The organism is Pseudomonas sp. BF-RE-22, from assembly GCF_019956155.1.
GTDB classification, from domain to species: Bacteria; Pseudomonadota; Gammaproteobacteria; order Pseudomonadales; family Pseudomonadaceae; genus Aquipseudomonas; species Aquipseudomonas migulae.
In genome coordinates, this window is record NZ_JAHBDD010000015.1 from 1 (window position 1) to 57,671 (window position 57,671).

At 60.5% G+C, this 57,671-nt stretch carries 46 protein-coding genes (1 of these 46 running past the window's edge); 23 read left to right on the forward strand and 23 right to left on the reverse strand.

Annotation, left to right across the window (positions count from 1 at the left end; genetic code table 11):
* Positions 1–45: 45 nt before the first annotated feature.
* The 3 genes from KGA82_RS10220 to KGA82_RS10230 are packed head-to-tail and all read right to left on the reverse strand — an operon-like array spanning position 46 to position 2,858.
* Positions 46–795 carry an enoyl-CoA hydratase-related protein gene (locus KGA82_RS10220; RefSeq protein WP_223450271.1) on the reverse strand — a complete coding sequence of 250 codons (750 nt, stop codon included), beginning with the start codon at positions 793–795 and terminating at the stop codon, positions 46–48.
* 28 nt (positions 796–823) lie between these two features.
* Complete coding sequence (locus KGA82_RS10225) at positions 824–1,759, reverse strand: iron-sulfur-binding ferredoxin reductase (RefSeq protein WP_223450272.1); 936 nt, start codon at positions 1,757–1,759, stop codon at positions 824–826.
* Positions 1,752–2,858, reverse strand: a complete 1,107-nt coding sequence (locus KGA82_RS10230) for a GGDEF domain-containing protein (protein ID WP_223450273.1) — start codon at positions 2,856–2,858, stop codon at positions 1,752–1,754. The genes KGA82_RS10225 and KGA82_RS10230 overlap by 8 nt, the downstream gene beginning before the upstream one ends.
* Before the next feature lie 467 nt (positions 2,859–3,325).
* Between KGA82_RS10230 and KGA82_RS10235 the strand changes: the two genes are divergently transcribed.
* From KGA82_RS10235 to KGA82_RS10265, 7 genes are all read left to right on the forward strand, one after another.
* The gene (locus tag KGA82_RS10235) at positions 3,326–4,849 is read left to right on the forward strand and encodes a fumarate hydratase (RefSeq protein WP_150633235.1); all 1,524 of its coding nucleotides are present in this window, start codon (positions 3,326–3,328) and stop codon (positions 4,847–4,849) included.
* A gap of 185 nt (positions 4,850–5,034) precedes the next feature.
* Complete coding sequence (locus KGA82_RS10240; protein ID WP_223450274.1) at positions 5,035–9,678, forward strand: SpvB/TcaC N-terminal domain-containing protein; 4,644 nt, start codon at positions 5,035–5,037, stop codon at positions 9,676–9,678.
* Between the two features lie 293 nt (positions 9,679–9,971).
* Entirely contained in the window at positions 9,972–12,410 is a 2,439-nt protein-coding gene (locus KGA82_RS10245; RefSeq protein WP_223450275.1) for an RHS repeat domain-containing protein, read from the forward strand.
* Between the two features lie 94 nt (positions 12,411–12,504).
* A complete protein-coding gene (locus tag KGA82_RS10250; protein ID WP_223450276.1) occupies positions 12,505–14,271 on the forward strand; it encodes an ATP-binding protein in 1,767 nt (588 codons plus the stop codon).
* Entirely contained in the window at positions 14,265–15,590 is a 1,326-nt protein-coding gene (locus KGA82_RS10255) for a sigma-54-dependent transcriptional regulator (RefSeq protein WP_223450277.1), read from the forward strand. Before KGA82_RS10250 ends, KGA82_RS10255 begins: the two co-directional genes overlap by 7 nt.
* A 287-nt stretch (positions 15,591–15,877) precedes the next feature.
* Positions 15,878–17,200 (forward strand): MFS transporter, encoded by a 1,323-nt coding sequence (locus KGA82_RS10260; RefSeq protein ID WP_008041981.1) that lies wholly within the window; start codon positions 15,878–15,880, stop codon positions 17,198–17,200.
* 239 nt (positions 17,201–17,439) lie between these two features.
* Positions 17,440–18,069 (forward strand): flavin reductase family protein, encoded by a 630-nt coding sequence (locus tag KGA82_RS10265; RefSeq protein WP_008041982.1) that lies wholly within the window; start codon positions 17,440–17,442, stop codon positions 18,067–18,069.
* Here KGA82_RS10265 and KGA82_RS10270 read toward each other — a convergent pair whose 3' ends face one another.
* Together KGA82_RS10270 and KGA82_RS10275 are read right to left on the reverse strand one after the other, a co-directional pair.
* Positions 18,070–18,300 carry a hypothetical protein gene (locus tag KGA82_RS10270; RefSeq protein WP_008034307.1) on the reverse strand — a complete coding sequence of 77 codons (231 nt, stop codon included), beginning with the start codon at positions 18,298–18,300 and terminating at the stop codon, positions 18,070–18,072.
* 41 nt (positions 18,301–18,341) lie between these two features.
* Positions 18,342–18,695 (reverse strand): putative quinol monooxygenase, encoded by a 354-nt coding sequence (locus tag KGA82_RS10275; protein WP_008034309.1) that lies wholly within the window; start codon positions 18,693–18,695, stop codon positions 18,342–18,344.
* A 334-nt stretch (positions 18,696–19,029) separates the two neighbouring features.
* Here KGA82_RS10275 and KGA82_RS10280 point away from each other — a divergent pair, with 334 nt between their 5' ends.
* On the forward strand, positions 19,030–19,959 hold the full coding sequence (locus tag KGA82_RS10280) for an AraC family transcriptional regulator (RefSeq protein ID WP_008034311.1): 930 nt from the start codon (positions 19,030–19,032) through the stop codon (positions 19,957–19,959).
* A gap of 137 nt (positions 19,960–20,096) precedes the next feature.
* Here KGA82_RS10280 and KGA82_RS10285 read toward each other — a convergent pair whose 3' ends face one another.
* From KGA82_RS10285 to KGA82_RS10310, 6 genes are all read right to left on the reverse strand, one after another.
* Positions 20,097–21,152 (reverse strand): ABC transporter ATP-binding protein, encoded by a 1,056-nt coding sequence (locus tag KGA82_RS10285; protein WP_008034313.1) that lies wholly within the window; start codon positions 21,150–21,152, stop codon positions 20,097–20,099.
* Between the two features lie 17 nt (positions 21,153–21,169).
* Positions 21,170–22,018, reverse strand: coding sequence for an ABC transporter permease (locus KGA82_RS10290; protein WP_223415988.1), 849 nt, complete (start codon positions 22,016–22,018; stop codon positions 21,170–21,172).
* Positions 22,015–22,923 carry an ABC transporter permease gene (locus KGA82_RS10295; RefSeq protein ID WP_008034316.1) on the reverse strand — a complete coding sequence of 303 codons (909 nt, stop codon included), beginning with the start codon at positions 22,921–22,923 and terminating at the stop codon, positions 22,015–22,017. Before KGA82_RS10295 ends, KGA82_RS10290 begins: the two co-directional genes overlap by 4 nt.
* Positions 22,924–23,117: 194 nt before the next feature.
* The gene (locus tag KGA82_RS10300) at positions 23,118–24,221 is read right to left on the reverse strand and encodes an extracellular solute-binding protein (protein ID WP_008034320.1); all 1,104 of its coding nucleotides are present in this window, start codon (positions 24,219–24,221) and stop codon (positions 23,118–23,120) included.
* Positions 24,222–24,438: 217 nt separating this feature from the next.
* Complete coding sequence (locus KGA82_RS10305) at positions 24,439–25,887, reverse strand: aldehyde dehydrogenase family protein (protein ID WP_223450278.1); 1,449 nt, start codon at positions 25,885–25,887, stop codon at positions 24,439–24,441.
* The gene (locus tag KGA82_RS10310) at positions 25,884–27,521 is read right to left on the reverse strand and encodes a 5-guanidino-2-oxopentanoate decarboxylase (protein WP_008042005.1); all 1,638 of its coding nucleotides are present in this window, start codon (positions 27,519–27,521) and stop codon (positions 25,884–25,886) included. The genes KGA82_RS10305 and KGA82_RS10310 overlap by 4 nt, the downstream gene beginning before the upstream one ends.
* Before the next feature lie 160 nt (positions 27,522–27,681).
* On the opposite strand from KGA82_RS10310, the gene KGA82_RS10315 reads away from it, so the two are divergent.
* Positions 27,682–28,563: a LysR substrate-binding domain-containing protein gene (locus KGA82_RS10315; protein WP_008034326.1), complete on the forward strand. Its 882-nt coding sequence runs from the start codon at positions 27,682–27,684 to the stop codon at positions 28,561–28,563.
* An 88-nt stretch (positions 28,564–28,651) separates the two neighbouring features.
* On the opposite strand, the gene KGA82_RS10320 is transcribed toward KGA82_RS10315, so the two are convergent.
* Together KGA82_RS10320 and KGA82_RS10325 are read right to left on the reverse strand one after the other, a co-directional pair.
* Entirely contained in the window at positions 28,652–29,266 is a 615-nt protein-coding gene (locus KGA82_RS10320) for an NAD(P)-dependent oxidoreductase (RefSeq protein WP_223450279.1), read from the reverse strand.
* Between the two features lie 41 nt (positions 29,267–29,307).
* Positions 29,308–30,183: an MBL fold metallo-hydrolase gene (locus KGA82_RS10325; protein ID WP_008034330.1), complete on the reverse strand. Its 876-nt coding sequence runs from the start codon at positions 30,181–30,183 to the stop codon at positions 29,308–29,310.
* A gap of 211 nt (positions 30,184–30,394) precedes the next feature.
* Between KGA82_RS10325 and KGA82_RS10330 the strand changes: the two genes are divergently transcribed.
* Together KGA82_RS10330 and KGA82_RS10335 are read left to right on the forward strand one after the other, a co-directional pair.
* The gene (locus KGA82_RS10330) at positions 30,395–31,300 is read left to right on the forward strand and encodes a LysR family transcriptional regulator (RefSeq protein WP_202949197.1); all 906 of its coding nucleotides are present in this window, start codon (positions 30,395–30,397) and stop codon (positions 31,298–31,300) included.
* A 199-nt stretch (positions 31,301–31,499) separates the two neighbouring features.
* Positions 31,500–31,676 carry a hypothetical protein gene (locus KGA82_RS10335; RefSeq protein WP_008034333.1) on the forward strand — a complete coding sequence of 59 codons (177 nt, stop codon included), beginning with the start codon at positions 31,500–31,502 and terminating at the stop codon, positions 31,674–31,676.
* Positions 31,677–31,685: 9 nt separating this feature from the next.
* Here the strand turns inward: KGA82_RS10335 and KGA82_RS10340 are convergent, their stop codons facing one another.
* A complete protein-coding gene (locus tag KGA82_RS10340; protein ID WP_008042009.1) occupies positions 31,686–32,582 on the reverse strand; it encodes a helix-turn-helix domain-containing protein in 897 nt (298 codons plus the stop codon).
* A gap of 188 nt (positions 32,583–32,770) precedes the next feature.
* Here KGA82_RS10340 and pobA point away from each other — a divergent pair, with 188 nt between their 5' ends.
* Positions 32,771–33,955, forward strand: a complete 1,185-nt coding sequence (gene pobA / locus KGA82_RS10345) for a 4-hydroxybenzoate 3-monooxygenase (protein ID WP_223450301.1) — start codon at positions 32,771–32,773, stop codon at positions 33,953–33,955.
* Positions 33,956–34,034: 79 nt separating this feature from the next.
* Complete coding sequence (locus tag KGA82_RS10350; protein WP_008042013.1) at positions 34,035–35,552, forward strand: MDR family MFS transporter; 1,518 nt, start codon at positions 34,035–34,037, stop codon at positions 35,550–35,552.
* A gap of 107 nt (positions 35,553–35,659) precedes the next feature.
* Here KGA82_RS10350 and KGA82_RS10355 read toward each other — a convergent pair whose 3' ends face one another.
* The 4 genes from KGA82_RS10355 to KGA82_RS10370 all read right to left on the reverse strand — a co-directional run bounded on the left by KGA82_RS10355 (position 35,660) and on the right by KGA82_RS10370 (position 39,552).
* Positions 35,660–36,508 carry a cache domain-containing protein gene (locus tag KGA82_RS10355; RefSeq protein ID WP_008034341.1) on the reverse strand — a complete coding sequence of 283 codons (849 nt, stop codon included), beginning with the start codon at positions 36,506–36,508 and terminating at the stop codon, positions 35,660–35,662.
* A gap of 119 nt (positions 36,509–36,627) precedes the next feature.
* Positions 36,628–37,503 carry an ATPase gene (locus KGA82_RS10360; RefSeq protein ID WP_223450280.1) on the reverse strand — a complete coding sequence of 292 codons (876 nt, stop codon included), beginning with the start codon at positions 37,501–37,503 and terminating at the stop codon, positions 36,628–36,630.
* 108 nt (positions 37,504–37,611) lie between these two features.
* On the reverse strand, positions 37,612–38,604 hold the full coding sequence (locus tag KGA82_RS10365) for an NAD-dependent epimerase/dehydratase family protein (protein ID WP_223450281.1): 993 nt from the start codon (positions 38,602–38,604) through the stop codon (positions 37,612–37,614).
* Positions 38,605–38,658: 54 nt separating this feature from the next.
* On the reverse strand, positions 38,659–39,552 hold the full coding sequence (locus tag KGA82_RS10370; RefSeq protein ID WP_008034351.1) for a LysR family transcriptional regulator ArgP: 894 nt from the start codon (positions 39,550–39,552) through the stop codon (positions 38,659–38,661).
* Between the two features lie 96 nt (positions 39,553–39,648).
* Here KGA82_RS10370 and KGA82_RS10375 point away from each other — a divergent pair, with 96 nt between their 5' ends.
* From KGA82_RS10375 to KGA82_RS10420, 10 genes are all read left to right on the forward strand, one after another.
* Complete coding sequence (locus KGA82_RS10375) at positions 39,649–40,050, forward strand: ACT domain-containing protein (protein WP_192228598.1); 402 nt, start codon at positions 39,649–39,651, stop codon at positions 40,048–40,050.
* Positions 40,051–40,055: 5 nt separating this feature from the next.
* Positions 40,056–40,658, forward strand: a complete 603-nt coding sequence (locus KGA82_RS10380) for a LysE/ArgO family amino acid transporter (RefSeq protein WP_223450282.1) — start codon at positions 40,056–40,058, stop codon at positions 40,656–40,658.
* A 175-nt stretch (positions 40,659–40,833) separates the two neighbouring features.
* A complete protein-coding gene (locus KGA82_RS10385; protein WP_008034365.1) occupies positions 40,834–41,430 on the forward strand; it encodes a superoxide dismutase in 597 nt (198 codons plus the stop codon).
* A gap of 959 nt (positions 41,431–42,389) precedes the next feature.
* Positions 42,390–44,441, forward strand: coding sequence for a putative bifunctional diguanylate cyclase/phosphodiesterase (locus KGA82_RS10390; protein ID WP_223450283.1), 2,052 nt, complete (start codon positions 42,390–42,392; stop codon positions 44,439–44,441).
* Positions 44,442–44,684: 243 nt separating this feature from the next.
* Complete coding sequence (locus KGA82_RS10395) at positions 44,685–46,034, forward strand: imelysin family protein (RefSeq protein WP_008032101.1); 1,350 nt, start codon at positions 44,685–44,687, stop codon at positions 46,032–46,034.
* A 294-nt stretch (positions 46,035–46,328) separates the two neighbouring features.
* A complete protein-coding gene (locus KGA82_RS10400) occupies positions 46,329–47,756 on the forward strand; it encodes a di-heme oxidoredictase family protein (protein WP_223450284.1) in 1,428 nt (475 codons plus the stop codon).
* Positions 47,757–47,781: 25 nt separating this feature from the next.
* The gene (locus KGA82_RS10405) at positions 47,782–48,846 is read left to right on the forward strand and encodes an imelysin family protein (RefSeq protein WP_223450285.1); all 1,065 of its coding nucleotides are present in this window, start codon (positions 47,782–47,784) and stop codon (positions 48,844–48,846) included.
* A 14-nt stretch (positions 48,847–48,860) separates the two neighbouring features.
* Positions 48,861–49,958, forward strand: coding sequence for a DUF1513 domain-containing protein (locus KGA82_RS10410; RefSeq protein ID WP_008036485.1), 1,098 nt, complete (start codon positions 48,861–48,863; stop codon positions 49,956–49,958).
* Between the two features lie 204 nt (positions 49,959–50,162).
* Entirely contained in the window at positions 50,163–51,311 is a 1,149-nt protein-coding gene (locus KGA82_RS10415; protein WP_223437347.1) for an efflux RND transporter periplasmic adaptor subunit, read from the forward strand.
* Between the two features lie 14 nt (positions 51,312–51,325).
* The gene (locus KGA82_RS10420; RefSeq protein ID WP_223450286.1) at positions 51,326–54,361 is read left to right on the forward strand and encodes a multidrug efflux RND transporter permease subunit; all 3,036 of its coding nucleotides are present in this window, start codon (positions 51,326–51,328) and stop codon (positions 54,359–54,361) included.
* A gap of 161 nt (positions 54,362–54,522) precedes the next feature.
* Here KGA82_RS10420 and KGA82_RS10425 read toward each other — a convergent pair whose 3' ends face one another.
* The 5 genes from KGA82_RS10425 to colR all read right to left on the reverse strand — a co-directional run.
* Positions 54,523–54,750 carry a hypothetical protein gene (locus tag KGA82_RS10425; RefSeq protein WP_032828991.1) on the reverse strand — a complete coding sequence of 76 codons (228 nt, stop codon included), beginning with the start codon at positions 54,748–54,750 and terminating at the stop codon, positions 54,523–54,525.
* Positions 54,751–54,752: 2 nt separating this feature from the next.
* Entirely contained in the window at positions 54,753–55,466 is a 714-nt protein-coding gene (locus KGA82_RS10430) for a lipopolysaccharide kinase InaA family protein (RefSeq protein WP_223450287.1), read from the reverse strand.
* Positions 55,467–55,470: 4 nt separating this feature from the next.
* On the reverse strand, positions 55,471–56,139 hold the full coding sequence (locus tag KGA82_RS10435) for a class I SAM-dependent methyltransferase (RefSeq protein ID WP_223450288.1): 669 nt from the start codon (positions 56,137–56,139) through the stop codon (positions 55,471–55,473).
* Between the two features lie 152 nt (positions 56,140–56,291).
* On the reverse strand, positions 56,292–57,572 hold the full coding sequence (locus KGA82_RS10440) for a sensor histidine kinase (RefSeq protein WP_223450289.1): 1,281 nt from the start codon (positions 57,570–57,572) through the stop codon (positions 56,292–56,294).
* On the reverse strand, positions 57,562–57,671 hold the 3' portion of the coding sequence (colR, locus tag KGA82_RS10445) for a two-component system response regulator ColR (RefSeq protein ID WP_008032118.1). Its footprint extends 574 nt past the window's final position; the window shows 110 of its 684 coding nt (coding positions 575–684); its start codon lies off the right edge, out of view; its stop codon occupies positions 57,562–57,564. Before colR ends, KGA82_RS10440 begins: the two co-directional genes overlap by 11 nt.

Below are 57,671 nucleotides of genomic sequence, written 5' to 3' on the forward strand. Positions count from 1 at the left end.
GGCGATCCGACTTGCCCGCGAAAGGGCCGGCCCGGTCATCGCATATCAATGCCTGTTGATAAACCCCGACAACGCCGCTATCGCTTCCGGCGAGCGCAGCCGCTGAGTGAACAACGCCCCCTCCTCTTCTATCACTTTGCGCAGTTGCTCGCGGTCAGGTGCTTTCATCAACTGCTTGCTGATGCGCACCGCTTCCGGTGGCAGGGACTCAAACCGCAACGCCATCTCCCGCGCCTTGGCCAATGCCGCTTCGCCACTACCCAGCGCTTCGGTCGCAATGCCCCACTCGGCCGCTTGCTCACCGCTGAAACCTTCACCGAGCAACAACAATTGCGCCGCTTTGGCATGCCCGAGCAATCGAGGTAAAAGCAGGCTGGAACCAAACTCCGGGCAGAGTCCGAGGTTGACGAAGGGCATGCGCAATCGCGCATCGCGGGCGACATACACCAGATCGCAATGCAGCAGCAGTGTTGTGCCAATCCCTACCGCCGCACCAGCCACAGCGGCGATCACCGGTTTGCGGCATTCGAGCAGGTTGAGCATGAAGTGGAATACCGGGCTGTCGAGGTTGCTCGGCGGTTGTTGAATGAAGTCGGCGATGTCGTTGCCGGCGGTGAAGCACTCGGCGGAACCGGTGATCAGCACGGCGTTGATTTCGGGGTCGGTATCAGCCTGTTTCAACGCCTCGGCCAAGTGGCTGTACATCGCACGGGTCAGGGCGTTTTTCTTGTCGGGGCGGTTGAGGCGCAGGATCAGCAGGCCACGTTCGCGTTCAATCTGGATGGCATCGGTCATGGTCGGTCTCGCGTCTGGAAATCAGCGCTCAACCGCGAGGCAGGAAGACGTCGGCCAGCAGTTGATTGCGCGGCAGTCCCGCCAGGTACAGGCGCCGGGCGAAGGCGTCGACGCTGTCGGGGGCCCCGCAGAGTAAGGCCAGGGTTTGCCGGGAAACAAGCCGCAGTTGCGCCAAAGCCGCGGGCAACTCGGTCGGTGTCCACAGCTCGATGCTGAGGTTCGGGCGGCTGGCGGCCATGGCTTGCAGGGGTTTGGCCAGATAATGCTCATCGGCATCATGGGCCAGGTGAATGACGCGGATGGCGCCCTGGTGATCCTGGCGCAGGGCTTCGCGCAAAACGCCGAACAATGGGCCAAGACCGGTGCCGGCGGCCATCAGCCACAACGGTCGGGTGTGCCAGTCGGCGTCGTAATGCAGCGCGCCGCCACGCAGTTCGCCGAGACGCAGCGGGTCGCCGATCTGCAACTGACGCGCAGCATCACTGAATGCACCGGGCTGGCGACAATCAAGGTGAAACTCCAGAAAGCGGTCTTCTCCCGGCAGGCTGGCGAGGGAATATGGCCGCGCCACGTGACCGGCCCACAACACCAGATGCTGCCCGGCGCTGTAGCGCAACGGACGCTGAGGGGTCAGGCGCAAACGCAACACGCTGCTGCTCAACCAATCGACGGCGGCGACCTCGGCCGGGCTGCCGTCCTGTAGCGGATCGAAGGCATGCACCTGCAAATCCTCGACCACCTGACATTGGCACGCCAGGCGCCAGCCTTGCTGACGCTGCTCCGCGCTCAGGGCATCGGGGCGGCTATCGCTAGGCAATCCTTGCATGCATTGCACCAGGCACGCATGACAACTGCCGGCGCGGCAACTGTAGGGAACGGACACGCCGTTCTGATTCAACACGTCGAGCAGGTTGCTGCCCACTGCCACCGACCATTGGCGATCGCCGACCCGCAACTCAGGCATCGACGTTCTCCCACGCCGCCGCGCAACGATTGCGGCCGTCGCGTTTGGCGCGATAGAGCGCCTGATCGGCACGTTGCAAGGCATCGTCGAGATCGTCGCCCGGCTCCAGCAGCGTCATGCCCGCCGACAGGCTGAGATTGCCGACCTTCAGGCCGATCAACTCGACATCGGTGAAGGCAATGCGCAGTCGTTCGCAGCAGGAGGTCAGGCGTTCGCCGCTGCAATCGGGCAGCAACACCACGAACTCTTCGCCGCCATAACGGGCCAGTACATCGCCCTCGCGCAGGCAGGCGTTGGCCACACCGGCGAAGGCTTGCAGCACTTGATCGCCGGCGGCGTGGCCGTGCATGTCGTTGATACGTTTGAAGTGATCGAGGTCGATCAGTGCCAGGCCATGCAGCACGCCGGGTTCCATGGCGTTGAGCTCGCGGGAGGCCAGGCGCAGGAAATGCCGGCGATTGAACAGCCCGGTCAGTTCGTCGGTGGCCACCAGGTCTTCGAGCTGGCGCATCATTCCGCGCAGGGTGTCCTGATGCGCCTGCAAGGCAAAGCGGCGCTGCCGCATCCGCAGGCGTGAGGCCTGGACGTAACGGGCGTAAAGCTCCAGCCAGACCAGCACGATAAACAGCACGCACACCTGCAATGCCGCCAGCGCCGGATCGGCCAGCTGGAAGTGGTAACCCTCCCACAGCGTGATCGCACTGAAACTGAAAAACACCAGCAACGCGCACCGCAAAAAGGCCCGACGCGACAGGTGAAACAGCCCGAACAACAGAATCAGCACGTAGAACACCAGGAACGCGCCACGGGCCTCATCCAGGTTGGCGATCAGCCAGGTTTGCCAGCCCAGCCCCAGCAACACTTGAGCTTCGGTCAGGCTGGGGTCGGAAAAACGCAGGTTGCAACCGCTGTAAAACACCGCGAACAGTGCCGCCTGACTGATGACCACCAGGGCGCTGCCGACGGCGACATTCGCCAGGGGTTCATCGTAATGACCGGTGAAAAACGCCAGCCACAGCAGCAGTAGAGCCAGGGCGTAGGTGCCGGCTGCAAGGGCAAAACGTTTGAGCAAAAGGCGCTGGATAGCGTTATGGGTCAATCGTTGACTCACCGTGCGAAAGGAGGCTGACCGAGTGTCCTACTCTACAGACCGAATGCCACTTTAGTGGCGTGTCTGATAAATGACCATTCAATTTTCAGGCCGGAAAACCGGCGTCAAGGGCATGACTTTAGACCCGCCCTGAATTTGTGCACAAACATCACCAACCTGTAGGAGCCGGCTTGCTGGCGATGGCGGTGTAACAGTCGACGTTAATGTTGAATGTCAGACCGCCATCGCCAGCAAGCCGGCTCCTACAGGTGAGTGCGCGTTCGCAAGCTTGACCTGTATGACCAACGATTGACTGCCGGCGCGTGTGCCCGCCTGCGAGGCGCGTTATACTGCCGCGCCTTTTTAGCGTCGCGCCAGCATGCCCGGCGTGCCTTGAAAGGTGCTTGCAACCGACCGATGCACCCAAGCTGCAAGCACCTTATTGAATGTTCCCGTCTTTTAGAGGAGCGCGACTCATGACCGTGATCAAGCAAGACGACCTGATTCAGAGCGTTGCCGACGCCCTGCAATTCATTTCCTATTACCACCCCGTGGATTTCATCCAGGCGATGCACGAAGCCTACCTGCGCGAAGAATCGCCAGCGGCCCGTGACTCGATGGCGCAAATCCTGATCAACTCGCGCATGTGCGCCACCGGCCACCGCCCGATCTGCCAGGACACCGGCATCGTCACCGTGTTCGTTCGCGTGGGCATGGACGTACGTTGGGATGGCGCCACCATGGGCCTGGACGACATGATCAACGAAGGCGTGCGCCGGGCTTACAACCTGCCGGAAAACGTCCTGCGTGCCTCGATCCTCGCCGACCCGGCGGGCGCTCGTAAAAACACCAAGGACAACACCCCGGCCGTTATCCACTACTCCATCGTTCCGGGTAACACCGTGGAAGTGGACGTGGCGGCCAAGGGCGGCGGTTCCGAGAACAAGTCGAAAATGGCCATGCTCAACCCGTCCGACTCGATCGTCGACTGGGTGCTGAAGACCGTTCCGGAAATGGGCGCCGGCTGGTGCCCACCGGGCATGCTCGGCATCGGCATCGGCGGCACCGCCGAGAAAGCCGCCGTCATGGCCAAGGAAGTGTTGATGGAATCCATCGACATTCACGAGCTGAAGAAGCGCGGCCCGTCCAACCGTATCGAAGAGATGCGCCTGGAGCTGTTCGAGAAGGTCAACCAACTGGGCATCGGCGCCCAGGGCCTCGGTGGCCTGACCACCGTGCTCGACGTGAAGATCATGGACTACCCGACCCACGCCGCTTCGTTGCCGGTGTGCATGATCCCGAACTGCGCCGCCACCCGTCACGCGCACTTCGTGCTCGACGGTTCCGGCCCGGCCTCCCTGGAAGCGCCACCGCTGGATGCCTATCCGGAAATCGTCTGGGAAGCCGGCCCGTCGGCCCGTCGCGTCAACCTCGACACCCTGACCCCGGAAGACGTTCAGAGCTGGAAGCCGGGCGAAACCGTCCTGCTCAACGGCAAGATGCTCACCGGTCGCGACGCCGCGCACAAGCGCATGGTCGAGATGCTGAACAAGGGTGAAACCCTGCCGGTGGACCTCAAAGGTCGCTTCATCTACTACGTCGGCCCGGTTGATCCGGTGCGCGAAGAAGTGGTTGGCCCGGCTGGCCCGACCACCGCGACGCGGATGGACAAGTTCACCCGTCAGATCCTCGAGCAAACCGGCCTGTTGGGCATGATCGGCAAATCCGAACGCGGCCCGACCGCAATCGACGCGATCAAGGACCACAAGGCTGTTTACCTGATGGCAGTCGGCGGCGCGGCTTACCTGGTGGCACAAGCCATCAAGAAATCCCGCGTGGTGGCCTTCGCTGAACTGGGGATGGAAGCCATCTACGAGTTCGACGTGAAGGACATGCCGGTGACGGTTGCGGTGGACAGCAAAGGTGAATCGGTACACATCACCGGTCCTGCCATCTGGCAGAAAAAGATCAGTGAGAGTCTGGCGGTGGAAGTGCAGTAAGTTGCGCTGAAACGCCCCTGAAAAAACCGGCCTGTTGGTGACGACAGACCGGTTTTTTTTCGCCTGGAGTAATCCCGGAATTTCCCCGGCTAACAGGGCTGACCTGTCAGATATGACAGGTCACAGCCGCCGCTGCCCCTGATAAGTTGAATGCACTTGTGCGTCCTTGTCAGGTGGAAACGGAAATGGCCACGGAAGAACAAAAAGGCACTATCAATATTTCAGCCCCCGCCCAACCGAAAATCGGCGGCGCCATTGCCAGTTTTGGCGGCTGGGGAGCAGTGGGGACTACAGGTTCGGCCTCGTTGGCCATACCGGTGCCCATTTCCCAGGCTCCCAATCGGGAAATGGTGCCGGCTCTTTCGCTGAGCTACAGCAGCCACGTGGGCAACAGTATTTTCGGTATCGGCTGGCATTTGACCGTGAATGCGATAACGGTGCGCACGAGCAAGGGCGTTCCACTGTACGACAAGCGCAAGGATCTGATGGTCGGCGCCGATGGCGAAACCTGGATGCCGGAGCTGGATGCCCAGGGCGAGATCGTTGACAGACCCGTCACTCTCGGGACAACAAACTATCGAGCCATTCGCTATCAGCCACGCATCGAGGGCGGTTTTGCCAAAATCGAACGGCTGATCAGCGACGACGATGCGGCCGGTTTCTGGCTGATTCATAGCGCCGATGGCAATCGCCATGTCTATGGCAAGACGCTGGCCTCGCGCCGGGCGGAACCCAGGGACGAAAACAAACCCCTGGAGCCCGAACGCGTCGGGGTCTGGCTGCTGGATGAAACCGTCACGCCCCGGGGCGAGCACATCGTCTATGAATACAAGGCCGAAACGCAGAACCCGGTCGCGCCCGATTTTCGCGACTACCGTGCCCAGCGGTATTTGCAGCGAGTGCTGTACGGCAATGCGGTGGCGGAGTCAGAGCTGTATTCGTTGAAAGACGGTGGCTGGAAAGACGTCGACTTCCACTTTCATCTGCTGTTCGATTACGGCGAACGCAGCCACGACTTGATGCAAATACCGGTCTATGGCCCCGAGTACCTGCAGGGAGGCGATCAGCACGACAAATGGCTAGAACGCAGCGACCCGTTCTGGAATCACGATTACGGATTCGAACTGGGCACGCGGCGCCTCTGTCGGCAGGTGCTGATGTTTCACCATTTCCGCAACGAACTGGGTGACTCACCAAAGCTGGTTCAACGGCTTTTTTTGCAGCACCGCCAGGGTACGCTGGAATACAACCACCTGACTGCCGCTCATCTTCAGGCTTACGATCAACAAGGCAAAGTCGAGAGCCGGCCGCCGCTCGAATTCAGCTACGCGCCCTTCGATCTGAAAAAAGCCGGTCAACCCGGCTGGAAAGCGTTCCCGCAGATGCCAGGCCTCAATGACGGTCAGCGTTACCAATTGGTGGATTTATACGGCAAAGGCATGCCCGGCATTTTATGTCGCTACGACAAGGCCTGGTTCTACCGCGAACCGTTGCGCGATAACTACCCCAGCGATGACGTTCGCTATGGCGACTTGACTGAACTGCCGTACATTCCGCTGGCCGACAGCAGTAAACCGCTGCGTCAGACGCTCACCGACCTCAACGGTGACGGCAAGCTCGAATGGGGTGTGCACGCCCCGACCATGAATGGCTGCTTCACCATGAACCCTGACCGCCAGTGGTCAGGATTTGTCCCCTACAAAGCCTTCCCGCTGGAGTATTTCCATCCTCAGGCGCAGATGGCCGACCTGGTAGGCGACGGTCGCACTCACATGGCCCTGATCGGCAGCAACAGCGTGCGGTTGTACACCAATCTGGGCGATGACAAGGGGTTCAGCGCCGGCCGAAATGTAGAGCACGACAACGACGATGCCCTGCCACTGCCGAGCAACTCTGAAACCGAACTGGTGGGCTTCAGTGATGTACTGGGCAGCGGCAAACAACACCTGTTCCGCCTCCGTCACAACAGCCTGGAATGCTGGCCCAACCTCGGTCACGGGCGATTTGGTAAACGAATCGTACTCAGCGCCCCGACATTTCCTTACGAGTCATTCAACGCTTCGCAAGTCTTGCTGGCGGATCTGGATGGTTCGGGTGCAACTGACCTGATCTATCTGGAATCCGACCGGATGCGGGTGTTCATGAACCACTGCGGCAAAGGTTTCGCCACCGAGCCCGTTGTTCTGCCCTGGCCCGAAGGCGTGCGCTACGACCGGTTGTGCCAGGTCACTACTGCTGACCTGCTGGGGCTGGGTTGCACCAGCGTGATCCTGACCGTACCGCACATGTCGCCCCGGCACTGGCGCTACGACTTCGTCAAAGCCAAACCGTATCTGGTCAACCGCAGCAACAACAACATGGGCACGCTCAGCCACATCGACTATCGCAGTTCGGCACAGGAGTTCCTTGACGAGGAATACGAGCAGCATCAGATCGATAATGACAAAGTCGTCGAGTCCGGTGTGCCGTTCGCCATGCATCTGGTCAAGCGCCAGACCCAGGTCGATGAAATCACCGGCAATAAACTGACCCAGCTCATGCGTTACCGCCAGGGTTATTACGACCCCTTCGAACGGGAGTTCCGTGGTTTTGGTCTGTTATTACAGACCGATACCGAAGCCACCGAGACGGAACGCAAAAGCCAGGGCTTCACCGCGCCGATCCTGAGTAAAACCTGGTTTCACATCGGCAGGACCATTAACCAGTCAAGGAACGGTTATTACAACAACGATGGGGAGGCTGTCGCGCTGCAACCCACCCGACTGGAACGCTTTCACGTGCGCGACAAGGCCGGCGAACCGCTGGAGCCCGACGAAGAAACGGCCCGTCAGATCGCACGTGCGCTGAGTGGCTCGACACTGCGCTCTGAAGTATTCCCTCTGGATAATCCGGCGGTGCCGTATGCGGTGACGGAAGCTCGTTTTCAGGTACGCCTGCTGCGGGCAAAAAACGAGCATTACCCCTATGCCGTGCTGCAACCCATGGCGCTGGAATCGATCAGCTATCAGTACGAACCTGAACTGCCGGACGACCCGCGCTGCGAGCACAGCCTCAGCCTGAAATGGGACGAGTTCGGCAGTGTGCTCCACGCGATGACCGTCTACTACGCCCGGCGCAAAACCGACGAGTCGCCGCCCTTTGAGGACGAGCATAAAAAACGGTACTGGAAGGACGCCCACGATGAGGCGCAGCAGCGCTGGTATTTGACCGAGTCCAAGGCCGAATTCATTCACGTGGACCACGAAGCAACCTGGAAATCGGGAATGCCTTTTCGACTGGGGTTGCCGTATCGGGAGCGCGGTAATGCGCTGGTACTGGATAAGCCGCTGCTGAGCGCCAGGGAAATCTGCCACGAGAACTTTCTGGAGTGGAGCAAGGACGAGGGTGAATGGGCGAAACAATCAGTGCTCGCGGGCATGTCGATGCAGCTCTACACCGATCCTCTCAACGGTCAGACCCTGGAACAAGGCACGGCAACTGTCCATGCGCTGCCGGCCCATGTGGTGATTGCCGAACTGGATGCCACAGCCTTGAGCGCTTACGACAAGCTCATGGTCAACGGCCAAATGCCCTTCAACCTCAAGGAGAAGCTCGAATCACCCGAGGTGGGTTACCACATCATGGAGTGGTTCTTGCCTGAAGTTGAGCCGTCGGAACCCACCGACCCGACTGACGCGAAGGAATACCTGTGGTCGATTCACCGTGGGTTCCCCAGCTATCACGGGCCAGAAGGCTTTTACAACGTCCGGCACTTCCAGCAAACCCAAAGCCACGGCATCACCAAAGTCACCTACGACCCTTACTGGTGCCTGCACACGGCCATCGAACTGCCGGACGGTTGCATCACTCAGATCCTCGACACTGATTACTGCACGTTTCTGCCCGCAGCAATCAAAGACCCCAATCAAAACACTCAGGAAGCGCGCTACAACGCTTTTGGCGAAGTGCTGGTCACCAGTTTTTATGGCACCGAACTGGGTGAGGCAGTCGGCTTCGACCCGCTGAGCGACTACGTGCGCCCCGACGACCGCAGTCCGTCCCGTGCCATCGAATCGCCCCTTACCGCCATCGGCAATTACGCCATGGCCATGTTCAGCGATGCGTTCAGCTGGATGGGCCGTCTGCCGACAACCGAGCCGCCCGCTGAGGAATGGCTGACCTGGGCGCTGGCAGAAGGGTTTGTGCTACCCAGCGGCCACCTTTGTGATCGCGCTCGCGAGCATCTGCACGATCTCGAAGCCCCCACACCCTCCGAGCGACTTCTCCAACAATACGTCGATGCCGCCCATCGTGAGCCGGTGCACATCGCGATCCTGCAAGCAGACCGTTATCCCGGCGATCCGGAGTTACAGATTCGCATCGCCATCAGTCATCAGGACGGCTTCAGCCGGGTGCTGCAAACCAAGCAGGAGGTCGAACCGGGCAAGGCTTTAGTGGTGTTGGACGACGGCACCTTGAAACTCAAGGACGATGGCACCCCGGACGAAGCCGAAGCCGAACGACGCTGGCGGGTCAGCGAGCCGGTCGAGTACAACAACAAGGGTGAAAAAGTGCGGATCTACCGGCCGTACTTTGCGAATAGGTGGATGAACATCAAAGACCACTCAATGCGTGAACACGCCTACCACGACCAGCAGTTCTACGATGCCGCAGGGCGTCCGACCGAAACCGTACTGGCGAAAAAAATGCTGCAAGGTGACCCACCGGAGCTGAAACCGCTGCGCCGGGAGATGTGGTACTGGATCTGGTGCACCGTGGCGTTTGACGAGAATGACCTGTTTGAGCCGCCACCACCCGAAAAGCGCCGAACCAACAGAACGCTCCATTGAACATGAGCATCCATTCGCATACGCCACAACTGGCGGTCATCGACAACCGTGGCCTGCCAGTTCGTCAGGTCGCGTACTGGCGGCGAGACGCGGCTGAGCTCAGGCCCGAAGCGCTGGTGACGGCTCAGGAGCATGACGGCGCCGGTCGCCTGGTGGCGCAACGGGATCCGCGCTTCCTCGCGCCCGCGTCCCGCCCGAACATGGCCACGGTTTACAGCCTGTCTGGCGCGGCGTTGTGCACTGAAAGTCGCGACGCCGGATGGCGCCTGGGCTTACCGGACAGGACCGGGCACATGCGCGAGCATTGGGATGGTCGAGGCAGCCATTGGCAGAACGAGTACGACACACAGCGACGTCTGACGGCAGTCCTTGAACAAACCCGAGACTCGACCTCACGCACCGTTGAACGCCTGACCTACGCCGACAACACGGGTGAATTCGCCGAGCGCAATCAATGCGGACAACTGATCCGCCACGACGATCGGGCCGGTGTGGTCTGGCTCGACCAGCAAGCGCTCAACGGCGGCGTCATCCGCCAACGCCGACGGTTTCTGCCGGATCACTCTGAAGCCCATCCACACTGGCCCGTCGTCGAAGCGGAACGCGACGCCCTGCTGCAACCCGGCGCGGGGTACATCACCGCGAGCCGCAACGGGCCGTTGGGGCAAGTGCTTGAGCAGACCGATGCCGGTGGTCATCGACAACACTTCAGCGTTGATCGCGCCGGGCAATTGCAACGCATTGACCTGACCCTCGACTCTCAAGGCCGGCAACCGCTGTTGAAAGCGGCGAGCTACAACGCCGAAGGCCAACTGCTGACTCAGGTGACCGGCAACGACGTCACCGGCAGCGCGACCTACGAGGCGGCGAGCGGCCGGTTGAAGCGCTTGACCGCCACCACCTCGGCATGTGCTCGCTTGCAGGACCTGCGTTATGAGTACGACCCGGTCGGCAACATTCTGCGGATAGTGGACCACACCCAACCCGTCACGTTTTTTGCCAACCAGCGTGTAGCGGCAGAAAACACTTACACCTACGACACTCTTGACCAACTCACGTGCGCCACAGGTCGTGAGACCGCCAATGCCGGTCAGACCCCGGGCTTGCCGGAGCTGATCACGCCCAGCCCCATCGACCCCGGGCGGCTGCTCAACTTCACCGAATTCTATGAGTACGACGTCAGCGGCAACCGTACCGAACTGCGTCATGTCAGTGATGGAAATCCGTTCAGGCAACAGCTGCGCGTCGATCCGCAGAGCAACCGTGCCCTGCCCTGGAACGACGGTGAAGACGAGCCGGACTTCCCACGCAATTTCGACGCAAACGGCAATCAGCAATACCTGGCCCCCGGTGCACAGCCGATGACCTGGGATGCGTTGAATCAGTTGCAAAGCGTGACCACCGTTGGCCGCCCGACCGAGGCCGATGACGCTGAAGGGTATCGCTACAACGCGGCCGGTGAACGGGTGGTCAAGTTCAGTACCCAGCAGGCCCATGCCGTGGCTCATCGGCGTGTCGTTCATTACCTTCCGGGGCTGGAAGTGCGCACCACCGATGACGACGAAGAACTTCACGTCATCTGCGTTCCGCTGGCCCGTGGCAGCGTGCGGTGCCTGCATTGGGTCAAGGGCAAGCCCGGCGATATCGAGGCCGATCAGTTGCGCTATAGCGTCGACGATCATTTGGGGTCTTGCAGCCTGGAACTGGATAAACACGCGGGCGTCATCAGCCATGAGGGTTATTACCCCTATGGCGGGACCGCGTGGTGGGCGGCGCGTTCGAAGGTTGATGCGGATTACAAGACCGTTCGGTATTCGGGCAAGGAACGGGATGCGTGTGGGCTTTATTACTATGGGTTTCGGTATTTCGCGCCGTGGTTGGGGCGGTGGGTGAATCCGGATCCGGCGGGTTCGGTTGACGGTTTGAACTTGTATTGCTTCTGTGGAAACAACCCTGTTTGCAGGACAGATTCTGATGGGCGTTTTTGGGAGTCATACGAAGAAGCTATAGAAGCGTTTTTGGAAATCGAATCAGTAATCAGAGCGGAGTATGGCCTGCCACCGATTGTGCTGCCTGCTTCAGAGCTGGAGGACGATGAGTCAATGGATTACCAGGACTCACCCGAATCATTTGCAAGCCATGACTCACCGGGCGAATCCAGTCCGGGTTCTGCTGACAGCCCCGTCCCGCCTCCCTCACCAACAAATGATCAAAATACCGTCCTCGACATTTTGAATGCGAACCCCGATAAACCCGTTCACTACTGGAACGATGCAAACCTGCTGGAAAGAACCAGCTTTGGCGGCAAAGTGTACCTGGCAGATCGGCGCCCTCCTGAAGAGGTACTAAGGGATGGGTTCAACGCTACAACTGAGTTCATTTCCATCAGAAAAATGCTCAGTAACGAAGCGTTAACTGTTTCGGAAACGCTCGAAGGGGCGCTGTTTTATGCAGCACAATCGCAAGGTAATCATTACTTTTATGAGATCGATGCTGATGAAGTAGGTGGCGTCTCCTTGCTTGAAAATCTGGTACTCAATACACCAAGATTGCGTCAACACCTTAATAATCCCGACCCCACCTACACCCTGGACGACCAAACCGGACTCTCAAACAGAATGCATGAAGCACATTTGAATTTTGATGATCTGAACGATGGCAAACCCAGGATTAAGTCATTGGGTCGACTGCCAGAAGAAATGAAACGTGCGCGTGTGACTGTCAACCACTGACCGATAAGGAAGACAACCGTCATGAGATGAGAGCTGGCGCAAGATACCCCGCATGCTATCTTGCGCCTCCTATAGTCAGTCCGACTCACGTTCCATGATTTCGATTTCCCGCACCCTGCGCCTGACGCTATACACCTTTGCTATCTTGGCCGGCGCTGTGATCGCCGCCACCCTGGCCATGCGCCACGCCGAGCGTCAGGCCCTAGTGGAAGATGCCGCCCGCGCCAATCTGCAACTGGGCCTGTACGCCACCTCCCTGCACACCCTGATCGAACGCTACCGCGCCCTGCCCGCCGTGCTGGCGCTGGACCCGGAGCTGCGTTCGGCGTTAAACGGGCCGGTAACGCCGGAACAGCAGGACGCGCTGAACCGCAAACTGGAAAAGATCAACGGTGCGGCCGAGTCCTCGACCCTGGAACTGCTCGATCACACCGGCCTCGCCGTGGCGGCGAGCAACTGGCGTTTGCCCAGCAGTTACGTCGGTCACAACTACGGCTTTCGCCCCTACTTCAGCCAGACCCGCACCCAAGGCACCGGGCGATTTTATGCGGTGGGCGTGACCAGCGGGATTCCCGGTTACTTCCTCTCCAGCGCCGTCACCGATGACGGCGGGAAGTTTCTCGGCGCCATGGTGGTGAAGCTCGAATTTCCCGAACTGGAGCGCGAATGGCGTCAGGGCAGCGACACGCTGCTGGTCAGCGATGCACGCGGGATCATCTTCATCGCCAATCAGCCGGGCTGGCGCTATCGCCAGTTGAAACCGCTGAGTGAAAGCGACCACGCCGAACTCAAGGCCACCCGCCAATACGACAAGCAACCGCTGACGCTGCTCGGCTATCAATCATTGCAGCGCTTTGACGACAACAGCGAACTGGCGCGGGTCGAAGGCCCGGACGGCAAAGCGGATTACCTGTGGGAATCCCTGCCGCTGACCGCCGAGGGCTGGACACTGCACTTGCTGCGTCGTCCGCAAGTGGCGTTCGAAGACAGTCGCAACGCCGCCCTCGCCGCTGCCGGGTTGTGGCTGACGCTGGTGTTTCTGTTGCTGTTCCTCAACCAGCGCTGGCGCCTGGCCAAGATGCGCCAGCGCAGTCGCGAAGAGCTCGAACAGTTAGTGGAAGAACGCACCCGCGACCTGCGCACGGCGCAGGACGGTCTGGTGCAATCGGCCAAACTGGCCGCCCTCGGCCAGATGTCGGCAGCGCTGGCCCATGAAATCAATCAACCGTTGACCGCCCAGCGCATGCAATTGGCGACGCTGCGGTTGCTGCTCGATCACGGCCGGGTCGACGACGCCTACAAGGCACTGAAACCGGTGGATGAAATGCTGACGCGCATGGCCGCCCTCACCGGCCACCTGAAAACCTTCGCCCGCAAAAGCCCCAGCGGCTTGCGCGAGCGCCTGGACCTGGCTTCAGTGGTGGACCAATCGTTGCAACTGCTCGACACGCGTCTGCGCGATGAACAGGTCAGCACCGTGCTGCACCTGACACGCCCGGCGTGGGTGCGCGGCGATGCGATTCGCCTGGAGCAGGTGCTGATCAATCTGCTGCGCAACGCCCTGGACGCGATGCAGGACAAACCCTGCAAACGCCTGGAAATCCGCCTCGAAGCCGACGAACAACTGTGGCGCCTGAGCGTCATCGACAACGGTGGCGGCATCGCCGAAGAAAATCTGCCGAAGGTCTTCGATCCGTTTTTCACCACCAAACCGGTGGGCGATGGCCTGGGCATCGGTCTGGCCGTATCCTTTGCCATCGTTCACGAATCGGGCGGACGCCTGAGCGCCGCTAATCACGACAACGGCGCGGTGTTCGCCCTCACCCTGCCCATCGATCCGGAGGCGCCTGGCGCATGCTGAATTCTGTGATGGTGGTCGACGACGAAAGCAGCATCCGCAGTGCCGTCGAACAATGGCTGAGCCTGTCGGGTTTCGAGGTGCAGTTGTTCAGCCGCGCCGATGAATGCCTGGCGCAGTTGCCCAAGCATTTCCCCGGGGTGATCCTCAGCGACGTGCGCATGCCCGGCATGACCGGGCTGGAACTGCTCGCCGAAGTGCAGCGCCGCGATGCCGATTTGCCGGTGATTCTGCTGACCGGCCACGGCGATGTGCCAATGGCGGTCGATGCGATGCGCGATGGCGCCTACGACTTTCTCGAAAAACCCTTCAGCCCGGAAACCCTGCTCGGCAGCCTGCGCCGTGCACTGGACAAGCGCCGACTGGTGCTGGAAAACCGCGCGTTGCACGAACAGGCCGATAACCGCGCCAAACTCGACGCGACCTTGCTCGGCGTGTCCCGTGGCTTGCAGACATTGCGTCGGCAAGTGCTGGATCTGGCGGCGTTGCCGGTAAACGTGTTGATTCGCGGTGAAACCGGCAGCGGCAAGGAGCTGGTCGCCCGTTGCCTGCACGACTTCGGTCCGCGTGCCGACAAGCCGTTTGTCGCGCTGAACTGTGCGGCGATTCCCGAGCAGTTGTTCGAAGCCGAGCTGTTCGGGCACGAGAGCGGCGCGTTCACCGGCGCTCAGGGCAAACGCATCGGCAAGCTCGAATACGCCGATGGCGGCACGCTGTTTCTCGATGAAATCGAAAGCATGCCGTTGGCCCAGCAGGTGAAATTGCTGCGGGTGTTGCAGGAGCAGAAGCTGGAGCGCTTGGGTTCCAATCAGAGCATTCGCGTGGATTTGCGCATCATCGCTGCGACCAAACCGGATTTGCTGGACGAGGCGCGGGCCGGGCGTTTTCGCGAGGATCTGGCCTATCGGCTGAACGTCGCCGAGTTGCGCTTGCCGCCGTTGCGTGATCGACGCGAAGACATTCCGTTGTTGTTCGAGTCGTTTGCGCACAAGGCTGCCGAGCGGTTGGGTCGCACGTTTGCGCCGCTGAGCGGCCCGCAGTTGAGCCATCTGCTGAGTCACGACTGGCCGGGCAATGTGCGCGAACTGGCGAACGTGGCCGAACGGCAAGTGCTGGGGCTGGAAGAGCCCACGCCTGCGGGCATCGATCCGGGGCAGTCGCTGGCAGCGCAGCAGGAAGCGTTCGAAGCGCATTGCCTGCGCGCGGCGTTGACGCGGCACAAGGGCGATGTGAAAGCGGTGCTTGAAGAGCTGCAACTGCCGCGCCGTACGTTCAATGAAAAGATGCAGCGGCATGGCTTGACCCGAGAGATGTTCCTCTAAAAGCCAACACAAACCCTGTAGGAGCGAGGCTTGCCCGCGAAGAAGTCAGCGCGGTCTACCTGAAACACCGCATTATCGTTCTTCGCGGGCGAGCCTCGCTCCTACAGGATCGCGAACATGCGCGGATTTTCGCTCGTTGCTTCGCAAACCATAAGCGGATTTCCGCTCATCCAAACCTCAACCCCCCTCTAAACCGGCCCTCCCCCCGTTGGCACAGCTCCTGCTATAGCCCCTGCAGGCTGCGTTTAAACGCGCTCCACAAAAACAATTAAACGAAGGATCCTTCAATGGATAACTCCAACGCCCTGCCCCTTGGGTCGGCTGCCGTGCCGGTCAAAGAAAGAACCACCGCCAGTCGTATCAAATCGATCTTCAGCGGTTCGGTCGGCAACATGGTCGAGTGGTACGACTGGTACGTCTATGCCGCCTTCTCCCTGTATTTCGCCAAAGCGTTTTTCCCCAAAGGCGACACCACCGCACAATTGCTGAATACCGCCGCGATCTTCGCCGTGGGCTTCCTGATGCGCCCGATCGGTGGCTGGCTGATGGGCCTCTACGCCGACAAGGCCGGGCGTAAACGCGCATTGATGGCCTCGGTGTACCTGATGTGCTTCGGCTCGCTGCTGATTGCCCTGAGCCCCGGTTATGAAACCATCGGCATCGGCGCGCCGATCCTGCTGGTGTTCGCCCGTCTGCTGCAAGGCCTGTCGGTCGGTGGCGAATACGGCACCTCGGCCACCTACCTCAGCGAAATGGCGACCAAGGAGCGTCGCGGTTTCTACTCCAGCTTCCAGTACGTGACCCTGATCTCTGGCCAGCTCATCGCGCTGGCGGTGCTGATCGTGTTGCAACAAGTGCTGACCACCGAAGAGCTGTACGCGTGGGGCTGGCGTATTCCGTTCGCCATCGGCGCGCTGTGTGCCGTGGTCGCGCTTTACCTGCGCCGTGGCATGGAAGAGACCGAGTCGTTCACCAAGGTCAAGAAAGAGAAAAAAGAAAGCGCCATGCGCACGCTGATGCGCCATCCCAAGGAACTGATGACCGTGGTCGGCCTGACCATGGGCGGCACCCTGGCGTTCTACACCTACACCACGTACATGCAGAAATACCTGGTGAACACCGTCGGCATGAGCATCTCCGACTCCACCACCATTTCCGCTGCCACGCTGTTCCTGTTCATGTGCCTGCAACCGATCATCGGCGGGCTCTCGGACAAGGTCGGTCGTCGGCCGATCCTGATTGCCTTCGGCATCCTCGGCACGCTGTTCACCGTGCCGATCCTCACCACCCTGCACACCATCCAGTCGTGGTGGGGCGCGTTCTTCCTGATCATGGCGGCGCTGATCATCGTCAGCGGCTACACCTCGATCAACGCCGTGGTGAAAGCCGAGCTGTTCCCAACCGAAATCCGCGCCCTGGGCGTTGGCCTGCCGTACGCCCTGACCGTGTCGATCTTCGGCGGCACCGCTGAATACATCGCGCTGTGGTTCAAGAGCATTGGCATGGAAACCGGTTACTACTGGTATGTCACCGCGTGTATTGCCGTGTCGTTGCTGGTGTACATCACCATGAAAGACACCCGCAAACATTCGCGGATCGAGACGGACTAAGCTCGTCAGCGCAACAAAAAAATGGGGCAGACCTTAGCGGGTCTGCCCCATTTTTTTGTTGAATAAACACAACCCCCTGTAGGAGCGAGGCTTGCCCGCGAAGGCGGTGTGCCAATCAACCACGATGTTGAATGTGAGGCCGCTTTCGCGGGCAAGCCTCGCTCCTACAGGGATAGAGTTCACTGGAAATAAGGTGGTCGTCCTTGCACTATGAACGCCACACCAACAGGAATTCCTTCATGCCCGACGACATCCACTACTACGAACCCGCCAACGGCCACGGTCTGCCGCATGACCCGTTCAATGCCATCGTCGGCCCGCGCCCCATCGGCTGGATTTCTTCGCAGGATGCCGACGGCCGCCTGAACCTGGCGCCCTACAGTTTCTTCAACGCGTTCAACTACATTCCACCGATCATTGGGTTTTCCAGCGTCGGACGCAAAGACAGCCTGAACAACATCGAGCAGACCGGCGAGTTCGCCTGGAACCTGGCAACCCGGCCGCTGGCCGAGCAGATGAACCAGAGCTGCGCGATGGTCGGGCCAGAGGTCAACGAGTTCGAGTTGTCCGGGCTGACGCCTGTGGCGTCGAAAATCATTCAGGTGCCACGGGTCGCCGAAAGCCCGGTGTCCTTCGAGTGCAAGGTCACGCAGATCATCCAGTTGCAGCGCGCCGACGGCAACGTGGTGCCGAGCTGGCTGATTCTCGGCGAAGTGGTCGCCGTGCACATCGCCAAATGGCTGTTGAAGGACGGGGTGTACGACACCGCCGCGGCAGAACCGATTCTGCGCGGTGGCGGACCAGCGGATTACTTTCAACTGGGCCCGGAGGCCTTGTTCAAGATGTTCCGCCCGGGAGCGGTCAGGTAATTACCAGATCAGCTCGCCGTCTTCGCCGACGCCCTTGAGGTGCGTCAGTTGCAGGGCGGCAGCTTCGTCCGCTTCTTTGGCGGTCTTGAACGTCTGGTCTTCCAGCAATTTGTTGAAGCGCGGTGCGCCCGAACCACCGATGGCTTTGGTGGCAATCGCCGCATAGTAACCGCCCTCGCGGGGCACTACGGCGGATACGGCTTCGAAGGTTTCAAAGGCTTTGCGTGCCATGTCGCGGATCCTGGCTGATTGAGAATGGCGTCATTAAACCCTCAACCCGCCAGTTTGTGTACCCGCGACCGGGACTGCCACTGCGCCTGGGCCGCCGACACGTCCTTGAAGGTATGGAAATCCAGGCTGTTGACCACCAGCTCTTGCACCAGCTCAGCAAAAATATCCATGGCCGGCGTGCTGAAATAGGCCGTCATGGCTTGCTGATGGGTCCAGAAACCGGACACCAGCCACAATTCCGGATCGCACTGCGAATGCTGCAGGGAAAAACTCAGGCAGCCAGGCGCGGTGCGCGACGGCTCGATCAAGGCGCTGAGGCGCGCACCGAGTTCCGCCGAACACCCGGCGCGGGCCCGGACGAAGGCCATATGACTGACGGGGATCTGCTTAGACATGTTCAACCCTCCCAGGTACTCGAGTGGCAGCCGTGGGACGGGCTGCGACAGGATCCAAGATTAAGCCCCTGCACGCCGCCCCGTTAGTCGATTCCTGCCGGCTTGTTGCACAATCCTGCGAGACTGCATTCGGTACCTGTAACAATGTGTGAATAGTGTCACAGGCCTGAAACACGAGGTTCGAGCAAGTTTTCTCTGCCATAGACTGCCTTGGCAGCACACCTCTTCAACCCCGTGCAGAATCAGGCAAGCTTTTCGCAGGATGTGTCTACCGCTGTGCCTTGCACAAATTTAAGCTCAGCTCATTCCCATTGCTTCGCCGAGGATGCCCTGCATGTCGTCGCTCGATCACTTTCAAGCCCCGCTGGACGCCGACATGGAGAAACAGCGCGCGGAACTGGCCGCCATCATCCGTCGCAATACGATGGAGGATGGCACTTATGCCACTGCCGTCTCCTCGCTGTTCATGGGCAAACACAGCCAGTCCCATGAATTTGCCCCGGTGCTGGCGCAACCGGCGTTGTGCATCATGGCGCAGGGGCGCAAAGAGGTCAGACTGGCCGACGAATACTTCAATTACGACCCGCTGAATTACCTGGTGGTGTCGGTCTCCATGCCCCTGAGCGGGCGGATAGTGAACGTCACCTCTGAAGAACCGATCCTCTCGGTGCGGCTGGACATTGATCCGGCGGAAATCACCGCGTTGATTGCCGACGCCGGTCCTTTGGGCGTGCCGACCCGCCCCACCGGTCGCGGTTTGTATGTCGAACGGATCGACACCGCGATGCTCGATGCCGTGTTGCGCCTGGCGCGATTGCTGGACACACCGAAAGACATCGCCATGCTCGCACCGTTGATTCGTCGGGAGATTCTCTATCGGTTGTTGCGCAGTCAGCAGGGCCATCGCTTGTATGAGATCGCGATTGCCAACAGCCAGAGCCACCGCATCAGCCAGGCGATCAAATGGCTCAACGGTAATTATGAGCAACCGCTGCGCATTGATGATCTAGCCAAGGAAGTGAATCTGAGCGTGTCGACCTTGCATCACCGCTTCAAGGCGATGACGGCGATGAGTCCGTTGCAGTATCAGAAGCAACTGCGCTTGCAGGAAGCGCGGCGGTTGATGCTGGCCGAAGGGCTGGAAGCGTCGGCGGCGGGGTATCGCGTCGGGTATGAAAGCCCGTCGCAGTTCAGCCGGGAGTACAGCCGGTTGTTCGGGGCGCCGCCGCTGCGGGATTTGGCGCGGTTGCGGTTGACGGTTTAGCCGAATTCAACCGCACATTTGTAGGAGCGAGCGGGCGGCGATCCGACTTGCCCGCGAAGGGATCACCGCGGTCATATCTGAATGACCGCGTTATCGTTCTTCGCGGGCAAGCCTCGCTCCTACAGGGGGTGCGCTTTTTACGCCCCGAGTACTCGGCAAGCCTCCGCCGGAAGGGTCACCGACACCGGGTTGCCAATGCTCAACCCGAACCCCTGGCACGGCGTGCTCAACGCGGTAAACGACACCCCGGAACACTCCACGGTCGTCTCGATCGTCGCGCCGATATCACGCACGAACGTCACGGTGCCCAACAAGCGATTCCCCGCCGTCGCCTGCGGATGCGACAGTTGCAGGTCCTCAGGACGGATCAGCATCTTGACCTTCTCCCCCGCCGCAATGCTCGTGCAGATCGGCACTTGCAGTGCATCGCCCCCCGGCAGGCTGACCTGGCCGTTACCCAGCGCGGTCGCCGGGAAGATGTTGCCCGAACCGATGAAGTCCGCGACAAACTCGTTGGCCGGATGACGATAGATCTCGATCGGCGTGCCCACTTGCTGCACGCGATGCTCACCCAGCACCACGACGATATCGGCCATGGTCATCGCCTCACGCTGGTCGTGGGTGACCATGATGGTGGTGATGTTCAGGCGTTGTTGCAGTTGACGGATTTCCACCTGCATCGACTCGCGCAGCTTGGCGTCCAGCGCCGACAGCGGTTCGTCCAGCAGGAGGATTTTCGGGTGGTTGGCAATCGCCCGGGCAATCGCCACACGCTGGCGTTGACCGCCAGACAGTTTCGCCACCGGGCGGTCAATCATTTCCTGCAACTGGATCAGTTCCAGCAATTCCACTACGCGCTTGTGCTGATCAGCCTTGCTGACCCCGCGCAATTTCAGCGGATAGGCGATGTTTTCCCCAACGGTCATGTGCGGAAACAGCGCCAACGATTGAAACACCATGCCGAAATTACGCAGATGCGCCGGGGTTTGGCCGATGTCTTCACCGTCCAGGCGAATCTCGCCGCCGGTCAGGGTTTCGAGGCCGGCAATCATCCGCAGCAAGGTGGTTTTACCGCAGCCCGAAGGGCCGAGGAAACACACCAGCTTGCCTTCCGGCAAATGCAGGTTCACATCCTTTACCGCGCAGGCCGAGCCGTAATGTTTCTCGACGTTTTCCAGAATCAGACCAGACATATGAATCACCTCAAGAATCAGAACGAAACGCCACCTTCACCGACCAGCTTCTCCAACGCCCAGATCAGGACGAAGTCGATCAGCACGATCAGCACGGCAAACGAAAATACGGTAGGGTCGAGCGACGACACGGTGCGGCTGTACATCCAGATCGGCACGGTCATCACGTCGATGGTGTAAAGGAAATAGGTCACGGTGAATTCGTTGAACGAGACGATGAACGCCAGCAGCATCCCCGCCAGAATCCCCGATTTCATCAGCGGCACCACCACATCGATGATCGCCCGCGTTGGCGAAGCACCGAGCATTTGCGCGGCCTCTTCGACTTCGCTGCCGATGGAGAGCATTGCCGCCGTGCAGTTTTTCACCACGAACGGCAGCGCCAGGATCACGTGGGCAATCACCAGCCGTGAGGTGGTCATCTGGAACGGCAGGCTGTCGAACACCAGCAGCAATGCCAGGCCCAATACCACCATCGGAAACACCAGCGGCAGCGACATCAGTTGCAGCGCCACCGCTTTGCCGCGGAACTCGCAACGGGTCAGCGCATAAGCCGCCGGCACCGCGATGATCGTGGCGAAGACCATGGTCAGGCACGACACCATCAGGCTGGTGGTCATGGCTTTGCCGAGGCTCAGCACATCACTCGCGTCCGGCGACACGAAGGTGTGCCAGGCGGCCTTGTACCATTGCAGGCTGTAGCTGCTCGGCGGGAAGTCGAGGTTCGACGAACCGCTGAACGACATGACGATCATGGTCAGGATCGGCAACACCGCCAGCAGCAAAATGAACCCCGAGAGGATGCCGGCAAACTTGCCGGTTTCGCCTGGCAGCAGCGAATAACGCTTCTTGATCACAGAGCTCATTGCGAAGCCTCCAGCATGCGCCGACGACGGCCAGTGATGTATTCGGACAAAGTCATGATCGCGAGCGTGGTGACAATCAGCACCACACCGGCAGCGGACGCGGCGGGCCAGTTCATCAGCGGGGCGATCTGGTCATGGACCATCACCGCCAGCATCGGCACGCGTCGGCCACCCAGCAGCAACGGCACCACGAAGCTGCTGGCGTTGTAAGCGAAAACCAGGGTCGCGCCGGTGATGATCCCCGGAAAACTCATCGGCAGAACCACCTGGCGGAACACCTGAAAGCGACTGGCGCCCAGCGTGGCGGCGGCCTCTTCGTAAGTGCGGGCGACGCCGCGCATGGCGCTGGCAATCGGCAGCACGGCCAACGGGAACGCGGTTTGCACCAGGCCCATCAGCACGCCGTTCTGGTTGTACAGCAGCATGATCGGGCGCTTGATCAGGCCCAGGCCCATCAGTGCCTGATTGAGCATGCCGCCCGGGCCGAGAATCACCAGCCAGCCGTAGCTTTGCAGCAGCAGGTTGACCAGCAATGGCAGCAGCACCGCAGCGAGGAAGATCCTGCGCACAAACGGCGACGTCAGGCGCGACATGGTGTAGGCCACCGGGATCGCCAGCACCACGGCGATCACTGCGCTGATCAGCGCCAGGCGCAAGGTCAGCAGCAAGGATTTGAGGTAATACGGTTCCAGCAATTGGGCGTAGCTGGCCAGGCTGAACCCGGTCCATTCCGCGCCTTTGGTGCCGACGCTCATGCGCAGCACCAGCAGGCTGGCGGCAATCAGCACGCCGAGAAACAGCATCGACGGCGTCAGAAAAAACCAGGCGCGGGTCGTCGGCGAAACACCCCGATTGGCGCGCACAGGAGCTGCATCGACCGGATGAGTCAGAGGTTGGTGTTCCATAGCAAGGGTCTCGTCAATGGAAAGCAGCTGGCAAACACAAGACCTCAGGCCACCCCGGCCCCTTGTAGGAGTGAGCCTGCTCGCGATAGCGGTGTATCAGTCGACATTAACGGTGAATGTCAGTCAGCTATCGCGAGCAGGCTCGCTCCCACAGGGGATCTTCAGTGATTGAAGAACCTGTGTTCGACACTCGATCAGGAAGAAAAGATTTCCGTGTAGCGACGAATCCATTGGTCATGCACGGAGGCCAGGAAGGCGTTGTCGTGCATGATCGCCTTCTCGGCGATCTGCTCCGGCGTGAGGATGTACGGGCTCTTGCGCGCTTCGGCGGAGATGATCGCCTTGGCGTTGACCGGGCCGTTGTAAATGTCCTCAGCCATCTTGCCCTGCACCAACGGGTCCAGAGAGTGGTTGATGAACGCGTAGGTCAGGTCGGTATCGCCTGGGCGGTTTTTCGGCATCACCGACAGCATCAGGTCGGTGTAGAAACCTTCTTTCATGCCGAACGTGGCGCCCAGGCCGTAGGCCGGATCGCGGATCTGTTTCGGGAAGAAGGCCGGTGCGTACAAGCCGCCCATGTCCAGGGAACCGGTGCGGAACAGCTCGGCGATCTGGTTCGGGTTTTCACCCAGGGTCACCACACGATCCTTCAGCTCGGCGAGTTTCTTGAAGCCGGGTTCGATGTTGTGTTCGTCACCACCGGCCAGTTTGGCGGCGATGATGATCAGGTCCATCGCTTCGGTCCAGTTCGGCGGCGGCAGGAAGATGTTCGGCGACAGCTCGGCGTCCCACAGGGCGGCGTAACTGTCCGGTGCTTCCTTGATGGTACGGGTGCTGTAGACCAGGCTGTTGCACCAGAGCAGGTAACCGATCCCGTGGCCATTGGCGCCGGTGCGGTATTTCTCCGGGACATCCACCAGGTTGGGGATGCGATTGAGGTCGGGTTTTTCCAGCAGGTTGGCGGCGGCCAGACCTTCGGCGCCAACGCCCGCCAGGGTGATGATGTCGTATTGCGGACGATCACCGCCGGCCTTGAGTTTGGCGACCATTTCCGAAGTACTGCCGGTGCGATCAGCGATGACCTTGCAGCCGTACTTGTCTTCGAACGTTGCGGCGATGTTGCGCAGTGCCGCCAGGCCTGTGTCATCGGACCAGGTCAGCAGGCGCAGGGTCTTGCCCTGGAAGCGCGTGTCGCTGGCATTGGCCTTGACGAAGGGCAAGCTCATGGCTGCCGCGGCAACCGAGGCCACGCCTACGGTTTTGATGAATTGACGTCTGTTCAGATCATGCTCGCCCATTACGGACTCCCTTTGTTTTTGTAGGTATAAGGCAGGTCGAAACTGTTGCATCCGCGCGGCCGGATCAGTGTTATCCCCCGTATTTTCGGGGGCTTGGCTGAACCAGTGAGTTCATCCTGAGGTCGTGTAAAACACCTGACTATCGATAAAAATTCATTGAAGCCATGACGCCAGCGCATGCCTCCTTTGAAGGCATGCGCTCACCTTTTTCGTGCCGTCAGACGGCGCGAATCACGTGTTTGATTTCCTGGAAAGCCTGCAAGCCCCATGGCCCCAATTCGCGGCCGATGCTGCTTTGCTTGTAGCCGCCCCACGCGGTCTGCGGGAAGATCACTTGCGGCGCGTTGATCCACACAAGCCCCGCCTGCAAGGCGTTCGCAACCCGATCCGCCGCCTCGGCGTTGCGCGTCACCACGCTGGCCACCAGGCCGAACTGGCTGTCGTTGGCCAGGGCAATCGCCTCGGCTTCGGTGGCGAAACTGCGCACGCAGATCACCGGGCCGAAAATCTCTTCACACCACAGCGCACTGTCGAGGGGCACTTCGGTGAAAATCGTCGGCTGCAAAAAATAACCGCGCGGCAAGTCTGCGGGGCGATTGCCGCCGCAGATCAGCTTGGCGCCAGCACTCAAACCGCGATCGATGTGGCCGAGCACGCGTTGGTATTGCGCCTGATTGACCAGTGCGCCCATTTCCACGTTCGGGTCGAACGGGTCGGCCACGCGGATGGCTTCAGTACGCGCCTTCAGGCGCAGGAGGAATTCGTCGGCCAGTTCATCGGCGACCAGCACGCGGCTGGTGGCGGAACACATCTGCCCGGCGTTGAAGAAACCACCGCCACAGGCCACTTCCACGGCCAGTTCGATGTCAGCATCGGCCAGCACCAGCAGCGAGGATTTGCCGCCCAGTTCCAGGCTCACGCCCTTCACGGTTTCTGCCGCGCGCTGCATCACCTGCACGCCGACCGCGTTGCTGCCGGTGAAGGAAATCTTGGCGATGCGCGGGTCCGCCGACATCGGTGCACCGACCGCCAGACCGGTGCCGCAGACCACGTTGAACACGCCCTTCGGCAAACCGGCCTCGGCGATGATCGCCGCCAGTTCCAGCTCCGGCAGCGGCGTCACTTCGGAAGGCTTGAGCACCACGCAGCAACCGGCGGCCAGGGCCGGGGCGAGTTTCCAGGCGGTGGTGACCATCGGGAAATTCCACGGCACGATCAGGCCGACCACACCGCACGGCTCACGGCGCACACGGGCGCTGAAGTCGTCGGAGGGCAGCTCGACGTTGCTGTCCTGTTTGGCGTCGAGGCCTTCGGCCAGGCCTGCGTAGTACTCGAACGTAGCGATCACATCATCGACGTCGATGGCCGCTTCGAACAACGGTTTGCCGTTGTTGCTCGACTGCAAGTGCATCAACTTGTCGCGACCGGCCTGCACGCCCGCAGCGATTTTGCGCAGGATGGCACCGCGCTCGGCACCGGTGGTTTGCGACCAGGCCTTGAAGGCTTCGGTGGCTGCGTTTGCGGCTTGATCGACGGAATGTGCATCACCGCCATTCACGGTGGTCAGCAGCGCTTCGGTGGCCGGGTTGATCACGCGCAGGTGTTCGCTGCCGGCCGACCATTTACCGTCGATGAACAGACCATCAAGAGTGGTGGGGAAAGTCATTTCGACACCGCCTGCATCCACAGAGTCTGATCGATTTCAATCAGGGTCGGGCCTTGGCGATCGGTGGCTACACGCAAGGCGCTGCGCAGTTGTTCAACACCGTTGACCGCTTCAGCCGCACAGCCCAATGCCTTGGCGACACCGATGAAGTCCGGGGTGTAGATGTCTACGCCGACCGGCTCGATGGCGCGGTTGACCATGTATTTCTTGATCTCTTCGTAGCCCTGGTTGTTCCACAGCAGGACGATCACCGGGGTACGCGCTTCAACGGCGCTGGCCAGTTCCGGCAGGGTGAATTGCAGGCCGCCGTCGCCGATCAGGCACACCACTGGAGGACGTGCGCCGTTTTCAACGCTACCGCCGAGCCAGGCGCCAATCGCTGCCGGCAAGGCGTAACCGAGGGTGCCGTAGCCGGTGGACGAGTTGAACCAGCGGCGCGGGCGCTCCGGGTTGAAGGTCAGGTTGCCGGTGTACACCGGTTGGGTCGAGTCACCGACGAACACCGCGTTCGGCAATTCGTGCAGGACGGTTTCGAGGAAACGGGTCTGGGCCAGTGTTGGCGCATCCCAAGTGGCGGCGAGGTCTTCGCGCAGACGTGCGGCGCGGACCTGGCCCCAATCGTTGCGGCGTTCGGCCAGCGATTTGTGGGACAGCGCGCTCAGCAAGGCTTGGGCAGCGTTGCGCGAATCGGCCACCAGTGCGATGTGCGGCGGGTAGTTGCGCACGGTCTGATCCGGGTCGATATCAACGCGCAGCAGCTTGCCGGGAATTTCGAAACCACCAGCGAAAGTGACGTCGTAGTCGGTCTCGGCCAGCTCGGTGCCGATGGCCAGCACCACATCGGCCTCGGCAACCAGGGCGCGAGTCGCGACCAGGCTCTGGGTCGAACCGATCAACAGCGGATGGCCGGATTCGAGCATGCCTTTGGCGTTGATGGTCAGCGCCACTGGCGCGTCCAACAATTCAGCCAGTTCAGTCAATTCCGCAGCGGCATCGATGGCACCGCCACCGGCGAGAATCAGTGGGCGCTTGGCGCCGGCGAGCAGTTCGGTCATGCGGCTGATCGCGCTTGGCGAAGCACCGGCGCGGTCGATGTTGACCGGCAGGCTGCTGAGCAAGTCGTCGGCTTCTTCAACCAGAACGTCCAGTGGAATTTCGATATGAACAGGACGCGGACGACCGGCCTGGAACAGCGCGAAAGCGCGGGCCAATACGCCCGGCAATTCGGACGCCGACATCAGAGTGTGGGAGAACGCCGCCACGCCGCCGACCAATGCGCTCTGGTTCGGCAGCTCGTGGAGCTTGCCGCGACCGCCGCCCAACTGGCTGCGGGTCTGCACGCTGGAGATCACCAGCATCGGGATCGAATCGGCGTAGGCCTGGCCCATGGCGGTGGTGATGTTGGTCATGCCCGGGCCGGTGATGATGAAGCACACACCCGGTTTGCCGCTGGTGCGTGCATAGCCGTCGGCCATGAAACCGGCGCCCTGTTCGTGACGCGGAGTGACGTGGTTGATGCTCGAACGGGCCAGCCCGCGATACAGCTCCACGGTGTGAACCCCGGGGATGCCGAACACCTGCTCAACCCCGTAATCTTCGAGTAACTTGACCAATACTTCGCCGCACGTCGCCATGTCTTTTGCCCTTTTTGTTCGTTTGAGACGCCGGGCCTGCGCAGTGTTTATGATGAGCGGGCAGGTCCAGGGATGGCCTCATTGGAACGGGCGACACGTAGCCGCAACAATGGATAAAAAGTCATACTAGCCATGTCCTCACGTCATACCTTGGATCCCAATGAAACGATTGCCTCCCCTGCCGGCGCTGCACACTTTTCTGATTACCGCGCAGTGCTGCAACTTCACCCGTGCCGCCGAACAGCTGTTCATCACCCAGGGCGCGGTGAGTCGACAGATCGCCGGGCTGGAAGAACATTTGGGTTATGAGCTGTTCATTCGCCAGGCCCGCGGCCTGGATTTGACGGCTGAAGGACGGGAGTGGCTGCCACGGGTGCAGCAGATTTTCGGCTTGATCGACGAGGCGGTGGAGCAGATCGGCGAGAAGCGCGAAACCCTGCAACTCAAGGCGCCGACCTGTGTGATGCGCTGGTTGTTGCCGCGCCTGTTGCAGTGGCAGCGGGAGCGTCCGGATGTGCCGGTGGAGCTGACCACCACGGTCAAGCACGGTGTGGATTTTCATCGCGAGCAATTCGACGCGGCGGTGATGTATGGCGCGCCGCCGGACAACGCGCTGACGTCTTATCTGCTGTTCGACGAGCAACTGACGCCGGTGTGTTCGCGACCGATGCTGGAAGGGCCACAGGCCTTGCAGTCACCGGCGGATCTGCAACAGCACTTGCTGCTGCACCCGACGCGGGATGAGCGCGACTGGAATGCCTGGCTGAAAGCGGCGGATCTTCAACTGAGCAATGTCAGCAAGGGTCAGCATTTCGAAACCCTGGACCTGGCGATGTCGATGGCGTCTCAGGGGACAGGTGTGGCGATTGGCGATTGGTCGTTGATTGGCGATGACCTGAGTGCCGGGCGGCTGGTCATGCCGTTTGAATTGAAGGTGAAAACCGGGTTGGCGTATTACCTGGTATTCCCGGAGAAACCTGCACCTTCGCCGAAGTTGCGCGAATTGATGGGGTGGTTGGTGGAGCAGGCGCAGAGTCGGTGAAAGCCCAAAAGCATCGCCGGCAAGCCGGCTCCTACAAGGGCAAATCCCTGTAGGAGCCGGCTTGCCGGCGAAGGTTTAAGCCGCGCCATCAATACCCGACAGTAAACCGCTGACGGGAGTGCTTCGGCGCTTCCACTTCATCGATCATCGCAATCGCATAATCAGCAAACGTAATCCAGCTGCGCCCCGCGCCGCTCACCAGCAAATCATCCTTGCCAACCTGGAACGTGCCCGTACGCTCACCTTCGACAAACTCCGCCGAGGGCGACAGGAAGGTCCAGTCCAGTTCCTGTTCCTTGCGCAGGTTTTCGAGAAACAACGCACCGGCGCTGGCCTCTGCCTTGTATTCCGCCGGGAAGCCTTCGCTGTCGATGACGCGGGTGCCGTCCGGCAGCAACAGCGAACCGGCACCGCCCACCACCAGCAGACGTTTCACCCCGGCCTTCTTCACCGGCGCCACAACGGCAGCGGCGGGAATCGTGGCGAAATGTGCCGCGCTGATAACCACATCATGCCCCGTCACAGCAGCTTGCAAGGCGTCGCCATCCAGCACGTCGACATTCTTGCTGACCACCCCGGCACGCTGGCCGATTTTCGACGTATCGCGCGCGATGGCCGTAACGCTATGACCACGACGCAGGGCTTCTTCCAACAGTTGGCTGCCGGCACGGCCGGTGGCACCGATGATTGCGATGTTGCTCATGACGTTCTCCAGTGTGGATCAGTGTGAGTGGGTGAATCGGGTTACCACTTCATCTCGCCCTTGGCGACTTTGGCGCTCAGCTCCAGCGAGCTTTCTTCGCCCAGTTTCGGGTAGCGTTTTTTCATCGCGGCGATCAGCGCGGCGGCGTCTTTGGCCTTGGCAGTTTCTTCGTCGAAGGCTTTGATGTAATCCGCGGTGAACTGCACGGCAGCCAGGGAGCGGGCACTTTTGCCAAGGTAGTGACCCGGCACGAGGGTGTGCGGTTTCAGGGTTTCGATGGAGTGCAGCGTAGCCAGCCAGTCAGCGTGGGACTGCGCGGTTTGGGTATCGGCCATCCACACGTGAATGTTTTCTGCGACGACCACGCCACCGACCACTGCCTTGATCGACGGGATCCACACAAAGGTGCGATCCGGTTGCTTGCCCTCAAGACCTACCACCTGCAACTTCTGCCCTTCGAGCATCAGGCTGTCGCCCTTGAGTACGTCCGGCACGATGGTTTTGGCCGGCACGTCGGCCCCCATTTTCGGCCCCCAGAACGCCAGTTTGCCGTCGACGGTTTGCTTGATGTGGTCCACGGTCGGTTGCGAGGCGAGCACCTTGGCGTTGGGGAACGCGGCGGTCAGGGTGTCGAGGCCGAAGTAGTAATCCGGATCACCGTGGCTGATGTAGATGGTGGTCAGTTGCTTGCCGCTGGCGCGGATTTTTTCCACCACTTGCTCGGCCTGGGATTTGCCGAATTGCGCGTCCACCAGAATCGCGTCCTTCTCGCCGCTGACCAGCACCGACGTCACCGGGAAGATCGCTTTCTCGCCGGGGTTGTAAACATCCAGCGTCAGCGTCGATGCCGCCGCGTGGGCCGCGAAACCGAGGGTGGCCGTGGCCAGCAAAATACGCTTGAGGTTGAAACCGATCATCTGTTGCTCCGTTGTTTGATAGACGCCCTTTGTGTAGGAGCCGGCTTGCTGGCGATGGATTTGAAGACGCCGCGTTTATCCAGGAACTACGCGTTATCAACACCGCCCGCAGCAAGCCGGCTCCTACAGAATATGGACAGAGCTTAGTTGCCTTATTCATTACAAAAAATGCGATGCTTAGACATAGTTTGTTTCTGAAAGCGGGCAAATCATGGATCGTCTACAAGCAATGCGCGTATTCGTCACGGTGGTCGACCTCGGCAGCCAGTCGGCCGCCGCCGATCACCTGGACCTGTCGCGGCCGGTGGTTTCGCGGTATCTGGCGGAACTGGAAGACTGGGTCGGCGCGCGCCTGATGCATCGCACCACGCGTAAATTGAGCCTGACCGCCGCCGGCAGTGAAATCCTGCCGCGCTGTCGACAGATGCTCGATCTGTCCACGGACATGCAGGCCGCCGTCAGCGAGCCGGACGATGCGCCGCGTGGCCTGCTGCGGATCAGCGTCAGCACCTCGTTCGGCCAGGCGCAATTGGCGGATGCGATGGCCGCCTACGTCAAACGTTACCCCGGCGTCAGCATCGACCTGCAAATGCTCGACCGCACGGTGAACCTGGTGGATGAGCGCATCGATCTGGCGATTCGCACCAGCAATGACCTGGACCCGAACCTCATTGCGCGACGGCTGACGGTCTGCCGCTCGGTGATCTGCGCCGCCCCCGCTTACCTGCAGGAGCACCCGACGCCCATGCGGGTGGAAGACCTGAGCCAGCACAACTGCCTGACCCACTCCTACTTCGGCAAAAGCCTTTGGCATTTCGAGCAGGACGGCGAACCGGTCTCGGTGCCGGTGCAGGGCAACATCAGCGCCAACGAAGCGAGCACCCTGCTGCGCGCAACAATCGCTGGCGCCGGGGTGGCGATGTTGCCGAGTTATCAGGCGGGTGTGCATATCCACAGCGGCGAACTGATCCGCCTGCTGCCCCAGGCCGAGCCGCGCCAGATGAACATCTACGCGGTGTATGCCTCACGCAAACACATGCCGGCGGCATTGCGCAGCGTGCTGGATTTTCTGGTGCTGCGGTTTCCGGAAGAACCAGAGTGGGATGCAGGATTGTGAATACGTTCCCCTGTAGGAGCCGGCTTGCTGGCGATGGCGTCCGTCCAGTCAATAAACAGGTTGACTGGCCCACCGCTATCGCCAGCAAGCCGGCTCCTACAGGGGCATCAGCGTTCTGAAAGCCGCTTCACTGGCAACTCACTGCCGCTGACCTATGCTGAACTTAGTACCGAAGGGTATTCGTTCAGAGGTCAACGCCATGAACACGAAAACAAGAAGATACCTCGCCATTTTCATCACCTGCGCGGTGACGCTGGCGCTGTACGGCACCGCGGCGTGGCGCGTTGAGCAATTGCGAAACCTGCCCCGTGAGTACGCGAGCTGCAACTTCGAGCGCTGCATTCCCCACAACGCGACCCTCAACGCCCTCCGGTGATGAAGGGGATCAGGCCTCGTTGTCCTGATCGGCCTTCAAGCGGTCGCGGAACGCCTTGGGTGAGATCCCCACACGACGCCGGAACAGGCGCGTGAAGTTGGTCGGATCGGAAAACCCCAACACATCGGACATTTCATAAATGGTCATGCTGGTGTAGGTCAGCAAACGCTTGGCCTCCAGCAATTGCCGCTCGTGCATGATCTGCAACGCCGGTTGTCCCGCCAATTCACGGCACGTGCCGTTGAGGTGCGACACCGAAATCCCCAGCCGATGCGCCAGGTCTTCAACCTTGACGTGCTGGCGATACGTCTCTTCCACCAGTTGGATAAACCCGTTGAGGTATTCCCGCGCACGCTGCGGACGCTGACTGGCCGAGCGACGCTGCAGCGCCTGCCGGCTGACCCACACCATGATCACGCTGACCAGCGAATGCATGAGCATTTCCCGGGCCGGTTGATGGCCGGTGTATTCGGTTTGCAGCGCAGAAAACAGGCTGTTGAGGTACTCGCTGTCGTTGCCGGCCGGATAACTTTCGGCCTGGGCCAGAGCATTCACCGAGTTGCCCAGTTGCGCCTGAAGATGGGCGACCAGCGGCGCGGCGAGGGTCACGACAAAGCCTTCGACATCCTCGGAAAAACGATAACCGTGCACCGACAATGGCGGCAGAACCAGGATCGCCGGTTCGCCCAATTGCGTACGTTTGCCTTCGATTTCAAGCTCTGCCTGACCTTTGAACACGAAGAGTAATTGGCATAAATCGGCGTGGCGATGGGGTTTGATTTCCCACTGGTGTTCGCGGCTGCGTTTGGAAATGGTTTCACAGTGCAGCAAGTCCGGGGTCGGCCAGTCCAGGCTTTCACCGTAGAGCTTGAACACCGGTATCGAAGGCAGGGCAGGCTTGTTCATAACTTCAATCCAGGCCTCGGGAAGTGACGGGCGATAATCGCACCGATTGGCAGAAAGTACAGCTATCGGCTCAGTTTTCACCTTCAATTGACAGACCCGCAAGTGAAAAATGCAAGCACTCGATCCATAAAAATAATTCACCGACGCAGGTCGTGTGGAGCTTGCGAGTCATAAAAACAATGAAAACACTGAAAACCCAAGTCGCCATCATTGGCGCCGGCCCCTCCGGTTTGCTGCTCGGCCAATTGCTGCACAACGCCGGTATCGACACCCTCATTCTCGAACGCCAGACCCCGGACTATGTGCTCGGGCGAATCCGTGCCGGTGTCCTCGAACAAGGCATGGTAGAGCTGCTGCGTCAGGCCGGCGTCGGCCAGCGCATGGACGCCGAAGGACTGGTTCACGGCGGCTTCGAACTGGCCCTCGACGGGCGCCAGGTGCACATCGATCTGCACGCCCTGACCGGGGGCAAAACCGTGATGATCTACGGGCAAACCGAGGTCACTCGCGACCTGATGGCCGCTCGTCGGGAGGCCGGCGCGCAGACGATCTATGAAGCCGGCAACGTCGTGCCTCACGGCATGAAAACCGATGAAACGTTCGTGACGTTCGAAAAGGACGGCGAAACGTATCGGCTCGATTGCGACTACATCGCCGGTTGCGACGGTTTCCATGGTGTAGCGCGGCAATCGATTCCCGCCGACAACCTGAAGGTGTTCGAACGGGTTTATCCGTTCGGCTGGCTGGGGATTCTTGCCGACACACCACCGGTTCACGATGAGTTGGTCTACGCCCGTCACGAACGCGGTTTTGCCCTGTGCAGCATGCGCTCGGCGACTCGCACCCGGTATTACCTTCAGGTGCCCGCCGACGAGGCTGTCGAGAATTGGTCCGATCAACGTTTCTGGGATGAGCTCAAATCCCGTCTGCCTGCTGCGCTGGCCGAGTCTTTGGTGACCGGGCCGTCCATCGAAAAAAGCATCGCGCCGTTGCGCAGTTTCGTGGTCGAACCGATGCAATACGGGCGGATGTTTCTGGTCGGCGACGCCGCGCACATCGTCCCGCCGACCGGCGCCAAAGGCCTGAACCTGGCGGCCAGCGACGTCAGTACGTTGTTCAATATCCTGCTGAAGGTTTACCGCGAAGGCCGTGTCGATTTGCTGGAGAAATACTCCGAGGTCTGCCTGCGCAGGGTCTGGAAAGCCGAACGATTTTCCTGGTGGATGACCTCGATGTTGCACCGCTTTGACGATCACGATGCGTTCAGCCAGCGCATCAGCGCGTCGGAGCTGGACTACTTCGTCAGCTCCGAAGCGGGTCGGAAAACCATTGCAGAAAATTACGTCGGACTTCCGTATGAGGCTATCGAATAGCCTGCTACCGACTTACACTGGCGAGCATCCCCGCTCGCCCTTGCCTCCTGCGGGACCCTCACTGCCCGCAGGTTCTCCCGTGACCAATCTCAACCAGCCTGAAACGCCCAAACCGGCCATCCGGAGCGTGCTGATCGCCCTGATGCTGGCCATCTTTCTCGGGGCGCTGGATCAGACGATCGTCGCTGTATCGATGCCCGCCATCTCCGCGCAGTTCAAGGACGTCAGCCTGCTGGCCTGGGTGATTTCCGGCTACATGGTGGCGATGACTGTGGCCGTGCCGATCTACGGCAAACTCGGCGACCTGTACGGTCGGCGCAAGTTGATGCTGTTCGGCATGGGGCTGTTCACGATTGCTTCGTTCTTCTGCGGCATGGCCCAGAGCATGGAGCAACTGGTGCTGGCGCGGATTCTTCAGGGCATTGGCGCCGGCGGGATGATTTCGGTCAGCCAGGCGATCATCGGCGACATCGTGCCGCCTCGCGAACGCGGTCGTTATCAAGGCTATTTCAGCAGCATGTACGCGGTGGCCAGCGTCGCCGGCCCGGTGCTCGGCGGTTACATGACCGAATACCTGTCCTGGCGCTGGGTGTTCCTGATCAACCTGCCGCTGGGCCTTGGCGCCTGGCTGGTCGCCCGTCACACCTTGGTCGGACTGCCGGTGCCGCAGCGCAAACCGATCATCGATTACCTCGGCACCGTGTTGATGATCATCGGTTTGACCGCCTTGTTGCTCGGCATTACTCAGGTCGGCCAGGGGCATTCGTGGCGCAGCGCCGAGGTGCTGGGTTTGCTGGGTTGTGCGGTGGTGGTCCTGGCGTTGTTCGTCGGGCATGAGCGCCGTGCACGGGAGCCGTTGCTGCCGATGCACCTGTTCGCCAACCGCAATGCGATCCTGTGCTGGTGCACGATTTTCTTCACCAGTTTCCAGGCGATTTCGTTGATTGTGCTGATGCCGTTGCGCTTCCAGAGCGTGACCGGCGCCGGGGCTGACAGTGCCGCGCTGCACCTGTTGCCACTGGCCATGGGTTTGCCGATCGGCGCGTATTTCGCCGGGCGCCGAACCTCGGTGACCGGGCGCTATAAACCGATGATTCTCGCGGGCGCCCTCCTCATGCCGATCTCAATCCTCGGGATGGCGTTCAGTCCGCCACAGGCGGTGGTGCTCAGCAGTCTGTTCATGGTGCTCAGCGGGATCGCCTCCGGCATGCAGTTCCCGACGTCATTGGTCGGGACGCAGAACTCGGTGGAACAACGGGACATCGGTGTGGCGACCAGCACAACCAACCTGTTCCGCTCCCTGGGCGGCGCGGTGGGCGTGGCGTTGATGTCGGCGTTGTTGCTGGCATTGCTGCAAGACTCGAGTTTCGCCCATCTGGCCGGTTCGACGCTGATTGCCGAGGGCAGCTCCGGGAACGTTTTGCTGGACGGCCTGAACGCCGCGCCGGGGGATGCGCAGAACGCCTTGCGCGCCGAACTGCTGCTGACCTTCCGGCATTTGTTGATGGTCAGTGCGGCGGTGTCGTTGCTTGGGTTGGCGGCGGCGATTGCCATGCCGAACCGGGTGTTGCGTGGGCGGGAAGACAAGGCTCGGTAGTTGAACCGAGTCGCGGCCTTCGCGGGCAAGCCTCGCTCCTACAAGAGCCATGCAAACCTGTAGGAGCGAGGCTTGCCCGCGAAGACGTCATCCCATGTGATAGAAATTCAAGGGCTGTAATACCCCACAGCCACCAGAAAATGCCCGACCTTCTTCAGGTACGCATGCTTGTCCTCGACCTTGCCGGTCACGGGGTTTTTCCACCGATACGCGTATTCGCCATAATCCTGCCCGGCCATCAACGCCAGGATCGGCTCGCCGACCGGTTTGCCTTCAGGGTCCTTGATCTTGCCGAAATCGGTATTGATCAAGCGCAGATTTGTACCGTGGGCGACGTAACGCTGGGTATCCAGGTTGACGACGAACACATACAAGTCATCCTGCAAATAACCGCCCTTGAGCGAGTTGATCGACGTGAGCGTGCCCTTCTCGTCCTTGGCCAGATCGGTCGCCGCTTTGTTCAGCAACGCCATCGCCTGCTCCGCCGACGCCCGTGGCAAGTAGTAACCCACCGCCAGAATCCGCTGGCCGACCCGTTGGTAGAACACATGCTTGCGTTCGACCTTGCCGTCGGACCAGTTCTGCCAGCGATACTCCGCTTGCTGAATGCCATTGCCCTCCGGCACTTTCAACGCGTCCTTGAAAGCCTTCTGCAAATCCGGCCCGAGCACATCCGATACATCACGTCCGATCAACGCCGAAGAAGGCCCACCGCTGGCGAGCATCACGCCTTTGGTATCGAGCACGAACACGTAGCGGTCCTTGTCGACAAACTCGCCCTGACGACTGAAGGCCGCGAATGCCTTGTCGCCATTGTCGTGGTAATAGGCCAGGGCTTTTTCCAGCAAGGCGATGGCGGCCTGGCTGTCGTCCTTCTCGGTCCCGGCGGCTTGCGCCTGCCCCAGGCACAGCAACAGCATCCCGCCCAGCAGGGCCAACCTGTGCAAAAACCCCATTGCGCATCCCTCGTTCTCTTCGGTGTTTGAAGAGCGTAGACGGCAATGGGGTATGTATGGATATTCAGCGAACCGCAGTCTGCAAAATGGTATTGCAGTGCATTACCGCGCCTTCAGCCTCAAGGCCTGGCCCGCAACTGTTGCTGCAAATTCTGAATCTGCGCCTGAAGGGTGTTGATGTTGCGGGTGACCTGGCTACGGAAGGCGTCGAACTCGGCGGTACTGGACGGGCCTGACGCGGCGGCCGGGCGGTTGTCCTGTTCGCTTTTGAGCACGATCAGGTCTTGTTCCAGACGTTCGATGGCGGCGCTCGGGTTGCCTTGTTTTTTCAGCGCAGTGATGTCGGCGCCGAGGCTTTTTAGCTGGGCTTCGAATTTTTCAGTATCCGCCGGGGCGCTTTTCAGGGCGGCCAGTTCGCTGCTCAGGGCTTTGACCTGGGCCTGCAATTGCGTGTTGACGGTCTGGTGCTCGGTGTTCTGGGCGGTGGCTTGCGCCAGGCGCTTGTCCAGATCGGCGGTTTGCGCAGTCATTTGCGCCAGACGCTTGTCCAGGTCCGACGTCTGGCCGGCAACGCCCTGCTGCTGTTTGCTCTGGTCCTGGAGTTTGCTTTCCAGCTGCCTGATTTGCAGTTTCAGCGCTTCGCTGTCGCTGGTGACGTTGGTCTGACTGGCGACCACCTTGCCGGAAATGTCCTGCAAGCGTCCCGCCGCATCCTCACTGATACGCGCGAAACTTTCCTGGGTCGCCACCAGTTGCTGTTCCATCAGCGAGATCTGCTGAAAGCTCCACCACGCAAGGCCAGCGAACGCAAAGAACAAGGCACCGACCAGCGCCCACAACGGACCGGTGCTGGCCGCCCTGACCTTGACCACCGGCGGCGTGCGCGAATGCACGGCGGTGCGGGCGGTGGGTACAAAATCATCGTCGTCGAGGCTGTCGGCACGCAGGCTCGGTACATCGTCGAAGTCGTCGTTGGCATCGTTACGCATGGACATTGAGTCAACCTTTGTGGAACGCGGTGATGGCTTGATGGGGCGAAGTATAAACCCGTCAGCCGCATCGATTGACCCTGAACCCCACTCTGCGTTCAGTAACGGGGTTTGTCAGTGAATGTCCTGAGCCTTCCACCAGCCGCAGAACTCATCGAGCGCAGTCCAGAGACTGACCTTCGGGTCGTAGTCCAGATAATGCCGCGCGCGGCTGATGTCCAGGGTGAAATTTTTGTTCATCACTTGCATGCCCAAGCGCGACAGGGTCGGCTCGGGGCGACCCGGCCACAGCTTGCACGCACCCTCGTTGAGCGCCGCCACGGCGTAGGCCAACCCGTAGGAACGGTAGCGGGTCACCTGTGGGACGTCCATTTTGCGCATGACGTAATTGACCACGTCCCACAACGGAATCGGCGTGCCGTTGCTGATGTTGTAGGCCTTGCCCAACGCCGAACCGCCGGCCAGCAAGCTGCTGAGCAACGCTTCGTTGAGGTTTTGCACGCTGGTGAAATCAACCTTGTTCAAACCGTTTCCGATGATTGCCAGGCGACCTTTGCGTTGCATGTTCAGCAGTCGCGGGAAGATGCTCATGTCACCGGCACCGGTCACGAAACGCGGGCGCAGGGCCAGGGTTTCGAGGCCGAACTCCTGGGCGCCGAAGACCTTTTGCTCGGCCAGGAATTTGGTCGCGGCGTAGGGATGCTTGAAGCGCTTGGGCACCTGTTCTTCGGTCAATCCGAGGTGATCGCGGCCGTCGAAGTAGATCGACGGCGAGGACAAATGCACCAGTCGCCGCACACGTTGCTTCAAGCAGGCTTCGACCACGTTTTCGGTGACCTGCACGTTGCCTTGATGAAAGTCCTGATAACGTCCCCACACGCCGACAGCACCGGCGCAATGCACCACGGCTTCGACATCGGAACACAGATCGCGCGCCAGTTGCGGGTCACTCAAGTCGCCCGCAATGAACTCGGCGCCACGGCGCACCAGATGTTCGACGCTTTCGGCCCGGCGACCGTTGACCCGCACGTCCAGGCCCTGCTCCAGGGCGAAACGCGCAAAGCGCCCGCCGATGAAGCCGCTTGCGCCGGTGACCAGAATCTTCATGTAGTGCTCCGAATATTTCGTTTTGCGTAGTGCGTGAGGTCTTGACGCTGCCGGTCAGGTCAACGGCACCAGCCATTGCTTCGACGAGCGCACCAATTGATCGGTCAGCAACCCCAGCAACTGACCGCCATTGCGCCAATGATGCCAGTACAGCGGCACATCGATGGGCTTATCTGGCAAAAGCTCCACCAGAACGCCGCGCTCAAGTTGCTCGCGCACCTGCAATTCCGGCACCAGTCCCCAGCCGAGACCGGCTTCCGTCAGGCGAATGAAGCCTTCGGATGACGGGCATAAATGGTGTTCGAAACCGCCGTCTACGCCGAGGGACGCGAGGTAGCGATGCTGTAGGAAATCGTCCGGGCCAAAGACCAGCGCCGGCGTTTTCGACAACTGATCGGCGCGAACGCCATGCGGAAAATGCCGGGCGATGAACGCCGGGCTGGCCAGCGCGCGATAACGCATGGCGCCCAACAGGACGCTGCGCGCACCCGCCACCGGACGTTCGCTGGCACAGACACACGCCGCCACTTCGCCTGCACGCATGCGTTTGAGGCCGACGGTCTGGTCTTCGACCACCAGGTCGAGCAGCAAATGTTGCTCGGCACAAAAGTCACCGACCGCCTCGGCCCACCAGGTGGCAAGGCTGTCAGCGTTCAGTGCGATGCGCAGACGTTCCGGCAAGCCTTCTTCATCCAGCGCCGGCACCAGCGTTTGCAAGTCCCGCTCCAGCAAGCGCACCTGCTGCACATGGTTGAGCAAACGCCGGCCGATTTCCGTCGGCGCCGGTCGCGCCATCCGCACCAGCACCGGTTGGCCGACCCGCGCTTCCAGCAGTTTGATGCGCTGGGAGATCGCCGATTGCGACAAGCCGAGCACCTTTGCGGCACGTTCAAAACCGGCCTGCTCGATCACGGCGGCCAACGCAGAAAGCAATTTATAGTCGAACATCAGTTTTCCTAATGAGCGATCAGCATGATTGATTTTTCTTATACAGGTTAGCAGCAGAGAATGCGCGGCAAGAACTCTTGAACAAGGATTACCGACATGGCTGGCGAAACTTCACTGGCAACACTGCTACGCAGCATGAGCCCGCAACTCAACGCTGGCGAATACGTGTTCTGCACCCTGCGGGACGGTCAATTGCCATCGAACCTTGAGATTGTCGGCAGCTTTCGCGAGCAGGAAGGTCTGACGGTGATTCTGGAACGTTCCCACGCAGAACGGGCCGGTTTCAGCTTCGACTACGTCGCAGCCTGGATCACCCTCAACGTGCACTCGGCCCTGGAAGCCGTCGGCCTGACCGCCGCGTTCGCCACCGCGCTGGGCCAGGCCGGGATCAGTTGCAACGTGATCGCCGGTTACTACCACGATCATTTATTCGTCGGCCAGGCCGATGCCGAACGCGCCCTGCAAGTGTTGCGGGATCTGGCAGCCAACGCGGAGTAAAACTTATGTGGCAAAGCTATGTGAACGGCCTGTTGGTGGCCGCGGGGCTGATCATGGCGATCGGCACTCAGAACGCGTTTGTGCTGGCCCAGAGCCTGCGACGTGAACATCACCTGCCGGTGGCAGCGCTCTGCGTGACCTGCGACGCGTTGCTGGTGGCGGCCGGTGTATTCGGTCTGGCGACCGTACTTGCACAAAACCCGACATTGCTGGCTATCGCTCGCTGGGGCGGCGCGGCGTTTCTGCTGTGGTACGGCAGCCTTGCGCTGCGCCGGGCCTGCTCGAAGCAAAGCCTGCAACAGGGTGAAAACCTGACGGTACGCTCACTGCGCGCGGTGATGCTCAGCGCCCTGGCGGTGACCTTGCTCAACCCGCATGTTTATCTGGATACCGTTTTACTGATTGGCTCTCTCGGTGCGCAACAAACCGAGCCCGGGGCTTACGTTGTCGGCGCGGCCAGCGCTTCGCTGCTTTGGTTTTTCACGTTGGCGCTGGGCGCCGCATGGTTGGCGCCATGGCTGGCTCGGCCAAGTACATGGCGGATCCTTGATTTGTTGGTGGCCATCATGATGTTCGCTGTAGCCGGCCAACTGATCATCGCTACCTGATATTCCAAATGGCTCTGGAACCTCTATTCCACACAGTTGTTGCGTGGTTATGCCGCACCCCCGGTGCTATGATCCGGTTCGATGCGCCGCAAAGAGTACAAACTCCCCGGCGCTTGTCTGGCCGCCCGTGATCGGCCTTGCGCTCACCGCAACTGACCTGATTAGGAGAATCATCATGGCTTTCGAATTGCCGCCGCTGCCTTACGCACACGATGCCCTGCAGCCGCACATTTCCAAGGAAACCTTGGAGTACCACCACGACAAGCACCACAACACCTACGTCGTGAACCTGAACAACCTGGTGCCAGGCACCGAGTTCGAAGGCAAGACCCTGGAAGAGATCGTCAAGTCTTCCTCGGGCGGTATCTTCAACAACGCCGCTCAAGTCTGGAACCACACTTTCTACTGGAACTGCCTGGCGCCAAACGCCGGCGGTCAACCAACCGGCGCACTGGCTGAAGCCATCAATGCTTCCTTCGGTTCGTTCGACAAGTTCAAGGAAGAATTCAGCAAGACTTCCATCGGCACCTTCGGTTCCGGTTGGGGCTGGCTGGTGAAAAAGGCTGACGGTTCCCTGGCCCTGGCCAGCACCATCGGCGCCGGCAACCCGCTGACCAACGGCGACACCCCGCTGCTGACCTGCGACGTCTGGGAACACGCTTACTACATCGACTACCGCAACGTTCGTCCGAAATACGTCGAAGCGTTCTGGAACCTGGTCAACTGGAAATTCGTGGCTGAGCAGTTCGAAGGCAAAACCTTCACCGCTTAAGCTCGACGCCAGTCAAAAAACCCGGCTTTTGCCGGGTTTTTTTATGGGTCTGGAAACGTACAAAGCCAGGTGTTCCCGTAGAACGGGTCGGTAGTTCTGACGCCATCGTCGGAACACCGCCCGTAGCAAGCTGGCTCCTACAAAGTCCGGGTACAGCCGTGAAAACAGGTCGGTTGTCAGGACGCCATCGCCAGCAAGCCGGCTCCTACAGGGGGTGGGTACAGCCGTGAAAACAGGTCGGTTGTCAGGACGCCATCGCCGGCAAGCCGGCTCCTACAAAAGCAGGTCGGCGCCCAGCCGCTTCTCACCACTCATCAGGCCGAGCGTTAGCTCGCCTTCAGCTTTTGATCTGAGCGCCCCTTCGGGAGGCCGAGTGGAGGTTCTGCGCAGTGGGCAGCCCGGCATGGATGCCGGGCTAGCCGCCCCCGGCCATGGATGGCCGATGGCGGCGGGCCCACGGAGCAGGACCGGAGCGAGGGAACGCCGAGCCTAAGCGAGGGGCCGGACGCTGGGGCGAAGCCTTTTGCTTACTTTTCGGCGTTTGGAAAAGTGAGTCGCCGTAAGGGCGAAACCATAAGCGGCCGTTACCGCAGGAATGGATATGTACACCCGAAAGAAAATGGTCCGCCATGAGGCCGCCATCGCCAGCAAGCCGGCTCCTACAAGAGATCGAGGTGTTGCAGATGGGTGATTTCAGACAATGAAACAAGCGTTAAGCCCCTTGCCCCAACGCCACAGACGTCTACCATCAACCAAATGGAAAATAAGTCCAAATCCCCCTCAAGTTGAAGGACTCGACTACCGACACAGTACTAATAGGGCAAATACTCCAGGCAACAGCATTTCGGCCAACCCACAGGCAAATTCCCCTGTGTTTGATTGTCCCTTTGACTGCCATCACCGGATTGCCAATACTCATGGCAACTTGATGCTACCTGCACGGAACAAGGAATGACTCTTTGAAGCTGGAACTCAAGAACAGCTTGTCGGTGAAGTTGCTCCGGGTCGTGCTCCTGTCGGCATTGATCGTCGGCGTGGTCTTGAGCTGCGCGCAGATCGTTTTCGATGCCTATAAAACACGCCAGGCCGTGGCAGGCGATGCCCAGCGCATCCTCGACATGTTCCGCGACCCCTCGACCCAGGCCGTCTACAGCCTGGACCGAGAAATGGGCATGCAAGTGATTGAAGGCCTGTTTCAGGACGACGCCGTCCGCCAGGCCTCCATCGGCCACCCCAATGAAGCCATGCTGGCGCAAAAATCCCGCGAGTTGCAGCAATCCAGCAGCCGCTGGCTGACCGACCTGATCCTCGGCAAGGAACGCACCTTCACCACTCAACTGGTGGGTCGCGGCCCGTACAGCGAGTACTACGGCGACCTGAGCATCACCCTCGACACCGCCACCTATGGACAAGGGTTCATCGTCAGCTCGGTGATCATCTTCATTTCCGGGGTATTGCGCGCCCTCGCCATGGGGCTGGTGCTGTATCTGGTCTACCACTGGCTGCTGACCAAACCGCTGTCGCGGATCATCGAGCACCTGACCGAAATCAACCCGGACCGCCCCAGCGAGCACAAGATTCCACAGCTCAGGGGCCACGAGAAAAACGAACTGGGCATCTGGATCAACACCGCCAACCAGTTGCTCGAGTCCATCGAGCGCAACACCCACCTGCGCCACGAAGCGGAAAACAGCCTGCTGCGCATGGCCCAGTACGACTTCCTCACCGGCCTGCCGAACCGCCAGCAATTGCAACAGCAACTGGACAAGATCCTCGTCGACGCCGGCAAACTGCAACGCCGGGTCGCGGTGTTGTGTGTCGGCCTCGATGACTTCAAGGGCATCAACGAACAATTCAGCTATCAGACCGGTGACCAACTGCTGCTGGCGCTGGCTGATCGCCTGCGGGGCCACAGCGGTCGCCTTGGCGCCCTCGCCCGACTGGGCGGCGATCAGTTCGCTCTGGTTCAGGCCGATATCGAACAACCCTACGAAGCCGCCGAACTGGCGCAAAGCATTCTCGATGACCTGGAAGCGGCATTCGCCCTCGATCATCAAGAGATTCGCCTGCGCGCCACCATCGGCATCACCCTGTTCCCCGAGGATGGCGACAGCACCGAGAAGCTGCTGCAAAAAGCCGAGCAGACCATGACCCTGGCCAAGACTCGCTCGCGCAACCGCTACCAGTTCTATATCGCCAGTGTCGACACCGAGATGCGTCGCCGTCGCGAACTGGAAAAGGACCTGCGCGACGCGTTGATCCGCGACCAGTTCTACCTCGTCTACCAGCCGCAGATCAGCTACCGCGATCATCGGGTGGTGGGCGTCGAAGCATTGATTCGCTGGCAACATCCCGAACACGGGCTGGTGCCGCCGGACCTGTTCATCCCGCTGGCCGAGCAGAACGGCACCATCATTGCCATTGGCGAATGGGTGCTGGATCAGGCCTGTAAACAATTGCGCGACTGGCATGACCAGGGCTTCACCGACCTGCGCATGGCGGTGAACCTGTCCACGGTGCAGTTGCACCACGCCGAGCTGCCGCGGGTGGTCAATAACCTGCTGCAAATGTACCGCCTGCCACCGCGCAGCCTGGAGCTGGAAGTCACCGAAACCGGCCTGATGGAAGACATCAGCACCGCCGCCCAGCACCTGCTGAGCCTGCGTCGCTCCGGTGCGTTGATCGCCATCGACGACTTCGGCACCGGTTACTCATCGCTGAGTTACCTGAAAAGCCTGCCGCTGGACAAGATCAAGATCGACAAGAGCTTCGTACAAGACCTGCTCGATGACGACGACGATGCAACCATCGTTCGGGCCATCATCCAGTTGGGCAAGAGCCTTGGCATGCAGGTCATTGCAGAGGGGGTGGAAACCATCGAGCAAGAGGCCTACATCATTTCCGAAGGCTGTCACGAAGGTCAGGGCTACTTTTACAGCAAGCCACTGCCGGCGCGAGAACTGGGCGCCTATCTCAAGCAGGCCCAGCGCAGCAACGCGGCTATTTTGTAGGGTTCCTGTAGGAGCGAGCCTGCTCGCGATGAACTCCAAGGCGACGCATTCTTTCAGTCTGCACGCGTTATCGTTCACGTTCATCGCGAGCAGGCTCGCTCCTGCAAAGTGCAACATCCGCTATCTGAATAAGAAATATTTCCAAGAACAACTCTTTACACATAATGCGAAAGATTTGCATTATGTCGCAGCTTTGCGCGCTAGCTGCGCCATTCCACCCCCTCTCGAAGCAGGATGTTCGCCATGATTCGTATGCCTCTGGCTACCGCCAGTCTGTTGGCCATCGCTATTTCCCTCGCCGGTTGTGGCGAAGGCAAAGACAAAGCTGCCGCCCCAGCGCCTACGCCAGCCGCCACTACCACGGCCCCGGCCGCTGCGCCTGCGCCAGCTGCTGCCGGCAAAGTCGACGAAGCCGCTGCCAAAGCCGTTGTCGCGCATTACGCCGACATCGTCTTCGCCGTTTACAGCGATGCCGAATCCACCGCGAAAACCCTGCAAACCGCCGTCGACGCCTTCCTCGCGAAGCCGAACGCCGACACCCTGAAAGCCGCCAAGGCAGCCTGGATCGCCGCTCGCGTTCCTTACCTGCAGAGCGAAGTGTTCCGCTTCGGCAACACCATCATCGACGACTGGGAAGGTCAGGTGAACGCCTGGCCACTGGACGAAGGCCTGATCGACTACGTCGACAAATCCTACGAGCACGCACTGGGTAACCCGGGCGCGACCGCCAACATCATCGCCAACACTCAAGTTCAGGTCGGCGAAGACAAGATCGACGTCAAAGACATCACCCCGGAAAAACTCGCCAGCCTGAACGAGCTGGGTGGTTCCGAGGCCAACGTCGCCACCGGCTACCACGCCATCGAATTCCTGCTGTGGGGCCAGGACCTGAACGGCACCGGCCCTGGCGCCGGCAACCGTCCAGCCTCCGACTACCTGGAAGGCAAAGGCGCCACCGGCGGTCACAACGATCGTCGTCGCGCTTACCTGAAGTCCGTGACCCAACTGCTGGTCAGCGACCTGGAAGAAATGGTCGGTAACTGGAAGCCAAACGTGGCCGACAACTACCGCGCCACCCTGGAAGCGGAACCTGTGGATTCCGGCCTGCGCAAAATGCTGTTCGGCATGGGCAGCCTGTCCCTGGGCGAACTGGCGGGCGAGCGCATGAAGGTTTCCCTGGAAGCCAACTCCCCTGAAGACGAACACGACTGCTTCAGCGACAACACCCACAACTCGCAGTTCTACGATGCCAAAGGCATTCGTAACGTGTACCTGGGCGAATACACCCGTGTCGACGGCACCAAAATGACCGGCGCCAGCCTGTCCTCTCTGGTGGCCAAGGCGGACCCGGCGGCCGACACCGCGCTGAAAGCCGACCTGGCTGCGACCGAAGCCAAGATGCAGGTCATTGTCGATCACGCCAACAAGGGTGAGCACTACGACCAGTTGATCGCTGCCGGCAACACCGCTGGCAACCAGATCGTTCGTGACGCCATCGCTTCGCTGGTCAAGCAGACCGGTTCGATCGAAGCCGCCGCTGGCAAGCTGGGCATCAGCGACCTGAACCCGGACAACGCTGATCACGAATTCTGATCAACGCTGGCTGAGTGATTCAAAGAGGCGACCTTCGGGTCGCCTTTTTCATGCCAGCCCAACACAGATCATTGTAGGAGCGAGGCTTGCCCGCGAAGACGGCATCACACACGACATCATCGTCGACTGACAAACCGCTTTCGCGGGCAAGCCTCGCTCCTACAACGATCGCATCCAACCAATGGACGCCCACCAAACCTGCGCCACATCAACCAAACGATAATTCCTCTTATTCAATCTCCCCTGCCCTGTTAGACTTTGCGCCCTTGTTTTGCTCGTCTTGCAGGATGTCTGATGCCCTCGCTGCCTCTTCGCTTGTCCGCACTGTTTCTGGCCCTGGGCCTGAGTGCCTGCGATGACGCCCCGCGTTTTACCCAGGCCGAACCCGGTGAAGCCAGGTCCGGTGGCAGCGCGACCGTGCGCAAGACCGATCAGAACGCCTTTTCCCTGCCCTCCGCCAACCTGCCGCCGTCACGGCGCGTGGACTTCAGCGTCGGCAACAGCTTCTTCCGCAACCCCTGGGTGATCGCCCCGTCGACCACCACGGCCCGCGACGGCCTCGGCCCACTGTTCAACACCAACGCTTGCCAGGGCTGCCATATCAAGGACGGTCGCGGTCACCCGCCTGCACCTGATGCATTGAATGCCGTTTCGATGCTGGTGCGCCTGTCGATACCCGATTCACCGACCTACGCCAAAATCATCGAGCAGCATGGTGTCGTGCCGGAGCCGGTCTACGGCGGCCAGTTCCAGGACATGTCGGTGCCCGGCGTGGCTCCGGAAGGCAAGGTTCGGGTTGATTACACGCCGGTGCCGGTGCGTTTCAAGGACGGCACCGAAGTCGAGTTGCGCAAGCCGACATTGCAGATCACCCAACTCGGCTACGGCCCGATGCACCCGGACACGCGTTTCTCCGCGCGCGTCGCCCCGCCGATGATTGGCCTCGGGCTGCTCGAGGCGATCCCGGAAGAAGCGATCCTCGCCAATGCCGCCGCGCAGGCCAAAGAGAAAAACGGCATCAATGGCCGACCGAACCAGGTCTGGGATGACGCCCTGCAGAAAACCGTCCTCGGCCGATTCGGCTGGAAGGCCGGGCAGCCGAACCTCAATCAACAGAATGTTCACGCGTTTTCTGGTGATATGGGCCTCACGACCAGCCTGAGACCCTTTGATGACTGCACCGAGGCGCAAACCGCCTGCAAACAGGCGCCGAACGGCAACGGCCCGGACGGCGAACCGGAAGTCAGCGATAACATTCTGCGTCTGGTGCTGTTCTACAGCCGTAACCTTGCCGTACCGGCTCGCCGCGATGTCGGCACACCGCAAGTGCTGGCCGGCAAGACCCTGTTTTTCCAGGCCGGTTGCCAGTCCTGCCACACACCCAAATACACCACCGCCGCCAACGCGGCAGAACCTGAACTGGCCAATCAAGTGATTCGCCCTTACAGCGATCTGCTGCTGCACGACATGGGCGACGGCCTGGCCGACAACCGCAGTGAATTCCAGGCCAGTGGCCGCGACTGGCGCACGCCGCCGTTGTGGGGCATCGGCCTGACGCAGGCAGTCAGTGGCCACACCCAGTTCTTGCATGACGGCCGCGCCCGCAATCTGCTCGAAGCCGTGCTCTGGCATGGCGGCGAAGCAAAAGCGGCCCAGCAACAGGTTTTGTCTTTCAATGCCGAGCAGCGCGCGGCGTTGCTGGCGTTTTTGAATTCCCTTTAAACGTATTCCTTAGCGGGAGCCCTAAATGTTCCGTCCCAAGTTGTTGTTCACCAGCCTTGCCGCACTCGCCCTCGGCGCCTGCTCACCGCAGGATCCGCAGGCTGTCACATCGGCGGCCATCGCCAAGTCGGTGATCCTGCCGACCTACACGCGCTGGGTTGAAGCCGATCGCCAGTTGGCCGTCAGTGCGCTGGCCTATTGCGAAGGCAAGGAAAACCTCGACACCGCCCGTGCCGATTTCCTGCATGCGCAGAAAGCCTGGGCCGAGCTGCAACCGTTGCTGATCGGGCCGCTGGCCGAAGGCAATCGCGCCTGGCAGGTGCAATTCTGGCCGGACAAGAAAAACCTGGTGGGCCGTCAGGTCGAGCAACTGGTGACCGCGCAACCGCAGATCGATGCCTCCGCCCTGGCCAAATCCAGCGTTGTGGTGCAAGGCCTCTCGGCCTACGAATACATCCTGTTCGACAGCAAACCTGACGTGGCCAACGAGGCGCAAAAAGCCAAGTATTGCCCTCTGCTGAAAGCCATTGGCGAGCGTCAGAAACAGCTGGCCGAAGAGATTCTGCAAACCTGGAACAACACCGACGGCATGCTCGCGCAGTTGAGCAAATTCCCGAACCAGCGCTACGCCGACTCCCACGAAGCGATTGCCGATCTGCTGCGTGTACAGGTCACCGCTCTCGACAGCCTGAAGAAAAAACTCGGCACGCCGATGGGCCGCCAGACCAAGGGTGTGCCGCAACCATTCCAGGCTGACCAGTGGCGCAGCCAGTCGTCCCTGACGAGTATGGAAGCGAGCCTCGCCGCCGCCAAAACCGTGTGGGAAGGCGTCGACAACAAAGGCCTGCGTGGCTTGCTGCCTAGCGAGCAGAAACCCTTGGCCGACAAGATCGACGCCGCTTACGCCGCGTCCCTGAAACTGTTCGCCAGCAACCAGCGTTCGCTGACTGAAATGCTCAACGACGACGCCGGTCGCCAGCAGCTCAACGACATCTACGACAGCCTCAATGTCGTCCACCGCCTGCACGAAGGCGAACTGGCCAAGGCGCTGGGCATCCAACTGGGCTTCAACGCCAACGACGGTGACTGATGAGGGCAAGTGCCATGCTGCGACGACAGGCTCTGACGTTAGGTAGTTTGCTGCTGGGAGCAGTGACACTGGGCGGCTGGACGCTGTTCAAGCAAAAGGACAAGAGCCCGCTGCTGCTTTCGGCGCGGGACGATGGCGACGGCAAGCACTACGCCGTCGGTTATCGGCTGGACGGTACGCGGGTGTTCGCCACCCAGGTCGGCCAGCGTTGCCACGACATCATCAACCACCCGACGCTGCCGATCGCGCTGTTCGTCGCCCGGCGTCCGGGCACCGAAAGTTACCTGATCGACCTGCGCGACGGCACGCTGCTGCAAACCGTGGCCTCGCAACCGAACCGGCACTTCTACGGTCACGCGGTGATTCACCAGAGCGGCGACTGGCTGTACGCCACCGAGAACGACACGTCCGATCCCGGTCGCGGCTTGCTCGGCGTGTACAAGTTCGAAGGTGAGCGTCTGGTGCACAGCGGCGAGATTTCGACCCATGGCATCGGCCCGCATCAGGTGTCGTGGATGCCCGATGGCGAAACCCTGGTGGTGGCCAACGGCGGCATTCGCACCGAGGCTGAAAGCCGCGTCGAGATGAACCTCAACGCCATGGAACCAAGCCTGGTGCTGATGCAGCGCGACGGTACATTGCTGAGCAAGGAAACCCTCGCGCAACAGATGAACAGCGTGCGGCACCTGGGGATCGCCAGCGATGGCACCATCGTCGCCGGTCAGCAATTCATGGGGCCGTCCCATGAGTCGTCGGAGCTGTTGGCGATCAAGCGTCCGGGGCAACCGTTCGTGGCGTTCCCGGTGCCCGAGCATCAGTTGCAGGCCATGGGGCATTACACCGCCAGCGTCGCGGTGCACAGTGATTTGCGCCTGATCGCGTTGACGGCGCCGCGGGGCAATCGCTTTTTCATCTGGGACATGGACAGCGGTGAAGTGCGCCTGGATGCGCCGCTTCCCGATTGCGCCGGGGTGGGTGCAGTGGCCGACGGTTTTGTCGTGACCTCGGGTCAAGGCCGATGCCGGTACTACGATTGCCGCCAGACAAACCTTGTTGCAAAACCTCTCGAACTGCCTGCGGGGCTCTGGGATAACCACCTGCACCTCATCTGACTGCCCCGCTCTTGTAGGAGCTGAGCTTGCTCGCGAAGGCGGTGTGTCAGGCACATCCATTTTGCATGTGCCGCCGCTTTCGCGAGCAAGCTCTGCTCCTACAGGTTTTGCGGTGGCCTGTGAAAAGTGGCAGTTGGAATACCCGGCACACTCGGAGTAATGTGCCCGACTGTCTCACCTGATTTTCTCCAAGGAAGTGGAAATATGCTGCGTCGCCGCATGCTGATCATGTTGGGTGTTGTTTTGCTGATCGTGCTGGTTCTGGCCGGTTACAAAGCCTTCTCCATCTACACGATGATTCAAGGCTTCGCTGTGCCGAAACCGCCGATCAGCGTCGCCGTGGCTACTGCTACCGAGCAACCGTGGCAGGAACGCCTGCCTACCGTCGGCACGCTCAAGGCGCTGCAAGGCGTGGACCTGAGCCTGGAGACCGACGGCACCGTCATCGATTTGCAGTTCGAGTCAGGGCAGAAGGTCAAGGTAGGTCAACCACTCCTGCGCCTCGACAGCGCCGTGGAAAGTGCCTTGCTGGAAACCGCCCAGGCCGACCTCGGGCTGGCCCAGCTCGATTACGGTCGCGGTAGCCAACTGGTGGGCAGCCAGGCCATTTCCAAAGGTGAGTTCGACCGACTTTCGGCGGTGCTGAAAAAAAGCAAAGCCACGGTCAATCAACTCAAGGCTGCGCTCGGCAAAAAAAGCATCGTTGCCCCCTTCAGCGGGACCATCGGCATTCGGCAGGTGGACGTTGGCGACTATCTTGCCAGCGGCACCATGATTGCCACCCTGCAAGACCTCAGCAGTCTCTACGTCGACTTTTTCGTGCCCGAACAGTCGGTGCCGAAGATCGCCATCGGCCAGCCGGTTGAAATCATCGTCGCGGCCTACCCGGCGCAGACCTTCCCCGGCACCATCAGCGCGATCAATCCGAAAATCGAGAACAGCACGCGCAACATGCAGGTCCGCGCGACCCTGGCCAACCCCGACGGCAAACTGTTACCGGGCATGTTCGCCAGCCTGCAGGTGATGCTGCCCGACCCGCAGCCGCGCATCGTCGTGCCGGAAAGCGCGATCACGTACACGCTGTACGGCAATTCGTTGTACGTGGCAACGCAGAAAAAAACCGAAGACGGCAGCGTCGAAAAAGACGACAAGGGCCAACCGATCCTGATCGCCGAACGCCGTTTCATCGAAACCGGCGAGCGACGCGATGGCCAGGTGATGATTACCAAAGGCGTGAAGAACGGCGAAAAAGTGGTCACCGCCGGCCAGATCAAACTGGACAACGGTGCGCACATTGCCATCAGCGACGACAAGACCCTGGCCGAGAAGAACAGTCAGCCACGCGCTGACTGATCAAGGAACCCCCAATGGCTTTTACCGACCCGTTCATCCGCCGCCCGGTGCTCGCCACCGTGGTCAGCCTGTTGATTGTGCTGCTGGGCTTTCAGGCCTGGAGCAAGCTGCCGCTGCGCCAATATCCGCAAATGGAAAACGCCCTGATCACGGTGACCACCGCGTACCCCGGGGCGAACGCCGAAACCATTCAGGGCTACATCACCCAACCGATGCAACAGAGCCTGGCAAGCGCCGAGGGCATCGACTACATGACCTCGGTCAGTCGCCAGAACTTCTCGGTGATCTCGATCTACGCGCGCATCGGTTCCAACAGCGACCGCTTGTTCACCGAGCTGCTGGCCAAGGCCAACGAGGTGAAAAACCAGTTGCCTCAGGACGCTGAAGACCCGGTACTGAGCAAGGAAGCCGCCGATGCGTCGGCGCTGATGTACATCAGCTTCTTCAGCAAGGAAATGAGTAACCCGCAGATTACCGATTACCTGTCGCGAGTGATTCAGCCAAAACTGGCGACCCTGCCAGGCATGGCCGAAGCCGAGATTCTCGGCAACCAGGTATTCGCCATGCGCCTGTGGCTGGACCCGGTGAAACTGGCGGGTTTCGGCCTCAGCGCCAGCGATGTGACCGATGCCGTGCGCAAGTACAACTTCCTCTCCGCCGCCGGCGAAGTGAAAGGCGAGTACGTGGTCACCAGCATCAACGCCAACACCGAGCTCAAATCCGCCGAAGCCTTCGCCGCGATTCCGCTCAAGGTCGACGGTGACAGCCGGGTGCTGCTCAGCGATGTCGCGCGGGTCGAGATGGGCGCGGAAAACTACGACACCATCAGCTCCTTCGGTGGCACGCCCTCGGTGTACATCGGCATCAAGGCAACGCCCGGCGCCAACCCGCTGGACGTGATCAAGGAAGTGCGCAAGATCATGCCGGACCTGGAAGCCCAGCTGCCGCCGAACCTCAAGGGTGAAATTGCCTACGACGCCACGCTGTTCATCCAGGCCTCGATCGACGAAGTGGTGAAAACCCTGTTCGAAGCGGTGCTGATCGTGATCGTCGTGGTATTTCTGTTCCTCGGGGCGCTGCGTTCGGTGGTGATCCCGGTGGTGACCATTCCGTTGTCGATGATCGGCGTGATGTTCTTCATGCAGATGATGGGCTACTCGATCAACCTGCTGACCCTGCTGGCGATGGTATTGGCCATTGGCCTGGTGGTGGACGACGCCATCGTGGTGGTGGAAAACATCCACCGTCACATCGAAGAAGGCAAGACGCCGCTGGACGCCGCCATTGAGGGCGCCCGGGAAATCGCCATGCCGGTGGTCTCGATGACCATCACCCTGGCGGCGGTCTACGCCCCGATCGGCTTCCTGACCGGCCTCACCGGGGCGCTGTTCAAGGAGTTCGCCCTGACGCTGGCCGGTGCGGTGGTGATCTCCGGCATCGTCGCCCTGACGTTGTCGCCGATGATGTGCGCCTTTCTGCTGCGCCACGACGAAAACCCCAGCGGCCTCGCTCACCGGCTGGACCTGATTTTCGAAGGCCTCAAGCGCCGCTACCAGCGCATGCTGCACGGCACGCTCAACACGCGGCCGGTGGTGCTGGTGTTCGCGGTGATCGTGCTGTGCCTGATTCCGGTGCTGCTCAACTTCACCAAATCGGAACTGGCACCGGACGAGGACCAGGGCGTCATTTTCATGCTGGCCAGCGCCCCGCAACCGACCAACCTTGATTACCTGAACACCTACACCGACGAGTTCGTCAGCATCTTCAAGGCATTTCCCGAGTACTACTCCTCGTTCCAGATCAACGGCTTCAACGGCGTGCAATCGGGGATTGGCGGTTTCCTGCTCAAACCGTGGAACGAGCGTGAGCGCACGCAAATGCAGATCCTGCCTGCGGTCCAGAGCAAACTGGAAAGCATTCCAGGCTTGCAGATTTTCGGCTTCAACCTGCCTTCCCTGCCGGGAACCGGCGAAGGGCTGCCGTTTCAATTCGTCGTCAATACCGCCAACAATTACGAGTCGTTGCTGCAAGTGATGGACCGGGTGAAAAAACGCGCGATGGAGTCCGGCAAGTTTGCCTTCGTCGACGTTGACCTGGCCTTTGACAAACCCGAAGTCGTGGTCGATATCGATCGGGCGAAGGCCGCGCAAATGGGCGTGTCCATGCAGGATCTGGGCGGCACGCTGGCGACGTTGCTGGGCGAGGCGGAGATCAACCGGTTCACCATTGAAGGTCGCAGCTACAAAGTCATCGCGCAGGTCGAACGGCCTTTCCGGGACAACCCCGACTGGCTGAACAACTATTACGTGAAGAACACCAAGGGCGAACTGCTGGCCCTGTCGACCCTGATTACCGTGACCGACCGGGCACGCCCACGGCAACTGAATCAGTTCCAGCAGCTCAACTCGGCGATCCTGTCCGGGGTCCCGCTGGTGAGCATGGGTGAAGCCCTCGACGCGGTGCGTCAGATTGCCCGGGAAGAGGCACCCGCAGGTTTTGCCGTCGACTATGCCGGTGCATCGCGGCAGTACGTGCAGGAAGGCAGTGCGTTGTGGGTCACTTTTGCCTTGGCATTGGCGATCATTTTCCTGGTGCTGGCGGCGCAGTTCGAAAGCTTCCGCGACCCGCTGGTGATTCTGGTGACCGTGCCGCTGTCGATCTGTGGCGCTCTGATTCCGCTGTTCCTCGGCTGGTCGAGCATGAACATCTACACCCAGGTCGGGCTGGTGACGTTGATCGGATTGATCAGCAAGCACGGGATTCTGATCGTCGAGTTCGCCAACCAGTTGCGCAAGGACAAGGGCCTGACGCCGCGCGAAGCGGTTGAGGAAGCAGCGGCCATTCGTCTGCGTCCGGTGCTGATGACCACCGCGGCGATGGTATTTGGCATGGTGCCGTTGATCATCGCCACGGGCGCGGGCGCTGTCAGCCGGTTCGACATCGGCACAGTGATCGCCACGGGGATGTCGATCGGGACGCTGTTTACGCTGTTTGTGCTGCCGTGCGTGTACACGTTGCTGGCTAAACCCGATAAACCTGCACACGCATAACTTCTGTAGGAGCCGGCTTGCTGGCGATGGTGTGTCAGTCGACATCACCGTGGCTGACCCACCATCGCCAGCAAGCCGGCTCCTACAGGGGGTGCGTGAATTGACACGAAAATGAAAAAGGCCTCGCATTTGCGAGGCCTTTTATTTGGGCTTCAATCTGGTCAACTCTGCGGCCTCAGTCCTTGAGAAAGTCCGAACATGAACAGCAATAAATCATGATCGGGTTGGGTTGCAACGGTCGCCTTCGCAACCCGCGGCATCGGACAACGCGCGTCCCCGTTCACTGAACCGAGGACCTGCGTGCGGGGCTGCTCCCAAGCCGCCACCGCCAGTGAAGCAACTGCCAAGGCTCCTATCAAGAACAAACCTCTAGCAATTTCGAGTTTCATTGCTATAAACCTTTGATAGCGCTGCCAAACGCCATCTCATAAAGGTAGACGAGATTTTTCCAGTCCGTGTCGCTGAACGACGAGTGGCGGCGCAGTTGCCGCATGTCATGGGTAGCGGCGCGACGGGCGGTCAAACGCTTCCGGCTCTTCTCCAGATCGAGCATGGCAATCTCGACGTTGGCGGCCTCGCCCTCACCAGTGACGCGTACGAATACGTGCTTCATATAGAGGCAGCCGTGCTGCCAGCGGCCCTTGTGCATGCGGGCCAGATTCTCGGCCAGATCCTTCAGGACCCGATCATGCACCGCCTCGCCATGACGCTCGCGACCACCGCCTGCATACCAGTGTTCGATTTCTTCGAAACCGTCCAGTGCCTTGGTCACCAGCAATGCGCGCCACTTGTGAACCGGGTCATGCTGCGCACCGCAGAAAACGATTTCCGGAACGCGCACGTCGATCAGGCGCATGCCCATGAGCGCATCTCGCTCACGCAACACCGTCGGCCGACCGAAAGGATGCAGCCAACTCCGATAGGTATGTCCGGTCTGACGTTTGACGTAGAGCAGTTGTCCCTTGCTGCTCTTGATACGCTGCACACCGCTTTCGCCGCCGCGACGGACGTTGGGTTCTTCAACCCATTCACCGCGCTGATTCCAGAAATAGTCAAAGCGGTCTTGGGAAGCGACGTCCGTTTCTGCTGCACACTGCACTGCCATTGAGTTACCTCTTGCGTAATACATAAACCCGCCACATGGCATAGAGCGGTAAAAAGTCCAGTTGTTCCTGGATTCGAAAACCAGCCTGCTCGAACTCCTTTTCGACCGTAGCCGCCGGTAACACAAATCGGTTTTGGTAACCGAGATGCCCACGTGTTTTTTCAAGCCGCCTGCGTTTCCAGGCTTTGAAGTTGCCGTCTACCCACAACGAAATAATCACGCTGTCACGCGTGACGCGTTCGAACTCACGCAGAATGGCCAGTCGATGCTCGGCTTCACCGATGTGGTGCAGCAAGCGCATACAAAAAATGCTGTCGACGGCGTTATCAGGCAAGGCAATGTCGAACGCAGATGTGTGCAAGGGTTGTACCCGTTTCACCACATCGGCCGGTTGCGCCTTCAAAGCGATCTTCAGCATGGACTCGGAGTTGTCCGCACCGATAATCACCCGATTGGCTTTTTCCGCCAGTAGTGGCCAGAAGCGCCCGGCACCGCAGGGTAAATCGAGAACCAGGCCAGGTTCACCAGCCAGTGTCAAAGCCTTGCGCGCCAGTTGCTCGTCACGCCAATGGGACAGTCGGCGACCGAGTCCGTCCTGATGTTTGCGCAGGTATTTCTGAGCGTGTTGATCGTCGTATTTTTCGGAAAAATCAAGTTTGATCGGGCCAGCCATCACGAAGGGCTCCTGCGTTTCTGATGACCACTACCCTAAGGAATGGTGTGTCAGCGCCAGGTCATGCCTTCGTGAAAAAATCGTGGTGTAAAACCCCGATTTATTTCGAGGTTTTACAGGTTGACGGCAGTGGCCGAGGGCCACCAACAAAATCAACTATCGCGCTGACTCAACGTCACCTGAAAACGACAGCCATTGGGCTCCATGTTCGTCAGGCTGACATTCCACCCCTGGTTCTCACAGATCCGCTGCACCAGCGACAGGCCCAACCCCAGGCCTTCACCACGTTTCTCGTTGCCACGCACGAACGGCTCGAACATCGCCTCGCGTTTCTCCTCGGGAATGCCTACACCACTGTCCTCGACCGTGAAACCGGCGGTCGTCAGCGTCAAACGGATGAAGCCCCGTTCGGTGTAATGCAGCGCGTTACGCAACAGGTTACCCATGACTGCGTGCAACAGGGTTGCGTTGTAGCAAGTGCTGGCCGGATTGCCCGGTTCAAATATCAGCGACAGCCCTTTTGCCTCGATCGGTTCTCGCCACAAACTGAGCAGCCCGCCGGCGACCTGGCTCAAGGACTGCTGCGGCGCCATGCTGGCGTCTTCATGTTGGGCGCGGGCCAGCATCAGGAAGGTTTGCACCAGCTCACGCATCTCTTCGCAGGCGCGGGCGATTCGTTCAACCTGAGCCCGCCCCCGCTGGTCGATGCCGGGGTTTTCCAGCAACAGCTCACAGGAACTGGCCAGCACCATCAACGGCGTGCGCAATTCGTGGCTGACGTCACTGGTGAACAATCGCTCCCGGGTCAATGCCTGCCGCAAGCGCCCGAGGGTGGCGTCGAAGGCGACCGCCAGCTCGCCCACTTCATCAGCGGCGTAGTCCGGTGCCAACGGGGGCGCCAGCCCCAGGAGCTGATCGCGGTGACGCACCTGCCGGGCGAGGCGCACCACCGGCGCCATCACTTTGCGCGCGAGGACCCAGCCGAGGAACACCGCCAACGCCAGGCTCAGGACGAAGCCCACCAGCACCACCGCGAACAGCACCCGCTCACGCTCTTCGAAATCACTCTGGTCTTGCAGCAGCACATAATGCCGGCCATCGACGACTTCGACCATCGCGTGATACGACAGCTGCTCCCGGAACACCTCGTGAAAACCCGGCTCCAGATGACGCAAATCCTTGGGCAACTCGAAATCGCCCGGCCCGCCGCTGAAATAGAACAGCTGGTCTGGTTCGGGGCGATGGCTCCAGTCCGAGACACTGTCCATCAACAACAGGCGTTGCAGATCGCCACCCAGACCTGCCGAAATCAGTTTTTCTTCCACCAGGTGCACGGTTGCCACAATGCCCATGGCGAAGGCGCCTGCCACCAATGCGCTCATCAGCGCAAAGGCGATGATGATCCGTTGAGCAAGGCTCTGTTTAAACTCCATCACGGCCCTCGGCCAAGCGATAACCCACACCGTGTACGGTTTGCAGCAACGGCTTGGCGAACGGCTTGTCGATCACCTGACGCAATTGGTGGACGTGGC

Coding starts and splice junctions, on each gene's coding strand:
- KGA82_RS10220 (WP_223450271.1), bottom strand. CDS start 795: ATGACCGATGCCATCCAGATTGAACGCGAACGTGGCCTGCTGATCCTG.
- KGA82_RS10435 (WP_223450288.1), bottom strand. CDS start 56,139: ATGGCTGGCCCGATCAAACTTGATTTTTCCGAAAAATACGACGATCAA.
- KGA82_RS10265 (WP_008041982.1), top strand. CDS start 17,440: ATGCCCGACGACATCCACTACTACGAACCCGCCAACGGCCACGGTCTG.
- KGA82_RS10355 (WP_008034341.1), bottom strand. CDS start 36,508: ATGGGGTTTTTGCACAGGTTGGCCCTGCTGGGCGGGATGCTGTTGCTG.
- KGA82_RS10395 (WP_008032101.1), top strand. CDS start 44,685: ATGATTCGTATGCCTCTGGCTACCGCCAGTCTGTTGGCCATCGCTATT.
- KGA82_RS10245 (WP_223450275.1), top strand. CDS start 9,972: ATGCGCGAGCATTGGGATGGTCGAGGCAGCCATTGGCAGAACGAGTAC.
- KGA82_RS10325 (WP_008034330.1), bottom strand. CDS start 30,183: ATGATCGGTTTCAACCTCAAGCGTATTTTGCTGGCCACGGCCACCCTC.
- KGA82_RS10365 (WP_223450281.1), bottom strand. CDS start 38,604: ATGAAGATTCTGGTCACCGGCGCAAGCGGCTTCATCGGCGGGCGCTTT.
- KGA82_RS10440 (WP_223450289.1), bottom strand. CDS start 57,572: ATGGAGTTTAAACAGAGCCTTGCTCAACGGATCATCATCGCCTTTGCG.
- KGA82_RS10385 (WP_008034365.1), top strand. CDS start 40,834: ATGGCTTTCGAATTGCCGCCGCTGCCTTACGCACACGATGCCCTGCAG.
- KGA82_RS10250 (WP_223450276.1), top strand. CDS start 12,505: ATGATTTCGATTTCCCGCACCCTGCGCCTGACGCTATACACCTTTGCT.
- KGA82_RS10320 (WP_223450279.1), bottom strand. CDS start 29,266: ATGAGCAACATCGCAATCATCGGTGCCACCGGCCGTGCCGGCAGCCAA.
- KGA82_RS10315 (WP_008034326.1), top strand. CDS start 27,682: ATGAAACGATTGCCTCCCCTGCCGGCGCTGCACACTTTTCTGATTACC.
- KGA82_RS10420 (WP_223450286.1), top strand. CDS start 51,326: ATGGCTTTTACCGACCCGTTCATCCGCCGCCCGGTGCTCGCCACCGTG.
- KGA82_RS10430 (WP_223450287.1), bottom strand. CDS start 55,466: ATGGCAGTGCAGTGTGCAGCAGAAACGGACGTCGCTTCCCAAGACCGC.
- KGA82_RS10275 (WP_008034309.1), bottom strand. CDS start 18,695: ATGTCTAAGCAGATCCCCGTCAGTCATATGGCCTTCGTCCGGGCCCGC.
- KGA82_RS10415 (WP_223437347.1), top strand. CDS start 50,163: ATGCTGCGTCGCCGCATGCTGATCATGTTGGGTGTTGTTTTGCTGATC.
- KGA82_RS10330 (WP_202949197.1), top strand. CDS start 30,395: ATGGATCGTCTACAAGCAATGCGCGTATTCGTCACGGTGGTCGACCTC.
- KGA82_RS10370 (WP_008034351.1), bottom strand. CDS start 39,552: ATGTTCGACTATAAATTGCTTTCTGCGTTGGCCGCCGTGATCGAGCAG.
- KGA82_RS10305 (WP_223450278.1), bottom strand. CDS start 25,887: ATGACTTTCCCCACCACTCTTGATGGTCTGTTCATCGACGGTAAATGG.
- KGA82_RS10410 (WP_008036485.1), top strand. CDS start 48,861: ATGCTGCGACGACAGGCTCTGACGTTAGGTAGTTTGCTGCTGGGAGCA.
- KGA82_RS10240 (WP_223450274.1), top strand. CDS start 5,035: ATGGCCACGGAAGAACAAAAAGGCACTATCAATATTTCAGCCCCCGCC.
- KGA82_RS10425 (WP_032828991.1), bottom strand. CDS start 54,750: ATGAAACTCGAAATTGCTAGAGGTTTGTTCTTGATAGGAGCCTTGGCA.
- KGA82_RS10310 (WP_008042005.1), bottom strand. CDS start 27,521: ATGGCGACGTGCGGCGAAGTATTGGTCAAGTTACTCGAAGATTACGGG.
- KGA82_RS10405 (WP_223450285.1), top strand. CDS start 47,782: ATGTTCCGTCCCAAGTTGTTGTTCACCAGCCTTGCCGCACTCGCCCTC.
- KGA82_RS10380 (WP_223450282.1), top strand. CDS start 40,056: ATGTGGCAAAGCTATGTGAACGGCCTGTTGGTGGCCGCGGGGCTGATC.
- KGA82_RS10280 (WP_008034311.1), top strand. CDS start 19,030: ATGTCGTCGCTCGATCACTTTCAAGCCCCGCTGGACGCCGACATGGAG.
- KGA82_RS10235 (WP_150633235.1), top strand. CDS start 3,326: ATGACCGTGATCAAGCAAGACGACCTGATTCAGAGCGTTGCCGACGCC.
- KGA82_RS10285 (WP_008034313.1), bottom strand. CDS start 21,152: ATGTCTGGTCTGATTCTGGAAAACGTCGAGAAACATTACGGCTCGGCC.
- KGA82_RS10260 (WP_008041981.1), top strand. CDS start 15,878: ATGGATAACTCCAACGCCCTGCCCCTTGGGTCGGCTGCCGTGCCGGTC.
- KGA82_RS10225 (WP_223450272.1), bottom strand. CDS start 1,759: ATGCCTGAGTTGCGGGTCGGCGATCGCCAATGGTCGGTGGCAGTGGGC.
- KGA82_RS10290 (WP_223415988.1), bottom strand. CDS start 22,018: ATGAGCTCTGTGATCAAGAAGCGTTATTCGCTGCTGCCAGGCGAAACC.
- KGA82_RS10270 (WP_008034307.1), bottom strand. CDS start 18,300: ATGGCACGCAAAGCCTTTGAAACCTTCGAAGCCGTATCCGCCGTAGTG.
- KGA82_RS10375 (WP_192228598.1), top strand. CDS start 39,649: ATGGCTGGCGAAACTTCACTGGCAACACTGCTACGCAGCATGAGCCCG.
- KGA82_RS10335 (WP_008034333.1), top strand. CDS start 31,500: ATGAACACGAAAACAAGAAGATACCTCGCCATTTTCATCACCTGCGCG.
- KGA82_RS10400 (WP_223450284.1), top strand. CDS start 46,329: ATGCCCTCGCTGCCTCTTCGCTTGTCCGCACTGTTTCTGGCCCTGGGC.
- KGA82_RS10360 (WP_223450280.1), bottom strand. CDS start 37,503: ATGTCCATGCGTAACGATGCCAACGACGACTTCGACGATGTACCGAGC.
- KGA82_RS10300 (WP_008034320.1), bottom strand. CDS start 24,221: ATGGGCGAGCATGATCTGAACAGACGTCAATTCATCAAAACCGTAGGC.
- KGA82_RS10295 (WP_008034316.1), bottom strand. CDS start 22,923: ATGGAACACCAACCTCTGACTCATCCGGTCGATGCAGCTCCTGTGCGC.
- KGA82_RS10255 (WP_223450277.1), top strand. CDS start 14,265: ATGCTGAATTCTGTGATGGTGGTCGACGACGAAAGCAGCATCCGCAGT.
- KGA82_RS10340 (WP_008042009.1), bottom strand. CDS start 32,582: ATGAACAAGCCTGCCCTGCCTTCGATACCGGTGTTCAAGCTCTACGGT.